This window comes from Actinotignum stranguriae, from assembly GCF_051265215.1.
GTDB lineage: Bacteria > Actinomycetota > Actinomycetes > Actinomycetales > Actinomycetaceae > Actinotignum > Actinotignum schaalii_C.
The window spans coordinates 1-50,196 of sequence record NZ_JBOZCJ010000017.1 but is presented as its reverse complement, the minus strand read 5'-3'; the positions used below and the strand labels follow the sequence as shown (position 1 = coordinate 50,196).

General features: G+C 58.3%; 48 protein-coding genes. 27 read left to right on the top strand and 21 right to left on the bottom strand.

The window, feature by feature from the left end; all coding sequences use genetic code 11:
* Positions 1-240: 240 nt before the first annotated feature.
* The 3 genes from ACRQEG_RS06855 to ACRQEG_RS06845 all read right to left on the bottom strand — a co-directional run bounded on the left by ACRQEG_RS06855 (position 241) and on the right by ACRQEG_RS06845 (position 2,877).
* Complete coding sequence (locus ACRQEG_RS06855; RefSeq protein WP_016443353.1) at positions 241-774, bottom strand: CarD family transcriptional regulator; 534 nt, start codon at positions 772-774, stop codon at positions 241-243.
* Between the two features lie 222 nt (positions 775-996).
* On the bottom strand, positions 997-1,686 hold the full coding sequence (locus ACRQEG_RS06850; protein ID WP_320758096.1) for a response regulator transcription factor: 690 nt from the start codon (positions 1,684-1,686) through the stop codon (positions 997-999).
* Positions 1,687-1,695: 9 nt separating this feature from the next.
* Complete coding sequence (locus tag ACRQEG_RS06845; protein ID WP_320758095.1) at positions 1,696-2,877, bottom strand: sensor histidine kinase; 1,182 nt, start codon at positions 2,875-2,877, stop codon at positions 1,696-1,698.
* A 181-nt stretch (positions 2,878-3,058) separates the two neighbouring features.
* Here ACRQEG_RS06845 and phoU point away from each other — a divergent pair, with 181 nt between their 5' ends.
* A complete protein-coding gene (gene phoU, locus ACRQEG_RS06840; RefSeq protein WP_320758094.1) occupies positions 3,059-3,784 on the top strand; it encodes a phosphate signaling complex protein PhoU in 726 nt (241 codons plus the stop codon).
* A 28-nt stretch (positions 3,785-3,812) separates the two neighbouring features.
* Here the strand turns inward: phoU and ACRQEG_RS06835 are convergent, their stop codons facing one another.
* The 10 genes from ACRQEG_RS06835 to ACRQEG_RS06790 form a co-directional block, all read right to left on the bottom strand.
* Positions 3,813-4,682: an anchored repeat-type ABC transporter permease subunit gene (locus ACRQEG_RS06835; RefSeq protein ID WP_320758093.1), complete on the bottom strand. Its 870-nt coding sequence runs from the start codon at positions 4,680-4,682 to the stop codon at positions 3,813-3,815.
* A complete protein-coding gene (locus ACRQEG_RS06830) occupies positions 4,679-5,437 on the bottom strand; it encodes an anchored repeat-type ABC transporter ATP-binding subunit (RefSeq protein ID WP_320758092.1) in 759 nt (252 codons plus the stop codon). The genes ACRQEG_RS06835 and ACRQEG_RS06830 overlap by 4 nt, the downstream gene beginning before the upstream one ends.
* Entirely contained in the window at positions 5,425-6,558 is a 1,134-nt protein-coding gene (locus ACRQEG_RS06825) for a choice-of-anchor M domain-containing protein (protein WP_320758091.1), read from the bottom strand. The genes ACRQEG_RS06830 and ACRQEG_RS06825 overlap by 13 nt, the downstream gene beginning before the upstream one ends.
* A complete protein-coding gene (locus ACRQEG_RS06820; protein WP_320758090.1) occupies positions 6,555-8,324 on the bottom strand; it encodes an anchored repeat ABC transporter, substrate-binding protein in 1,770 nt (589 codons plus the stop codon). Before ACRQEG_RS06820 ends, ACRQEG_RS06825 begins: the two co-directional genes overlap by 4 nt.
* 324 nt (positions 8,325-8,648) lie before the next feature.
* A complete protein-coding gene (locus tag ACRQEG_RS06815; RefSeq protein ID WP_016443345.1) occupies positions 8,649-9,386 on the bottom strand; it encodes a phosphoglyceromutase in 738 nt (245 codons plus the stop codon).
* Between the two features lie 160 nt (positions 9,387-9,546).
* Entirely contained in the window at positions 9,547-9,699 is a 153-nt protein-coding gene (locus ACRQEG_RS06810; protein ID WP_154653577.1) for a hypothetical protein, read from the bottom strand.
* A 113-nt stretch (positions 9,700-9,812) separates the two neighbouring features.
* Complete coding sequence (gene adhE / locus ACRQEG_RS06805; RefSeq protein ID WP_016443344.1) at positions 9,813-12,725, bottom strand: bifunctional acetaldehyde-CoA/alcohol dehydrogenase; 2,913 nt, start codon at positions 12,723-12,725, stop codon at positions 9,813-9,815.
* Positions 12,726-13,538: 813 nt separating this feature from the next.
* Complete coding sequence (locus tag ACRQEG_RS06800) at positions 13,539-15,731, bottom strand: FtsX-like permease family protein (RefSeq protein WP_320758088.1); 2,193 nt, start codon at positions 15,729-15,731, stop codon at positions 13,539-13,541.
* A 3-nt stretch (positions 15,732-15,734) separates the two neighbouring features.
* Entirely contained in the window at positions 15,735-16,475 is a 741-nt protein-coding gene (locus ACRQEG_RS06795) for an ABC transporter ATP-binding protein (RefSeq protein ID WP_320758087.1), read from the bottom strand.
* Positions 16,472-16,993 carry a PadR family transcriptional regulator gene (locus tag ACRQEG_RS06790; protein ID WP_320758086.1) on the bottom strand — a complete coding sequence of 174 codons (522 nt, stop codon included), beginning with the start codon at positions 16,991-16,993 and terminating at the stop codon, positions 16,472-16,474. Before ACRQEG_RS06790 ends, ACRQEG_RS06795 begins: the two co-directional genes overlap by 4 nt.
* Positions 16,994-17,464: 471 nt before the next feature.
* Between ACRQEG_RS06790 and ACRQEG_RS06785 the strand changes: the two genes are divergently transcribed.
* The 4 genes from ACRQEG_RS06785 (at position 17,465) to ACRQEG_RS06770 (ending at position 20,911) form a co-directional block, all read left to right on the top strand.
* Positions 17,465-18,616, top strand: coding sequence for a trans-sulfuration enzyme family protein (locus ACRQEG_RS06785; RefSeq protein ID WP_320758085.1), 1,152 nt, complete (start codon positions 17,465-17,467; stop codon positions 18,614-18,616).
* A gap of 88 nt (positions 18,617-18,704) precedes the next feature.
* On the top strand, positions 18,705-19,484 hold the full coding sequence (locus ACRQEG_RS06780) for a transporter substrate-binding domain-containing protein (protein WP_320758084.1): 780 nt from the start codon (positions 18,705-18,707) through the stop codon (positions 19,482-19,484).
* Between the two features lie 19 nt (positions 19,485-19,503).
* The gene (locus tag ACRQEG_RS06775; protein WP_320758083.1) at positions 19,504-20,172 is read left to right on the top strand and encodes an amino acid ABC transporter permease; all 669 of its coding nucleotides are present in this window, start codon (positions 19,504-19,506) and stop codon (positions 20,170-20,172) included.
* Positions 20,165-20,911, top strand: a complete 747-nt coding sequence (locus ACRQEG_RS06770) for an amino acid ABC transporter ATP-binding protein (protein ID WP_320758082.1) — start codon at positions 20,165-20,167, stop codon at positions 20,909-20,911. The genes ACRQEG_RS06775 and ACRQEG_RS06770 overlap by 8 nt, the downstream gene beginning before the upstream one ends.
* Before the next feature lie 113 nt (positions 20,912-21,024).
* Here ACRQEG_RS06770 and ACRQEG_RS06765 read toward each other — a convergent pair whose 3' ends face one another.
* Positions 21,025-21,933 (bottom strand): GIY-YIG nuclease family protein, encoded by a 909-nt coding sequence (locus ACRQEG_RS06765; RefSeq protein ID WP_435733826.1) that lies wholly within the window; start codon positions 21,931-21,933, stop codon positions 21,025-21,027.
* 1,122 nt (positions 21,934-23,055) lie between these two features.
* Between ACRQEG_RS06765 and ACRQEG_RS06760 the strand changes: the two genes are divergently transcribed.
* Positions 23,056-23,415, top strand: a complete 360-nt coding sequence (locus ACRQEG_RS06760; RefSeq protein ID WP_087070312.1) for a hypothetical protein — start codon at positions 23,056-23,058, stop codon at positions 23,413-23,415.
* 689 nt (positions 23,416-24,104) lie between these two features.
* Complete coding sequence (locus tag ACRQEG_RS06755) at positions 24,105-25,385, top strand: ATP-binding protein (protein ID WP_087070311.1); 1,281 nt, start codon at positions 24,105-24,107, stop codon at positions 25,383-25,385.
* Between the two features lie 597 nt (positions 25,386-25,982).
* On the opposite strand, the gene ACRQEG_RS06750 is transcribed toward ACRQEG_RS06755, so the two are convergent.
* The 3 genes from ACRQEG_RS06750 to ACRQEG_RS06740 form a co-directional block, all read right to left on the bottom strand.
* Positions 25,983-26,864 carry an ABC transporter permease gene (locus tag ACRQEG_RS06750; protein ID WP_087070309.1) on the bottom strand — a complete coding sequence of 294 codons (882 nt, stop codon included), beginning with the start codon at positions 26,862-26,864 and terminating at the stop codon, positions 25,983-25,985.
* A 1-nt stretch (position 26,865) separates the two neighbouring features.
* Entirely contained in the window at positions 26,866-27,762 is an 897-nt protein-coding gene (locus ACRQEG_RS06745; protein WP_087070308.1) for an ABC transporter ATP-binding protein, read from the bottom strand.
* Positions 27,763-27,828: 66 nt separating this feature from the next.
* A complete protein-coding gene (locus ACRQEG_RS06740) occupies positions 27,829-28,344 on the bottom strand; it encodes a ClbS/DfsB family four-helix bundle protein (RefSeq protein ID WP_087070307.1) in 516 nt (171 codons plus the stop codon).
* A gap of 388 nt (positions 28,345-28,732) precedes the next feature.
* Between ACRQEG_RS06740 and ACRQEG_RS06735 the strand changes: the two genes are divergently transcribed.
* The 10 genes from ACRQEG_RS06735 to ACRQEG_RS06690 are packed head-to-tail and all read left to right on the top strand — an operon-like array spanning position 28,733 to position 33,770.
* Positions 28,733-29,551: a tyrosine-type recombinase/integrase gene (locus ACRQEG_RS06735; protein ID WP_180948897.1), complete on the top strand. Its 819-nt coding sequence runs from the start codon at positions 28,733-28,735 to the stop codon at positions 29,549-29,551.
* Positions 29,552-29,563: 12 nt separating this feature from the next.
* Positions 29,564-30,445, top strand: coding sequence for a ParA family protein (locus tag ACRQEG_RS06730; protein WP_101657641.1), 882 nt, complete (start codon positions 29,564-29,566; stop codon positions 30,443-30,445).
* Entirely contained in the window at positions 30,442-30,927 is a 486-nt protein-coding gene (locus ACRQEG_RS06725; RefSeq protein ID WP_101657640.1) for a class I SAM-dependent methyltransferase, read from the top strand. The genes ACRQEG_RS06730 and ACRQEG_RS06725 overlap by 4 nt, the downstream gene beginning before the upstream one ends.
* Positions 30,924-31,232, top strand: coding sequence for a hypothetical protein (locus ACRQEG_RS06720; RefSeq protein WP_101657639.1), 309 nt, complete (start codon positions 30,924-30,926; stop codon positions 31,230-31,232). Before ACRQEG_RS06725 ends, ACRQEG_RS06720 begins: the two co-directional genes overlap by 4 nt.
* A 2-nt stretch (positions 31,233-31,234) precedes the next feature.
* Positions 31,235-31,591, top strand: a complete 357-nt coding sequence (locus ACRQEG_RS06715; protein WP_101657638.1) for a hypothetical protein — start codon at positions 31,235-31,237, stop codon at positions 31,589-31,591.
* A 29-nt stretch (positions 31,592-31,620) separates the two neighbouring features.
* Complete coding sequence (locus ACRQEG_RS06710; protein WP_101657637.1) at positions 31,621-32,160, top strand: hypothetical protein; 540 nt, start codon at positions 31,621-31,623, stop codon at positions 32,158-32,160.
* Positions 32,161-32,529 carry a hypothetical protein gene (locus ACRQEG_RS06705; RefSeq protein WP_101657636.1) on the top strand — a complete coding sequence of 123 codons (369 nt, stop codon included), beginning with the start codon at positions 32,161-32,163 and terminating at the stop codon, positions 32,527-32,529.
* Entirely contained in the window at positions 32,529-32,753 is a 225-nt protein-coding gene (locus ACRQEG_RS06700; RefSeq protein ID WP_101657635.1) for a hypothetical protein, read from the top strand. Before ACRQEG_RS06705 ends, ACRQEG_RS06700 begins: the two co-directional genes overlap by 1 nt.
* On the top strand, positions 32,746-32,949 hold the full coding sequence (locus tag ACRQEG_RS06695) for a hypothetical protein (RefSeq protein ID WP_101657634.1): 204 nt from the start codon (positions 32,746-32,748) through the stop codon (positions 32,947-32,949). Before ACRQEG_RS06700 ends, ACRQEG_RS06695 begins: the two co-directional genes overlap by 8 nt.
* Positions 32,946-33,770, top strand: a complete 825-nt coding sequence (locus tag ACRQEG_RS06690) for a hypothetical protein (RefSeq protein ID WP_101657633.1) — start codon at positions 32,946-32,948, stop codon at positions 33,768-33,770. Before ACRQEG_RS06695 ends, ACRQEG_RS06690 begins: the two co-directional genes overlap by 4 nt.
* A gap of 108 nt (positions 33,771-33,878) precedes the next feature.
* Here ACRQEG_RS06690 and ACRQEG_RS06685 read toward each other — a convergent pair whose 3' ends face one another.
* A complete protein-coding gene (locus ACRQEG_RS06685) occupies positions 33,879-34,718 on the bottom strand; it encodes a RelA/SpoT domain-containing protein (protein ID WP_435730971.1) in 840 nt (279 codons plus the stop codon).
* Between the two features lie 285 nt (positions 34,719-35,003).
* Between ACRQEG_RS06685 and ACRQEG_RS06680 the strand changes: the two genes are divergently transcribed.
* The 4 genes from ACRQEG_RS06680 (at position 35,004) to ACRQEG_RS06665 (ending at position 41,909) form a co-directional block, all read left to right on the top strand.
* Positions 35,004-35,459, top strand: coding sequence for a Panacea domain-containing protein (locus ACRQEG_RS06680; RefSeq protein ID WP_101657631.1), 456 nt, complete (start codon positions 35,004-35,006; stop codon positions 35,457-35,459).
* A 233-nt stretch (positions 35,460-35,692) separates the two neighbouring features.
* Positions 35,693-35,875 carry a hypothetical protein gene (locus ACRQEG_RS06675; RefSeq protein WP_101657630.1) on the top strand — a complete coding sequence of 61 codons (183 nt, stop codon included), beginning with the start codon at positions 35,693-35,695 and terminating at the stop codon, positions 35,873-35,875.
* 395 nt (positions 35,876-36,270) lie between these two features.
* Complete coding sequence (locus ACRQEG_RS06670; RefSeq protein ID WP_180948896.1) at positions 36,271-36,918, top strand: hypothetical protein; 648 nt, start codon at positions 36,271-36,273, stop codon at positions 36,916-36,918.
* A 62-nt stretch (positions 36,919-36,980) separates the two neighbouring features.
* Entirely contained in the window at positions 36,981-41,909 is a 4,929-nt protein-coding gene (locus ACRQEG_RS06665; protein ID WP_284902277.1) for a helicase-like domain-containing protein, read from the top strand.
* Positions 41,910-41,977: 68 nt separating this feature from the next.
* Here the strand turns inward: ACRQEG_RS06665 and ACRQEG_RS06660 are convergent, their stop codons facing one another.
* Positions 41,978-42,370, bottom strand: a complete 393-nt coding sequence (locus tag ACRQEG_RS06660; protein ID WP_180948894.1) for a hypothetical protein — start codon at positions 42,368-42,370, stop codon at positions 41,978-41,980.
* A 580-nt stretch (positions 42,371-42,950) separates the two neighbouring features.
* On the opposite strand from ACRQEG_RS06660, the gene ACRQEG_RS06655 reads away from it, so the two are divergent.
* From ACRQEG_RS06655 to ACRQEG_RS06630, 6 genes are read left to right on the top strand one after another with little or no spacing between them, the layout of a single operon-like run.
* Positions 42,951-43,343 (top strand): plasmid mobilization protein, encoded by a 393-nt coding sequence (locus ACRQEG_RS06655; RefSeq protein WP_407705681.1) that lies wholly within the window; start codon positions 42,951-42,953, stop codon positions 43,341-43,343.
* Positions 43,300-44,700: a relaxase/mobilization nuclease domain-containing protein gene (locus tag ACRQEG_RS06650; protein WP_274734337.1), complete on the top strand. Its 1,401-nt coding sequence runs from the start codon at positions 43,300-43,302 to the stop codon at positions 44,698-44,700. The genes ACRQEG_RS06655 and ACRQEG_RS06650 overlap by 44 nt, the downstream gene beginning before the upstream one ends.
* Entirely contained in the window at positions 44,697-45,527 is an 831-nt protein-coding gene (locus ACRQEG_RS06645) for a PcfB family protein (protein WP_274734336.1), read from the top strand. Before ACRQEG_RS06650 ends, ACRQEG_RS06645 begins: the two co-directional genes overlap by 4 nt.
* A gap of 6 nt (positions 45,528-45,533) precedes the next feature.
* On the top strand, positions 45,534-45,806 hold the full coding sequence (locus ACRQEG_RS06640; protein ID WP_101657624.1) for a hypothetical protein: 273 nt from the start codon (positions 45,534-45,536) through the stop codon (positions 45,804-45,806).
* Positions 45,803-46,246 (top strand): hypothetical protein, encoded by a 444-nt coding sequence (locus ACRQEG_RS06635; protein ID WP_101657623.1) that lies wholly within the window; start codon positions 45,803-45,805, stop codon positions 46,244-46,246. Before ACRQEG_RS06640 ends, ACRQEG_RS06635 begins: the two co-directional genes overlap by 4 nt.
* Positions 46,243-47,928 (top strand): VirD4-like conjugal transfer protein, CD1115 family, encoded by a 1,686-nt coding sequence (locus ACRQEG_RS06630; protein ID WP_274734334.1) that lies wholly within the window; start codon positions 46,243-46,245, stop codon positions 47,926-47,928. Before ACRQEG_RS06635 ends, ACRQEG_RS06630 begins: the two co-directional genes overlap by 4 nt.
* A gap of 110 nt (positions 47,929-48,038) precedes the next feature.
* On the opposite strand, the gene ACRQEG_RS06625 is transcribed toward ACRQEG_RS06630, so the two are convergent.
* Together ACRQEG_RS06625 and ACRQEG_RS06620 are read right to left on the bottom strand one after the other, a co-directional pair.
* Positions 48,039-48,875 carry a VirB6/TrbL-like conjugal transfer protein, CD1112 family gene (locus ACRQEG_RS06625; RefSeq protein WP_274734332.1) on the bottom strand — a complete coding sequence of 279 codons (837 nt, stop codon included), beginning with the start codon at positions 48,873-48,875 and terminating at the stop codon, positions 48,039-48,041.
* 15 nt (positions 48,876-48,890) lie between these two features.
* Positions 48,891-49,931 carry a CHAP domain-containing protein gene (locus tag ACRQEG_RS06620; RefSeq protein WP_274735315.1) on the bottom strand — a complete coding sequence of 347 codons (1,041 nt, stop codon included), beginning with the start codon at positions 49,929-49,931 and terminating at the stop codon, positions 48,891-48,893.
* Positions 49,932-50,196: the final 265 nt, after the last annotated feature.

The window sequence follows — 50,196 nt, the reverse complement described above, 5'->3', positions numbered from 1 at the left end:
TGGTTTAACAATTATGGAACAGCGTCAAGCGGTTTTAAGCAATAATGTCCAATAAACAGTCCGCAGCCCCTTTTGTCTATTAACCCCATTTTCTATCCCCGAGGTACCCCGAGCCAGCTGGCAGCGCCGTCGAGCTTTAATGCGTGAAGCGGCCCGGGAGAATTCCCGGACCGCTTCATTTACGAGTGCCTCAAAACGAGCGTGCGCCGTGAAACAAAGACACCACGCACCTCAGGAGGACTAGGCGGACGCCGCAGCACCTTCTTCCGAGCTACTTTCCCGACCCTCGTTACCTTCGGCCAGGATCTCATCGAGGAGTTCACCGGCTTCTTCTTCACTCAATTCGCGGGCGAGGGCAATTTCCGAGCAGAGGATCTGGCGGGCGCGCTGGAGCATCCGCTTCTCCCCCGCCGAGAGGTGGCGATCAGTATCCCGGCGCGTGAGGTCACGCACCACTTCGGCTACCTTATTGACATCCCCCGAGGTGAGCTTTTCGGTATTCGCCTTGAAACGCCGGCTCCAATTAGAAGGTTCTTCCACATCCTGTTCGCGCAGAACCCTAAACACCACTTCAAGCTGATCTTCGTTGGAGACATCACGGACCCCAACTTCCTCGATGGATTCGGCCGGAACCTGAATGACCATATCGCCCTGCATGACGTTAAGCGTGAGGTAGGTGCGCTTTTCACCCCTGATAATCTTGTCCGAAATATCAGTAATTTCCGCTGCCCCGTGATGCGGGTAAATAACGGTTTCTCCGACCTTGAACGGCATTGAATCAGAACCCTTTCTCCGCTGCGCGTTCGCGCAATATGCGCATATCCGATAGACATTTTACCATTGACGGTGTAGTCTCTGATCTTTTTTGCGCTGCAAGCCACAAAGGGCTGCGGTGTGGGCCACAAGTTCGCAGGCACGCGGGCTGTATGTTTGCAGGCGGCAGCCTCACGCTCACCGGCACGCGGGCACCCGCCCGCGCTCACGCCCCGGCTGCGACTACTCCGAGACCAGCTTGTAGCCGAGCCCACGCACCGTGACCAGCGCGGTGGGAGCGGAAGGATCCACCTCAATCTTCGAGCGAATTCGCTTGACGTGCACATCCAGGGTCTTAGTATCACCCATATAGTCCAGGCCCCAAATACGGTCAAGAATCTGGGGGCGGGTGAGCACCCGGTCCGGATTACGCAAGAAAAGTTCAAGCAGCTCGAATTCCCGCAGCGGCATGCTGATAAGTTCCCCGCCCACGTAAACTTCGTGCTTATCGGTATCCATTTCTACCCGGCCCACGCGCAATACGTCTTCGTCTACATCATCTGCGGCCCCGGTGCTCGCCCGGCGCAGCACCGCCCGCACTCGCGCCACCAGTTCCCGATAGGAATAGGGCTTGGTGACGTAGTCATCCGCTCCAACTTCCAAGCCGACCACCTTGTCGATTTCAGAATCCTTGGCGGTGAGCATAATGATGGGCACATCCGAGGTAGCCCGAATCCGGCGGCACACTTCCTCGCCGGACATGCCCGGGAGCATGAGGTCAAGAAGCACCACATCGGGGCGCGCCACCTGGAATTGTTCGAGGGCCGCGGCGCCATCCGCGGCAGTCACCACCTCGTAACCGTCCCGGCCCAGGTTGAATGCGAGGGTGTCACGGTACGTCGGTTCGTCATCAACAACAAGGATCGTGGTCATGGTGTTTCGTTACTTCCTCTCCGAATGCTCAAGCGCATTAGTTTCAGGACTGGGAGCTGCCTCAGGAATATAGGGTTCGGGCAGGCAGATGGTGAAGGTGGAGCCCTGGCCTACCTTGCTCCATAATTTGATGCGCCCGCCATGGTCTTGAACCACGTGCTTGACGATCGCAAGGCCAATCCCGGAGCCCCCGGAATTGCGGTCCCGGGCGGCATCCCCTCGGTAAAATCGCTCAAAAATACGTTCGCGTTGCGCCGCGTCAATTCCCTCGCCTTGGTCGACGACGGAAATAAGCACCTGCCCATCCGCCAGCGATGTTGCTACTGAGACCCGCCCGTGCGGCCGGGTATAGCGCACCGCATTATCCAGAAGATTACGGATCGCGGTGGCGAGCATGCGTCTATCTCCATAGACTGTGAGCCCAGGCTGCCCGCCGCTCACAATTTTCACCCCGCGATTAGCAGCTTCCACATCCATCCGGGCAACCGATTCGGCCACTACCGCATCCACATCCACAAGTTCCGTGGTGGTCAAGGCATTACCTTCTTGGAGGCGTGAAAGCTCGATAATGTCCTGCACCAGGCCGCGCAAGCGCACCACTTCGGTATCCAGCTGGGCGGTGAAATGCCGGACCGCTTGCGGATCATCCGCCGCGCTGTCCAGAGTTTCCACCAGCAAAGAAATCGCCCCCACCGGGGTTTTCAGCTCGTGGGATACATTGGCCACGAAATCCCGCCGGGTTTCTTCCAGTTTGAGCTTCTCGGTATTGTCCTCGAAAAGCACGAGCACCCGCCCGCCGGAAAGCGGCGCAGCATAGACCATCAAACGGGTATCGCTCTGGTTTTTGAGCGTGGACCGTTTAATGGAGAGCGGGCGGGAGAGCACTTCACCGGTATCGCGCACCCGTGCCACCAGTTGGATGAACTCAGGGCGCACCAGGCGATCATCACGCACCAGCCCGAAACTATAGGCCTGGGTGGAGGCACGTTCCACCACGTCAAGCGCGGATACAAGCACGAAGAATTGCGGAATCGCCTCGAGGACTTTCACGGCGTCCTCCACCGGCTCTACCGTTGCGGTCACCCGCAATGGGCGCAGCGAGCGCTGCGAATAGGCAAAAGCCAGGGAGGCGATAATGCCCACGGCGATCCCCCCGCAGACCGCGGCAAGCACAGCGATTCCTTCAACCATGGTTCCAGACTAGCCTGTTCCAGCTCGGCCTGGCACGCTCGGCAGCCCCGAAAGCCCGCTATTTACCTACTGTTTACGCAATATGCCGCTAGTGTTAACCCCGTACTGCTGAAATAAAACCTGTGGTGCGCCGCCGTGCGCTACGAACGCGCCCGCGGGCGCACAGAAATGAGGAGCTTTAATGCGTCAAGAATTCCGCAACGAAATGAAGACGCTCGAGGAAACGCTTGCCAAGCAGGCTCGCAGCGCCGCTCGGGCGATGGAACACGCCGCAGATTCGCTGCGGAACGCCAATCTGGCCCTGGCGGAATCGGTGATTGATGCCGATGCAAATATTGATGAGCTGCAGCGTCAGATTGAAGATATGGCGATTTCGCTGCTGGCGCGGCAGGCGCCGGTTGCCTCGGATTTGCGGACCGTGGTGACCGCGATGCGCATCGCCATTACTCTGGAGCGCATGGGCGACCTGGCCCGCCACGTTGCCTATATTGCGCGCGGGCGTTTCCCCGAACGCGTGGTGGGCGGCCCCGGCTATGACCTACTCGTACGCATGGCCGACGAGGCCGTGCGGGTGGGTCGCCAGGTGGAAGAACTCGTGCGCAAGCAGGATCTTGCTATCGCCGATGAAATTGACGAACGTGATGAGGTTCTTGACGACCTGCACCGCCAGTCTTTCCAGCTGGTCCTCGATGAGGATAACGGCATGAGCCACCAGGAAATCGTGGACGTAGTATTGCTGGGCCGTTTCCTGGAACGCTACGGGGATCACGGGGTCACGGTTGCCCGCCGCATGCACTTCCTCATCACCGGCTTGCGTGTGGATGTGGAGTCCACCCCGGGTACCGAAGAAGAAATGCTCGGCGGGGACTTCCCCGAAGGTTTCTCCGTGGGAGATATGGAAGACTAATCGGCGCTTGCCGTCGTTCGGGCCTGTACTACACGCGGTCTTTTACGCGTGCGGTGCGGGCCCGCACTAGTTTCCCGCGCACCGGAACACTCAACCACACGAGGGCGAAAAGCGCCGTCGTCACTAAAACAATGGCTGCACCCGCAGGAATATCCGCCGCCCAGGAGAGCCACACCCCCACGAAAGCGCTCGCGCACCCGAGGATTGGAGCGAGGAGCATCATCGTGCCCACCCGGTCGGTGAGGAGCCGCGCGGTGGCGGCCGGGGTGACGAGCAGCGCCAACACCAAAATATTGCCGATGGATTGCACGGAAATCACCACCGCGAGCGCCACGGTGAGGTAGAGGCACACGTCTACGAGCAGCACCCGGGTGCCGGTGGCGCGCGCGAAATCGCGGTCCACGCTCACGGAGAGCAGCGCCGGGTGGAGCACGGCCAGGAAAAGCAGCACGGCCGCGGCCACGATGGCGGAAGTGAGCACATCGGAACTATCCACGCCGGTGAGGGAACCGAATAGGAAAGATTCGAGGGACCCGGTATAGCCGGGGATGCGCGCGATGAGAGCCACGCCGAACGCGAAAGCCGCGGCCATAAAAATACCGATGATGGAGTCTTCGCGCAGGTTGCGGTTTTGCGAGGCGAGCGCGATAAGAAGGGCGACGACGCCGCCCGCGACCGCTCCGCCCACCAGAATGGAACCCTGGAGCGCGAAAGCGATGACAATGCCGGGGAAAACCGCGTGGGCGAGGGCATCCCCCAGGAAGGACATGCCGCGCAGTACCACGTGCACGCCCACCGCCCCGCACACTACCGCGGAAAGCATGGCAACGAGGAGGGCACGCGGGAGGAAGCCGAGTACCGGATTGGACAGATCGGCCAGGAAATCAAAGAAACTCATGCTTTCACCATTCCGAGGACGCGCAGCAGCGGCGAGGAAGCCCGCACCTGGAACGTTTCCATCCACAGGTCGGCGCGGAGGATATCCGCGGGCGGGCCGGCCGCGATAATTGTGCGGTTGAGAAGGGCCACGCGGGTGGAAATATCAACGGCCTGGGTGAGGTCGTGGGTGGACATAATAATTCCGGCCCCGCCGGCGCGTAGCGAGAGGAAAAGATCGGCCAGGGAATCCTGGGTGGGGTGGTCGAGCCCGGTGAAGGGCTCGTCCAGGAGGAGGATGGCCGGGTCGCGCACGAGTGCGCGCGCGATGAGGATGCGCTGTTGCTGCCCGCCGGACAGCTGCCCGATGGGCCGACGCCGCATCTCGAATAAATCGACCCTATCGAGCGCGGCATATACCTTTTCCCACGCGCTGCGCCCCAGGCGCGCCCGGGCGAGCAGCCCGCGGCGTTCCAGCCCGGTGGCCACCAGTTCCTCCACGCTCATGGGGTAACCCCATTGGGTGGCGCGGGACTGCGGCACGTAGCCGATGGCACGGTGCGGGCGGCCGGGCCGGACCCGCTCCCCGCGCACCTCAACAGTGCCGGCTGCCGGGGTGAGCAGGCCCATGATGCTGCGCATGAGGGTGGTTTTCCCGGCGCCGTTCGGGCCGATGAGGCCAACGAGCTCGCCGGCTTCCACCTCGAGGCTGACATCACGGAGCACCCGCACACCTCCGAGCACAACCGCGAGGTCACGGACCGTTAGCGCTGGCACGATTCCTCCTCTGCCTCGCCATCGCGGGCCTGGGTGCGGGCCGCGAGCGCCGCTTCCTGGTGGCGGCGGCGCGAGGCACGCGCCCCGATAAAGCCAGCGGCAATGAGGAGCACCGCTCCAGCGCAGCCGATAACTACCCAGCGCAGCGGGATTTCCGCCTCGCCGGCGGCCGAGTTCCGGGCGCCATTCGCACCGGTTTGCGCCGTACCGGATTGACCCGCGGCTGATTGCCCGGCCTGCGCATTATCCGCGGCCGAACCGCTAGCTGCCGCGCCGTCGCTGCCGGCCGGCCACTGGGCCGCGCGGGCGTCGTCGGCAGAAGTATTCGCACCCACCGCGAAACGCAAAGTCACGGTTTTCTCCACCTGGGTGCCGTCCGTGAGCTGGGCGGATACCGTGAGGCGCACCAGGTGCACGCCGGGCTGGGTGAAGACCCAATTGGCGTGGGTGTGGGTATTGAGGGAGACGTGCACCGGCTGCGAGGTGGCGACTTCGGAATTCCACAGCAGGGTGGGCCCGGAGAAGTTGCCCGAATCGACAAAGGCGGTGAATTGGCCTTCCCCCGCGTGCCCGCCGTAGGTGAGGGCCACATCGCCATTGACGCGGCTGACCACGCCCGGGTCCTGGGTATTCCAGCCGAGCCACACCACATCGGCGAGCTGCTGCTGCGGGATCACGTAGGCCGGACCGGAGGCGTGAATAAAGGAGTAGGCATCGGTAGCGGGGACCTCCATGCGGGCCGCCTCCCCCACCCGGAAGACCACGTCGTCCACGGAACGCCAGACCGGCACGGCGCCCGAATCATCACGCACCAGGAAATCCCAGCCGGCATCCGTCAGGCGCGGGCCCATATCCACGTGTCCGGAGCTGATCTCCACCGGGGTGCCCACCGGGGCCAGCTGCTCGTCCCCGCTCACCGTTTGGGTGAGGGCCGGGTCAACGGCAGTGCTGGAACCGGGCGCGGTAGGGGCCGGATCCGGATGGGCGAAAGCACGCGCGGGCGCGGCCAGAACCAGCGCGCAGCTGAGCGCAGCAAGGAGTAGCGCGGCGAGAGTGCGCGCGCAAACAGAGCGGAGGGCGCCGGAACGTGCGCTCAGGTGCGCGGTAGAGAATCTAGTCATGAATTGTCCTTCGTGGGTTCGGTAGCGGGAAGCTGAGCGACGGGCGGCGCGGGTTGCGGATCAGGTTGCGGCGCAGCGCCCGGATCCGATCGCTGATCGGGAGTGGTAGGCAGGGGCAGCCGCGGAACCTCATAATCGGGAGACCAGGCCGGCAGCGCGCCCGGATCGAGGCAGCTTTTCAAGGCGCGACCATTGGCGATCATCATGGCTTCGTAGGTGGTGGCAGCGCCGTCGAAAGAATCAGAATAGAGCTGGCAGACCGCCACGCCCGCCGCGCTCGCCACAGCCCGCAGCTCCCCGGCGTGCGAAGCCGTGGTCGGTTCCCCGAAGACAGCGGGAACCCGCAGATCCAGGAGTGTATGGGTGAGATTGGCGAGCTGGCGCGCGGAAGGTTCCAGCGCCGGATTCGGGGTGACGAAACCGACCGTGTCCAGGCCGTAGGCGCGCGCCAAGTAGCCGAAGCCGTCATGCGCGGTCACGAGCTTGCGTTGCCGCGCTGGAATAGAGGCGACGACGCCGCGCAGCCACTCATCCAGGCCCCGCAATCTGGCGATATAAGCTTGCGCATTGGCCGCGTAGATAGGAGCGCCCTGCGGATCCAGGGCGCTAAGTTCAGCGGCAATAGTTTCCACATAGGCGATGGCATTGGAGGCATCCAGCCACAGGTGCGGATCAACATCGCCGTGCACGTGTTCACCCAGCACCGCCTGGGCCAACACCCAGCTGGTATCCCCGGCCCGGCCCAGGAAACGCCAAGCGGGATCGCCAGGAATATGGGTGGCCACGGTATGCGGCACCGCGATAACCGCGCTATCCGGGGAAACCTCGGTAGTGCGGGCCGATTCGATTTCCCCGCGCAGGGTTATGGCACCGCTATCGGCCATGGTGATATCCACGTGACCGGCGTCGATCACCCGGCTACGCCCGGTGGTGGCCGGATCTACCCCGACGGCAAAGACCACAGTCCCCTCCCCGAGGCTGCGGCTCTGGCCCGCTTCCTGGACCTCGGCGCGCATGCGCAATTCATAAATACCGGGGGCGGAAAAAGCCCAGGACATATGGGTATGGGCCTGGGTGGGAAGATCCACGTGCCCGAGTTCCGCGCGCGAAGAATCGATATAAACCTTGGGTTGCCCGAACGTTCCGGTGGTGAAAGCCGCTAGGGTGCCCGGGCCGGTGACCGAGACTGCGCGCAGCGAAACAATGGGAGCCGAAGTGGTGGGTGCGGAAGGGGCAGCGGCGTCGTTCCCCTCCTGCGGCTGGGCCGCAACCGGTGCCCCCGCGCGGAAACCAAGCCACACGGTGCTCAACGACGCGTCCTCCACAAGCACGATATGGCGCGCGCCGTATGCGACGGCCGCCTCACCCAAACCAACATTTTTCACGCCGGGACGCCTGGTAGCATCCATGGTGGCGAGCAGCGCTTGGTCCTCCAGCAGCAATTGGTTGGAGAAAACGATGTCCGCCCGGGCCAGTTCCCGCAAAGACCGCAGTGACGGTTCAAAAGAATGCGGGTCCGCCCCGGGCGGCACAAGGGATGTCACCTCACCCCGCTCGCCCAGAACATTCTGGGCGAGGTCCGCGAGTATCGGAGTGGAGGCGACAACCCGTGGCGCATCGGAATTCCGATCGCCCGTTTCGGCGCGGGTCCTCACTCCCGCGGCCGAAACACTACCCACCAGCGCTTCCTGGCCCCCACCGGAAGGGATACCGGCAGGGCAGACCATCGCAACGATGGACGCGATGGCGGGTAGCAGCTTCCTCATGCTCGGACACACACCTCCGGATACGTGAATCCAGGCCGCCGGGCGGCGGCGCTGCGCTCGGCATGTAACCGGGCGCTTCCCAGGCAGCGGCCGAGCCGCCCATAAGCGGTAACGATAACCGTTATCATTACCAGCTCAATGGTAGGGGGTGGGGCGGGGATGGACAAGTCCCGGCCGCGAAGCCGTGACTGAGTTCATAGCTCGGAGGTGCGCCGGCGTGGGCCGAGCTCGCGTTTAACAAGAAGCAGGGCCCCGGTCTGACCGGAGCCCTGCTTGACTCTTAGTCCTCTAACTCAGCGCTAGAGACTGCGACTTACTTGCGAACTACTTGCCCTGGTTGGCAACTTCCGCGATCTTCTTCTGCGCTTCGGGATCGAGGTAGGTGCCACCCTTCTTGACGGGCTTGAGGGTTTCCTCATCAAGTTCGTACACCAGCGGAATGCCGGTGGGAATGTTCACGCCCACAATGTCATCATCGGAGATGTCATCAAGGTACTTAACGATACCGCGCAGCGAATTGCCGTGCGCCGCAATCATGACGGTTTTCCCGGTCTTGATAGCGGGCACGATATCGGATTCCCAGTAGGGCAGCGCGCGCGCGAGCACATCCTTGAGGCATTCCGAACGCGGGATCGGTTCACCGGCATAGCGAGGATCCTGATCCTGCGACCATTCCGAACCGAGCTCAATGGCCGGCGGCGGAACATCGTAGGAGCGGCGCCACTGCATGAACTGTTCTTCGCCGTATTCGTCGCGGATTTCCTTCTTGTTCTTACCCTGCAACGCGCCGTAGTGGCGTTCATTCAGGTGCCACGACCGCTGTACCGGGATCCAGTGACGATCACATTCATCCAGGGCGATATTCGCCGTGGTGATCGCGCGCCGGAGCAGCGAGGTGAACAGGAGGTCGGGGAGGATGTTGTTCTCCTTGAGGAGCTTGCCACCGTGAGCGGCTTCGGCACGCCCCTTCTCCGAGAGCGGCACATCAACCCAACCGGTGAACAGGTTCTTTGCGTTCCAATCGCTCTCGCCGTGGCGGAGCAATACCAGTGTGTAGGTCATATCGTTATTCTTTCATGTCACGGCGCGGGTTACCACGCCCTTTGCCTAGAACTTAAAGGGGAACGACGACGCCGTGCGCACGCGCCCGGCATCACTGCCGGCCGCGTGCGCGGACTGGGCCACCAGCAGCTTGACAGTCGATTGACTGCCGAGCAGCCGCTTAGCAACCCGGCGCGTTCGATTCCACCGAGCAGGATCCGGGGCCCGAGGAACTCGGGTCGGAACTGGGGTTATCCGAAGGGGACGAGGAACACGAGGCCAGAGCCAGGGAACACAGCAGTGCACCCGCCACAGTCAGTAGTTTCTTCTTCACCTTACCCACTCTACCGATGGAAGCTCGCCGCGGGCGAGCCTTGAGGCCTAGCGCGGCGGGCGCCGGACTGCGTGTCCCCGGCGCCCGCCACCTGCCAGGCTGGCTCTGCCGGCTTAGTTCGCTGCGCCTTCAGCTGCGCCGTCGTTCTTCTTCTCCGCCTTGGCGCCCTTCGCGGAAGCCTTCGCGGAAGAACCGCCCTCGAGCTGAGTATCGACGAGTTCTTCAACGGCGGGATCATCCTGATCAGCTTCGGCGTGCTCGAGGCTGGCCTTGGCCTTGTGATCGTAGATCTCTACCTGGGCGTTTGTGGCCGATTGCGAAGCCGAAGGCCGGGTGGATTCACCCTTGCGCGTCTTCGCAGCCTTGCGGCGTGCCGCTTCACCGGTGCCGAGGTCGGCGAGCACGTCCACACCGCGCGAGGCGGTGTAGCCCACTTCGCCTTCGAAGGCGTCGATAATGAGGGTGCGCAGCTCGGAGACGAGCGGGGCCTTCGGGTTGGCCGGGGTGCACTGATCCTCCAGGGCGCGGTCGGCGAGCCAGTCAAGCTTGGGCTCGAGAGCTTCCCAGGTCACCCCGTTCGCCTTGAGGCTCATCTCAATACCGAGATCCTCGGCGAGCTTGGTGACCTCGTCGATGAGGGACTGCACGCCCTCTTCGGTGGTCGAAGCCGGGAAGCCCATGTAGCTCGCGAATTCCGCGAGGTCTTCGTCGGCGCGGTAGTGCTCGTAGGCCGGGAAGATGGAGTGCTTGTACGGCTTGGTGGCGTTGTAGCGAATAACATGCGGCAGGAAGATCGCGTTGGTGCGACCGTGCGCAATATCGAATTCACCGCCAACCTTGTGCGACAGCGAGTGGACAATGCCCAGGAACGCATTGGCGAAGGCCATACCGGCCATAGCCGAAGCGTTGTGCACTTTTTCCTTGGCTTCCATATCGCCTTCCAGCACGGACTTGCGCAGGTTAGCGAAGATGAGCTGGGCGGCGCGGATGGACAGGCCGCGGGTGTAATCGCTGGCCATCGTGGAGACATAGGATTCGATGGCGTGCGTAAGCGCGTCCATACCCGAATCGGCCGCGGTGCGGGCGGGCACCGAGTCCACGTACTGCGCGTCCACAATCGCCACGTTCGGGGTAATCGCGTAATCGGCGAAGGGGTACTTGACGTGGGTTTCGGCGTCGGTAATAACCGCGAACGGCGTACATTCCGAACCGGTACCGGACGTGGTCGGGATGGCCACGAACTGCGCCTTGCGCCCCAGCTTCGGGAAGCGGTAGGTGCGCTTGCGGATATCCATGAACTTCTGCTTCATGCCGAAGTACGAGGATTCGGGGTGTTCGTAGAAGAGCCACATGGCCTTCGCGGCGTCCATGGGAGAACCGCCGCCCAGGGCGATAATGCAATCGGGCTGGAATTCTTCCATGAGTTTCGCCCCGCGGAACACCGTGGTCGAGGAGGGGTTGGGTTCCACGTCCTGGAAAATGTTCCAGGCGACGTCGTCCCGGCGGGCCTTGAGGTGATCGATAATAACATCCACGTAGCCGTTCATAACCATGCCCGGGTCGGTGACGATAAAGACACGCGAAATCGCGGGCATCTTCTGCAGGTACTGCGTGGAGTACCGCTCGAAGTACGTCTTCGGCGGAACCTTGAACCACTGCATATTGTTACGCCTTTCCGCGATTCGCTTGATATTAATGAGGTCGACGGCGCTGACGTTATGCGAAACGGAATTCCGCCCGTAGGAGCCGCACCCGAGCGTCATGGACGGGATGAGTCCGTTGTAGACGTCGCCGATGCCGCCCAGCGCGGAAGGAGCGTTGACGATAATGCGGCAGGCCTTCATGCGCAGCCCGTATTCGCGCGCCACGTCCTTATCTTCCGTGTGGATAACCGCGGTATGGCCCAAGCCACCGAAACGCAGCAGCTTTTCGGCCACGTCGAAACCTTCGGCATCGCTTTCCACGGTGGTGTAGCCGAGTACCGGGCACAGCTTCTCACGCGAGAAGGGTTCTTCGGGGCCGAGGTCCTCAAGCTCGACGAGGAGGATCTTCGTTCCGGTAGGAACATCAATGCCCGCACCTTCGGCGATGCGGTCCGCATTCATACCCACGACGTCAGCGCTGATCGTGCCATCAGCCTTGACCATGAATTTAGCCAGGGCCTTCTTCTCTTCCGGGGTGACGATGTGGCAGCCCATGCGCTCGAATTCGGCCAGGAGCTCCTCGCGGATCGAGGCGTCGATCACGAGAGACTGTTCGGAGGCGCAGATCATGCCGTTATCGAAGGTCTTCGAGAGGATGAGGTCATTAACGGTGCGCTTAATCTTGGCGGTCTTGTGCACGTACACCGGAGCGTTACCCGGGCCCACGCCCAGGGCCGGCTTGCCGGTGGAGTAGGCGGAGGCCACCATGCCCGCTCCTCCGGTGGCCAGGGCCAGGGAGATGGAATCGTGGTTGAGCAGGGTCTTCGTGGCTTCCAAGGAAGGAGTTTCGATCCACTGGATGCAGTGCTCGGGGGCTCCGGCGGCAATCGCGGCGTCCAGCATGACCTGTGCGGCCAGCGCCGAGGACTTTTGCGCACTGGGGTGGAACGCAAAAATAATCGGATTGCGAGTCATGATGGAGATAATGCACTTGAACATTGTGGTGGACGTCGGGTTGGTTACCGGCGTCACCCCGGCAATCACGCCCACGGGCTCAGCGATTTCGATAATGCCCTTTTGCTTATCCTGACGGATAATACCCACGGTGCGGTCATACTTGATGGAATTCCAGATATATTCCGTGGCGAAAAGATTCTTGACGCACTTATCTTCGTAGAGGCCGCGGCCTGTTTCTTCAATGGCGGCCTTGGCGAGCACCATGTGCTGATCAACCCCGGCAAGGGCCATCGCATGCACAATCGCATTAATCTTTTCTTGATCGAAGGCATCGAATTCTTCAAGGGCGGATATTGCCTGCGATGCCAAGCGATCGATCATGTCACCAACGTTGGTGCGGTCACCAGTTTGCTGAGTGGTAGCCATAGTTCGCTTTCTCCCAATGGATCCGCGCCTGTGTCACCTTCGGCATATAGCGTTGCCCCACGCCACGGGATAACCGCGGTGCGGGAACGACGCTGGCTCTTGACGAACCATGCGCGTTTCCGTACGAGCCGTGATGCCGGTTGCCGGCTCCATCGTCGCTCGCGCCTTTACTTTAGCGAATGAAAGATGCTTGCGTTGTAGCGCAGCTCGCACCGGGCGCGCCGCGGGACGGATCGGGGGAAAGTCGGGACTTTCTGCCCGTTACCTGCGGTTTTGCGGGCGGGAAAAGCGCTGAAAAACCCTGAAAATTCCTCAGAAAATCGCGGTTCGCGCGCGCGGCGCGACGCGAAAAGTAAAAGTCAGACAACTTCGCGGGACTGATGTCCCCTTCTTCGCAGCCCGCAAAGTTATTTTTTTCACGACGGCGCTAGCCGGGCGCGGAGTGCTTCGGCGGATGGGATGGAGCTTCGCAGGCCTCCCCCGCACCGCTGGCGGGAGACGTTTAGGCGAGCAGGGTGAAGTTTCGCTTTTCTCAAGAGCCACACCATCCCTAGGGGCTGCTGTATATGTTTTCACACCTGTACTACGAATCTAACGCATGCGCAGTACAGCTTCACGTCATGTCTCGGCCAGAAAACACGCATCACTGCAAGGCCTGTCAGATGACGATATTCTGCATGCAGCCACCCGGCCACAGCGGGTTGAGCCACTGGATGAAGAAAATCCTCGGTACACACGTTTACTTGGGCGACTCTATATTTGCCTATAGCGCACCCTTCACCGAAGACGCACCCAGCGCGCGATTCCTGACCGCTACTCCCGGGCGTTATTAGCCGGCTCGCTCACCCGGCGCAGCGCGGGCACCAGCGCTAGAACAGCAAGCAGGGAAAGCACCAGCGCTGCCAGCAAAGCCACCAGCAGCACAGGAGAGAAAGAGGCGTCCAGGGAAACAGAACGCATCTCCATGAGCAGCCAGCCGGCCCCGAAACCGGCCGCCGTTGTGATTGTGGCGATCACCGCCAGCGGCAACACCGACTCCACCACGAGCATGGCGGCCAGCTGGCGTACCTGCATGCCGCTCAGGCGCAGGGTTAGCAAAGAGCGGCGTCGTTCCAGTAACCCCGCGTACGTCGAGACCAGCAGCGACACAATCGCCACCGCAAACGTCAGGGCAATTCCGGCGTAGACCAGGTACGTCATAGTTTCCACGGTCTTATCCACCGCCATCGCGATGCCGCACCCACCGGCGAACACAAAGACGCTACCCGGCTCGGTAAGCTGCGCATTCATGAGGACCGTGCGCACGGCCTCAATATCGCCCGGCTCGCGCAGCTCCAGCAGCACCGCGCTCGCCTCCCCGGAAATATACGCGTTGTAACTTCCCTGCACGGTTTCGGCTAACTGCGTGGCATCGGGAGCTTCGACGACGGCGCCCGGCGCATCCGCCAAATCCCAAAAGTTCACGCCCACCACGCCACTGCCCTGGCACATGAGTCCCACGGCGCGGGCCGCACTCTCGCAGGGAAGCACCACCCAGGACCGCGCGAGATAGGGCACGGTGAGGGCCCTCGCCCCCGGAACATTCGCGGGAATCGCCCGGGCCGCGGCCTCGGCCTGCTCCGGGCTGAGGTTGGCGAGCACCGCGGTGGTGCTCGGCATCTTTTCCGCCACGGTCGGCACCTGCGCGCCCAGGAAATCCACCTCGGAAACCGTGGTAATAAAGAAGGTACCGGCGAAAAGCGCGAGGATCACCCCGGAAACCGAACGGGCGATCCGCCCCGAATGCGCCCGCACGTATTTTTGGCCGATAATCATGGGCGCCCGCCGTGCCCAGCGTGCACTCAGGCCGGCCAGCGCGTAAATCAGCCAGCGTGCCGCCACCACCAGGCCGAGCATCATGATGACCAGCGCAATCAGGAAGAGATTTTGTTCGGTGCCGGTGGCGTTATCCGGCTCGCTGGTGAGATACAGGTAGCCAAAGATCGTGCAGGCCAGCGCGATACCGGCAAAACTGAGCGGAGAGGGGCGGGTGAGAGTGCGGCGGCGTCGTACCATCCCCAGGGGCGTGGCCTCAATGCGCCGCAGCCCCCACAGATTCGCTCCCACCACCATCGCAATAATCGCGAGCGCGGCGAGCGCGTAGGCTAGCGGCGTGACCGCGAGGGACTCGGCCCAATAGCGCCCGCGCGCCAGCGGAATCTCCGCAAGAAGTGGCCGCGCCACCGCGAAAAGCGCCGCACCCAGCGCGTACCCGGCCGCCGCTCCCACCAGGGCCTCGAGGATAAGAATGCCGCGCACCTGCCGCGTGGTTGCACCCACCAGGCGCAAGGTGGCGTAGCGCTGTTCACGCTGGGCACTGCCAAGCGCCGCCGAAATCGAGATAAGGGAAAGCACCGGGAAAAGCAGCACCACCAGGCCGATGAGAAGCAGAATGAAATTCGGGTCGCTTCCGCTGGCGCCGGCCGGCTCGAAGGACGCGAGGCTGCGAGCATCGGCCACCTCGCTCAAATCCGCCCCCACCACGGCGAGGAGGTCGTCCGGGCCGTTGGTCAGCTCCCGGGGCAGCGTGCCCCGATCCACGCGCCCGAAGCGGTTGGCAACCGCGGGATTCGCGCTGGTTTCCAGCAGGGTGCGGGTACCGCGCGAGAGCAGATATTCCCCGCGGCCCGGCCAGGTGATGCCGTGCAGCTGCGCCGGATTGCCTACCCCGGCCGCGTCCACATACAAGACCTCGACCTGCGCCCCACCGATCATCGCGAGGTCATCAATACCGGGGCGATACATTTTTATATGCGACGACGCCGCAGCTGCGGGTAAATCCGAAACATAGGGTGCATCGTGAACAGCTGCCTCCCAGGATTCGGCGGTGCGATCAAAAGTCGCGTGGGTGAAAGCTGCGAAGGCGAGCAGGAGGACGGTTCCGAAGGCAACCGCGCCGGTAATGAGGGCGAGGCGCACCTTGGTTCGAGTGAGGGATTGGCGTACCACGATCCAGGCCACGCGCATCGGTTACGCCTCCAGGATTCCGTCGCGGACGATGATCTCGCGGTCCGCGTAGGCGGCGATGGTCGGTTCGTGGGTGACGAGGACGACGGTCATGGCGTGTTCACGGGCCAGGTGCACCAGTCCGCTCATGACGTATTCGGAGTTGAGGGAATCGAGAGAGCCGGTGGGCTCGTCAGCGAAAAGGATGCTGGGGTGGGGGCAGAGCGCACGGGCAATGGCGATGCGCTGGGCTTCCCCGCCGGACATTTCACCTGGCAGGGCCTTTGCGTGGTCCGCCAGGCCGACGCGTTCGAGCCAGCGGTAGGCGGTGGCGTAGGCGGTGCGTTTCTTGGTGCCACCCAGGAGGAGCGGCACCGCGATATTATCCAGGGCGGTGAGCTCGGGGACGAGCTGGCTGAATTGGAAAACGAAGCCGAAATCTTCGCGGCGCAACCGGGTGCGGTCATTATCGGAAAGCGTGGTGAGTTCGCGAGGCTGGACCTCAGCATCCGCCGGGGCTGAGCCGAAGTAGGTAACCGTGCCGCTATCGGGAAGCTCAATACCGGCCAGAGCGTGGAGGAGGGTGGATTTGCCCGAGCCAGAAGGGCCCATAATGGCCAGGATTTCCCCGCGGCGAATATCCACACTGACACCGCGCAAGGCCGTGGTTTTTCCGTAGCTTTTCACGAGGTCTCGCGCGGAAAGAATGGTATCGCTCGCGCTTGGTGCGCCCGTAGCGGTGACAGTCATGGCGGTAGTGCTCATAGCTCCTCCTTGAGCTGGTCGAGGCGCGAGGAGGTCACCTGGATCCACCGCAGATCAGCCTCGATGTGGAAAATCGCGCTGTCGAGAAGGAGTTTTTCAGCCAGCGCAGCGTTCTGTTTGCGGGTGGTGAGTTCGCGCATACGCTGTTGGTGGGTGGCGCGCTGCGCTTTGAGGTAGTTGGTCGCATCGCCGGTCACGAGAAGCGAGAGAATCGTTTTAAAATAGAGGTCCTCTTGAAGTGCGAGTGCCGGGACTTCCGGGGTGGTCAGCCATTCGCGCAGGGCGTGCTCCCCGGTGGTAGTGAGAGCATAGCGGGTGCGGCTCGGGCCACCCGAACTTTCGTGATCATCCACCTGCTCCACTTTGGCATCGCGGGCCAGCCGCGCGAGGGTGGCGTAGACCTGGCCGGCCAAAATCGGCTTATCCCCTGCGAAGTAGCGGTCGTAGAGTTTTTTCAACTCGTAGCCGTAATTCGGTTCACGGGTAAGCAAACCGAGGAATGCGTACTGAACTTCCATTCCGATACCAACTATTCACTCAGTAACTAGTTCCACTAGTCACCGAGTGTATAGCCGCCGGTGCGAGGGCGCAAGAGGTGCGAGGGCGCAAGGGAGAGTTGGAGCGAAAGCAGGTGCGCCGGGCGGGTTGCGGTGATCGCCAAACGGGCACACGGCGCAGCAGGCGCGGCGTCGTCGCTATTACCGCAGCTCAACGAGTTGAAAGCCACAAACGGTTTTCCTCATTCAGTTTGCGTCTCGCGCAATTTGCCATTACCCTTTCGACCATGGCTTACAACACCGCTGCATTCGTATCCGCCTCCACGGCTATGGGTACCTGCATGTGTATGTGCATGCGAATGTGCATGTCCCGCTAAATTCAGCTAGCGCATTCTTATCACCGCATCGCCCGTAGTGGGCACAATTCCCTTATTTTTCGGATAGCAGTATCCGTCATTTCACGCACCCAAAACACCCAAAAATGGATTAACTATGCCTAAAAACCTATCTTTTGCCACCCGAGTTGTTAACGATTACTCCGCATCGCGCCCGGATGACCAGTACCGCGCGGTCATCCCGCCTATTTATTTGGCCTCCACCTTCGAGCAACCCACCGATGGTTCAGCGGGGCCGTACGGATATCAACGCAGCTCCAACCCGACCCGCGGCTCTGTGGAATCCGCGGTTGCGTACGTGGAAGGCGCCGAGCACGCGCTGGCTTTTGCCACCGGGATGGCTGCTACCGCGACGGTCTTTTCCTCTCTCACAACAGGAGATCGGGTTTTACTTACCTCATCGGTTTACGGAGGCACTTTCCTACTGGTGGACGAATTTTTCGCTCGCCGCGGCATAACCGCCGAATTCGTCGATGATTTCAACGAGTTGACGGAGATTCCCGAGGATACCGCGATGGTATTTCTGGAATCGCCCACCAATCCCACGCTGCGGGTGACCGATATTTCTCATGTCGCGTCGTTAGCTAAAAAAGTTAATGCCAAGGTTGTTGTTGATAACACCTTCTCTACCGCATACCTGCAAAAGCCCTTGGATCTGGGCGCAGATGCCGTTGTTTACTCGGGAACGAAATATTTTGGCGGGCATTCGGACGTTTTAGCGGGATTCATATTAACGAACGACGACGCCTGGTACGCCAGCCTGAAAATCGCCTCCAAAGCGCTAGGCAATCCCCTCTCCCCCTTCGATTCTTATTCGATTCTGCGCGGGTTGAAAACGCTTGTTATCAGGCTCGACCGGCAGCAAGAAAACGCCGCAATCCTGCGGGACTACCTCGAACATCACCCAGCAGTTTCGCGGGTATTGGCTCCCGGCTGGTATTCCGCGAAAGAAAAGGAAATTCACGCGCGGCAATCGAAGGGCGACGGCGCGCTCTTCGCCTTCGAGCTCGCTGAAGGTATCGACTTCCATGCCTTCGCGAAGAATCTGAAGCTTATGCGCTTCGCGGTTTCCCTGGGCTCCGTGGAAACTCTCATCTGCCACCCGGCAAGCATGATCCACGAGAATCTGAGCTCGGAAGAACGCGAAAAGGCAGGTATCTCTGATCGCCTGCTGCGCTTATCCGTTGGCATCGAGGACGTTCACGATCTCAAGGCCGACCTAGAAAACGCCCTATCACATATCAACTAAGGAAACTATCAATTACCCGAACTATTGATTACTCCACCCTTCTGTAAGGGAACCATAATCACCCCAACCATCAAGTAAGGGAACCACAATGAAGAAAATATTTAAGGTGCTGGCTGCCGGCCTTGCCGCTGTGACCGTCTTGAGCGGTTGCGGAGCCGAAAAAGATTCGCTCGCCCAGATCAAAGAAACTGGAAAAATCAAAGTAGGTATCGAAGGCACGTTCGTGCCTTACGGCTACCATGATAAGACAGGCAAGCTGGTGGGCTTTGAAGTGGAGATCGCCAAGCTCATAGCCCAAGACCTTGGCGTTGAACCCGAATTCGTTGAGACAAAATGGGATTCCCTCATCGCCGGCCTTGACACCGGTAAGTATGACATCGTCATCAATAACATTAACCCGACCGAAGAACGCCGGAAGAAATATGATTTCACCGCACCCTACGCTATTTCTCGTTCCGAGATTCTGGTGAAAAAGGGCGCCGGCATTACCAAACTAGAAGACCTGAAAGGCAAGAAGTGCGCCCAGACGCCGTCTTCTGACTACGGCCAAACTGCCGCCGCAGCTGGCGCCGAGATCGTTCCCACCCAAGGTTTTTCGGAATCAACCCAGCTGGTCATTAACGGCCAGGCAGACTGCACAGTTAACGACGTTGTGACGGTTTCTGACTTCCTGAAGAAGACCACCGCTACCAATCTGGACGGCATCAAAGTTCCCGGCGGCGATCCGGTACAGATTTCGGTCATGCTGGCCAAGGGCGCTGATCCCCTCAAGGAAAAGCTGAACGAATCTATTGCGAAGGGCCTCAGCAATGGCTCCTACGCACAGATTTTCGAGAAGTACATCGGCGAAGATATTTCGCCTAACTAAGCCCACATAAAGGTACGTCATGAATACAATCACGCTATGGCTCGAGTCTTTTCCGCAACTCTTAGCGGCCACGTTAAAAGTTACGATTCCGCTTTCCCTCATTTCTTTCGCGATAGCGCTCGTGCTGGGCATCGTTACCGCCCAGCTGCGGCTATCTAAGAGCCGGATAGCTCGGGCCATAGCGTGGTTCTACGTGTGGATTTTCCGCGGCACCCCGCTTCTCGTACAGCTATTTATTGTCTTTTTCGGGCTGCCCAAGGTAGGCATCACGCTATCGGCCTGGCTGGCCGCGATCATCACCTTCTCGCTCAACACCGGCGCGTATATCTCCGAGGGAATCCGCGGAGCACAGCTCTCCATCCCGTCCGGCCAATGGGAGGCCGCCGCCACTTTGCGGCTGACACATTGGCAAACACTGCGGCACATCATTGGCCCGCAGATCTGGCGAATCGCACTGCCCTCTATCAGCAACGAATTCGTGAACCTGGTGAAATCAACCTCGTTAGCCTCCGTCATCACTATTTCCGACGTTTTCCAGATCGGCCAGCAGATCACCGCGCGCGTCTATGAACCCTTGATACTTTACGTTGAAGTCGCGGCGATTTACCTCGCAATCTGCACGCTGCTGTCATGGCTGCAGGCATACCTGGAAAAGACAACCTCTAAGTACGTGGTGAAAAATGATTGAGATAAAAGACCTAACTAAAACCTTCGGCAGTGATACCCACGCCTTAGCAGGCGTGACCGCGAGCTTTTCACCCGGCAAGACCACCGTGATCGTGGGCCCATCCGGCTCCGGTAAATCCACGCTGCTACGCACTCTGAACCTGCTGGAGGTCCCAAATTCCGGGCACATCAGGGTTGAGGATTTCTCACTGACCTTCCCCACCCAGGTAACACGCGCAGATAAGGAAAAAATTCGTTCGCACTCTGCCATGGTCTTCCAGGGTTTTCATCTATTCCCGCACCTGACTGTCCGCGAGAACGTTGAACTCGCCCCGCGGCTGCACGGAAAAGACCAGAAAGCCGCGCGCGCTGACGGCGAGTTATTACTTGAGCGGGTTGGCCTCAGCGCGAAAACAGATGCTTATCCTGCCGAGCTTTCTGGCGGCCAGGCCCAGCGGGCAGCAATCGCCCGAGCGCTAGCGATGCGCCCGAAGTATCTTCTATGCGATGAGCCTACCTCCGCGCTGGACCCGGAGCTCGCCGCCGAGGTTTCCAAGGTTCTATCTGAACTGGCCAGCCAGGGGCAGGGCCTCATCGTGGTGAGCCACGATATGAATTTCACCAGACGCGTGGCAGACCAGGTGGTTTTCTTGGACGCGGGCCACATCCAGTACGAGGGCGCCCCGGAAGATTTCTTCACCTCGAAGAACGAGCGCATCGTGAAATTCCTATCGGTGTACGACCCGTCAGAGAATTTGTAGGAGCACGGCGCGCGACTTGCGGCACCGGGCGGGTTGCGGTGATAGCCAAGCGGGCACGCGGCGCGGCAGGCGCGGCGTCGTCGTACTACTATGGCGCGCACCCGCGCGCGTCCCTAGGCGTTATCCGCTTCCCATTCACCAAACGTGCGGCCGTCATCCGCGAGCCATTCGCGCCGGCCGTTCGAGGAGCGCCCCAGGATCACCGAGGCCGCGGTGGAAGGCGAGCCGAAAGCAATATCGCGGGTGAGAACCGCGGTGCCGTCGGAAAGTTTTATGGAACCATCGTCGACGAGCTTGTGATGCAGCGCGGCGTAGTTGGTGTAGGAACGCAGCGTCGATTCGGAGGCGCCGCGCAAGTGCCATTCGGCGACGACGCGCGAACCTTTGAGAACGAAATATTCGCCATCCACCAGCTGCATCGTGGCATCCACCCCTTTATTGGCCTGGCGGAGGTGGAATAGCGCGGACGTGGACGCGGGCGTTTCGGGAGCGGGAGCAGCGGGAATCGTGGAACGCGAACGCAGCACATTCACGCCGAGAATCGGGAGAATGACCTTGACGTTATCCAGGAATGATTCCGCCGAGGCCTGCTGCCCCTCCGAAAGCTTGCGCAGCCGCGGGACCTGCTTGTTATCGGGCATGGAGCAGCGCTCGGCGGCCTGCGCGATATCCACGAGGCGCGACTCGAGGTAGCCCCAATGCCCTTCGTTGAAAGATTTTTGCATGCTGCCGATAATGACGACCCGGTTCCACTGCGGTTTGCGCTGGTCGTGGGTGCGCAGGCGCTCGCTGAAATTTTCAGTTTTGCCGATGTAGCACCAAGTGTTGTCGATGGCGTCCGGATCCGTGCCGAGGAGGAGGTAGACGCCGTTGCCGTGGGCGTCCTCGCGGCGCAGCAGTTCCGATAACTGGTCGCGGCGTGCGGATACGACGACGCCCGTCCAGTCGGCGATGCTTGCCGTCATGATCCCGCCGGGCGTGCCATCCACCAAGAACAGCTCAATCGCTTTGCCGCGTGCCATGCCACCAGTGCCTTTCCGGGGTTCCATCTGGGGATTTCCTAGACGTAACTGCGTTCGGCGCCTAGGTTCCCCCGATGTGCCAATGCTCCTCTCAGATTCTATGTGAAAGTGCAGCAGCCGCGACTGGGCACGACTATCGCCACGCAATTAGTCACGCAACTAATAACGCAGCCTTCGCAAGCTTATGCTTCCCGCGCTGATGAGGACGCCAGCGAGAACCGCAAGGGGCAGGGTAACTGCACCGGTATGGGCCAAGCTCGTGCTGGGGCCACTGGTGTTGCGCGGGTGATTCCGGGTGGGCGAGGCCGTTGGGTCTGTTGAGTCTGTTGGGGTAGCACTCGGGGCTGTAGCCGTTGGCGAATCGGTTGGTGTCGCGGTTACCGGAACGGTCGGCGTAACAGTTGGTATTGCGCTTGGACGCTCGGACGGTGTTACCGTCGGCGCGGAGGTCTGCGTCGGCGGGGCAGGTGTGACCGTCGGGCAGCTCGGGGTAGGAGTTGGCACAGGCTTGCGCGGTGTTGGTTCTACCGTCGGCCGTGGTTCCGGGGACTCCGTTTCATTCGGATCAGGTGTTTCCGTCTTGTCTGGATCAGGCGTTTCACCACCCGCGGGTGTAAAACTACCTGGCGACGGCGGCACTTCCGGAGCTGGCAATGTCGGCGTAAGACTCGGTGAGGGAATTAGTAGAGGCGGGGGCGCAGTGCCCACACCCGGCGTTGGGACCGGATCGGGAGTGGGTTCCTCTTCTTCATCATCCTTGGGTTCGGAAGGCTCGGGTTTGTCAACAGGTTCCGGAGGGCACATTTCATTGGCACTCAGCACCTTCGAGGCGATCACGTCTTCCGTATCTTGAGTCCGCGCAACTAACGATACTTTAGTTCCCGCAGTCAAGTTATCGGCTAGGAGGTTGGTGTCGAGATCCTCAAAGGTTGTCGATTCGCCGAAGTAGTTATCGTCAATTTTGAGCCGGTACGTAGGGACACGGTTTTCTACGGTTGGAGCGGTAAGTCCAATCTGTCGCCATTCGCCCCAGCGCGTCTCGCGCGCGAAGTACGTTATCGTGACCGGCTGGGCAGCTTCGGCATCGCTCGTTAGGTCAAGTTCACCGTCACAATTAAAGTAATGTGGTATGCCCAGAGAAACTTTGGGATTGCCCTCCTCATCTCTGACGGCTGGTTTCGGGGACCACTGACAGTTATAGGTGTCGTTGACGCGCAACTTCAGAAAGGGTGCCACGAAGCTAGGCTTGCCATGCTCACCCGCAAGAGTGACCTTAACGGAGAGCTTGAGACGGTACTTCCTATTCGTTTCCGCAACACTAAGCCTGGTTGCACCATTATCGCAATGCGACGCGATACTGAATTGCGCAGTTTTATCAATGAACCCCGTGCCATTTTCCAGCTGTTCATCAATCCCCACGCCGAGGGCCGCTGGAGTGGACACACTCAAAGAGAGGAAGGCGACGGCAACTCCCGCGAGTGATCGGAGCCAGGCATTCGTCATTCATTCACCCCAATTCCAGGACAAATAATGGTTCATTCATATCTCCGGTATTGTTCCGCGCCTCGCAGTGGGTGGCAGTATGGAACTCGTGAGACTTCCACACATCCGACGAGCAGTGACGACACGGACATAACACCTAAATCGTTTTACATGTTAACACGCAAACATACTTAGTTTTGGGACTAAATATAGTGATGTAAGGGCGATATATTTCCAATATGTTTATATTTGAGTCGTACCCAATCTCTTGACTATTCGGCACGTCACTATAGCATTGCAATTGGCTTAGAACGCTCTCCCACCTGGGCAAACGCACCCATTCGCCAACACTCCTAGCAAGCCCCGCGATTCGCTGCCACATAGTAAAAAGCGGCAAATATTTCGATGTGACGAATTTACCACCGGCGATGAGAACCCAAGAATAATGCGGCCTAATGAAACTGAATGAAAACTGTAGGCATGGTCGGAAGCGTCAGTAAGGAGTCTGATAGGCACCTTGGAGTGCACACCATGTGGCAGCTTCCAGAGGCTATCTAAGCGGCATAAGTGACGTATGCGGCGGTCCAACTTGCACAACAGAAATGGGCCAACTTGCACAATAAAAACGGTCCAACTTGCACAACGGACGTGTTAACATGTGATAACGATAGTGAAAGGAGGGTATCCACATGGGCGATTCTTCAACCCTTCCAGCCTATTTACCTCGGGTAGCCGACAGCCTGCTGGCGCGAAAACTCAAAGTAGCTGGAGCTGTACATATTCAAGGCCCGAAGTGGTGCGGCAAAACGGCTACCGCACAACAGGCAGCAGCGAGCGCTATCTACTTGCAAGATCCGGATCGTTCCGCTGATTACCTTCAGCTCGCTTTCTCAAAACCCTCTCTCCTTCTGGAAGGTGAACGCCCGCGCCTGATTGATGAATGGCAGATGGCTCCGCAGCTCTGGGATGCGGTGCGCTACGCCATCGATAGGGAGCATGGCCGCGGCAGATTTATTTTGACGGGTTCGTCGACGCCGCGCCAATCTGAGATGCCAAGCCACTCGGGCGTTGGCAGATTCGCGCGGATCACTATGCGCACCATGTCCCTGTGGGAAACTCAGGAATCAAGTGGCGCAGTTTCCCTTACCGAGCTTTTTGATGGCCAGCACGATATTGGTGCTTTAGTCAATTTCGATATTGAGCGAATTGCTTTCGCAATTTGCCGGGGTGGTTGGCCCGAAGCCGTCACCGAAAAAGATGAGGGCACCGCCCTCGATATGGCGAAGGAGTATATCCAGCTTCTCTTGGATACCGATATTGCGCAGATCGACGGAATTAACAGAAACCGCACCTGGGCGCAGGCAATTTTGCGTTCCTACGCCCGTAATATTTCTTCTCAGGCGACGCTTGCTACCATCGCGCAGGATATGCAGGGAGAACCGCCCGCGCGCAATACCGTTTCTGATTATGTGGATGCTTTGAACAGAGCCTTTGTATTCGAAGATTTGCCCGCATGGAATCCGCGCCTGCGCTCGAAAACGGCAGTCCGCACCAGTCCTACGCGCCATTTCTGCGATCCATCGTTGGCCGCCGTTATGCTCAACGCCACCCCGAAGCGACTTTTGAACGATTGGGAAACTTTCGGGCTTCTTTTTGAATCGCTGTGCGTGCATGATCTGCGGGTTTATGTTGATGCCTTGGGCGGCCAGGTCTACCACTATCGCGATAAAACAGGTTTAGAAGCCGATGCCGTCCTGGTCTTAGATGATGGGCGCTGGGCCTTGGTCGAAGTGAAATTGGGAGAACAATCAATCGACCAAGCCGCTGACCATCTCAAGAAGCTCGCACAACGGATCAATACCTCCCACGAGGGTGAACCCGCATTCTTGCTTGTGGCCACCGGCACTCAAGTGGCTTATCAACGTGACGACGGCGTGCTGGTCGCGCCCTCGGCGGCGCTCAAGCCCTAATTGGAACTTGCCCTCGCTCAGCGTTGAGACACAGCGGTAGAGTTCGCAACGATACGGAGGTGAGATGTGAACGAGCGTAACTGCGGGCATCGGTCGTCATCCCCACCGAGAATCACGCCCCTCGTCAAGTGTTTAGCGCTCATAGGTTGTTCTCAGCTCGTTGCCGTCGGGTTGTTTTACTGCGTAGCGGAAACGAATGCGGCTACTGCTTCTTTTGCATCAGTGTTGGAAATGAGCTTCCTGACGATATTGGCCAGCTTCTTCCTCAGGAACGGTGTCATCACTGCTCTGGTAGTAGCTTGCATGTTACTCATGCTCATATCTCTCGCCCTCATTGGAGTACTTGTGCGTAAGCCCGGAATGTCCCTCTTCGCTACGCTGTCCAGCATCACTCTAGGCTTGTTGCTATATTTCCCAACCGCAGGTGGCGCACTGTTTCCACACGCACTTGAGATGTCGCCAATATCTTTTGGGCTACTTCTGCTTTTCGGGGTTCCTCTCGCAGTGGTCATCTGCGGGCGGCTGATTCATAAACAATGCTCACACACAAACCATTAGACATTCTCTCGGCGCCGGCTCGGGAGTAGGAGTTGATTGCTAGGCTACGTCCCTTCTGCACAGAAGAGAGATACCCACAGACGCACAAACCAGCAGCCAGCAAATTATGAAAATGAAAGCGACTAAGCCTGAATGCAGCGTGTTAACCCCGGGCGAAGATAGGAGGCTAAGCAATTCAGTTCTGTCCAACGCTGCCGGAAGTGAACCAATATTCCCAGTCAAGGTAAACCCGTGCAAGACTTTGAAGAAGCCAGAAGAGCCGGACAACATTCCAATGCCAAGCGTTTCAATGCCGAAGGTCCAGCCAAGGCCGAGCATCACAGCACCCAATATCGACCTGGTCAGATACCCGAATAGAGACCCCAAGACTGCATATGAGAAGAGCCCGAGAGCCGTGGCGCCAAGACCCAACATCGTTCCGCCGAAATCAAAGTCGAACCCCGCACCTTGAATAGCGGTGAAAATAGTGGAGCAAATAGCCGCTGCAATAAAAGAACACAAGGCCATAATCAAGGAGACGACCGCCATGGTGACCAATCGGCTGACTCCAAGCCACCAGCGTTTGGGGATTCTTACCAAAAGGACACCCAAGGTCCTTGACTCGTAGTCACTGCAGACCAGGATGGCTCCCACTGTGACGCCAACCGGGATGGCATAAAGAGGGACAGAAGCTGTAACGTATTCACCCAGCACCGACAACTCGAGGCCTGCCCGTAGAGCTTCAGCAGCTTCGGGCCCGATTGCATCGGTCGCAGTGTGGTAGACGATGTACGGAATTACATAAGCAAAAATCACGATCTGGAGAACCCAGATGAGCACAGCTATCCGAATCGCCGGCCTAAGGGTCGCCGCTTTCACATCTGTGCGAACGATCTGCCATAAATCTGTTGACGAGCTTTTCTGGACACTAACAGTACTCATTTCACTGCTCTTTCTGAGTCATCGACAGATAGGCGGCCTCTAGGGAGTCTCGTCTTTTGACGGACCTGACCTCGATATCCTCCTTGACTAGGACCTTGACCAGATCGGATGCATTCACATCCTCCGGCAGATAGGCAAGGAGGCTTGACCCCTCGGCCTTGACCTTGACGCCCATGGCCTCCAATAGCCGTGCAGCCTTAGCTGGGTCTCCCACTTGCAGCTCTAATGGAGCCTTACCGTTGAACTGTTGACGAAGCTGCTCTGGTGTACCGTTAGCCACAAGTTTGCCAGATTCCAGGACGGTGACAGTGTCGCAAACTTGCTCAATTTCTCCTAGCAGATGGCTGGAAAGCAAGATTGTGGTTCCGGACTCCCGAAGGGCCCTCATCAAATCTCTCGTTTCCGCAATCGCCTGCGGGTCCAGGCCATTGACCGGCTCATCAAGAATTAGCAACTCGGGCTTGCCTAGAAGGGCAATGGCTATTCCGAGGCGCTGCTTCATGCCGAGAGAGTATCCTGAGGCCTTATCTTCAGCTCGATTGGCCAATCCAACAAGATCGAGGATACGCTCACATTCAGCAGTGTCCACACCGAAATATCCGGCGAATAGGGCCAAATTTTGCCTTCCACTAAGGTGCTTATAGAAGGCAGGCATTTCAATCAACCCACCCACCTTGTGGGCCATCTGCCCGGCAGGCCGTCCGAATACATTAACGGTGCCGGATGTGGGTCGAATCAGATTAAATAGGCACTTCATCAACGTAGTTTTACCGGCCCCATTCCTACCCACTAGCCCATGAATGGCACCCTTTTCTACAGAGAAATTGAGGCCATCAAGCGCCACCATTCCTGTCCGGTAGGTCTTACTCAGACCATGACAGTCAACAACCTTTTCCATTGGCTCTCCTATAGCTTCGAACCAGTTTGTCTTCAGGAGCGGTACCGAAATCACTGTACTTATCAGCTAGCAGGTAACCAGTTTTTTCCACTTGCGAATCTTGGTTCGGAAGGTGGTAAACGGGGCGACCGTGTTGATATGCACCCACTTCCACACCGGCCACGCCGATGGCGTGGAAGATGCCCACGCCCGCTGCCCAGACTCAAACAACTCCGCTTCAGTCAGGCCACCCACCATCTTGACCACTTCACCAAGCAAGTTCCCGAACTGGTCAATCAACTCTTCAGCAGGTTCTTGTTCCCAACGCTGGTAGAACGACTCATACAAGCCACCCAGCTGGTTCCACTTAAAACCAGGGGCCGGAGTCACCACATCTTTGCCCGCTTGCTCGTCACGTTCCCAGCTGAGCAATAGTTCTATCCAGCCCACCTGGTAGGCGATCATCTGCCGGGGCGTGCGATCAACACCATCAACCAGCCGATCCCAGCCATCATCGGGCACGTCTGCGAACTCGCCGAGAAATAGACTGCCGCGTTTAGCGATCTCTACCTGCAGCTCAGTGCCAGATTCATATGATCTCACCGCACACCTCCTTGCGAAGCAGCGTTAGTTTCATGCTCCGCTAGAGCATTAAACCATGAACCTATGCCCGATTACGAGAAATACGACACCCGCTAACGCGGACTTATTAAATCCGACGTGGAAGTTGGAGCCACCTGAGAGAATCGAACTCTCGACCTATTCATTACAGGTTCCATGCCTTTGCCGGGGCGCTTGAAAACAGCTCAGCACTACGCTTAGTTTTTTTACTCTTCTGCTGGCAAGTCCGGCAACTACGGCGAGTGTCCCCATGCCGGCATTGCCAGCAAGTCCGGGAATTTTGCATCGACACATAGCACGATCAAATACGAGCTTCGTTACATCATCGATAATTCAATACAGCCTTACCGGGGCAGTTACAAATATCCTCATGGAAAAAGACAATCCACGTAACGAACACGTCCTCGATCAGTGGCGTCTGGCGATGGCCGCCCAGTCACTTTCCCAAACAACGATTACTGAGAGAATCCGGGTCGTCGGTGCGCTAAGCAGAGACACCTCTGTAACTGCGCTTGAGATGAAATCCGAGGACATCGTCTCCTGGCTAGCCCAGCGCCCGAGCGCTTCCACTAAGTGGAGCTACTACACCCATTTGAATGCCTTCTATCGCTGGGCATTACGAATGGCTCTCATCAATAAGAATCCCCTTGACGTAATCCCTGCGCCCAAAAAACCGAAGAGCGCACCCCGCCCCATCCCGACCGAACTGATAACCACAGTACTCTCCTCAAACCTCCATATCCGCACGCGCGCGATGATCGTTCTCGCCTATTACGAGGGTCTCAGAACGCATGAAATCGCTAAAATCCGCGGAGCTGACTACGACCCACTAACCACCCAACTAACCATCCTCGGAAAAGGAGGAAAAATGGCTTTCATAGCCGCGCACCCCAAAGTGCAGGAAATTGCAAAACAAATGCCTCAACACGGCTTCTGGTTCCCCGCATACGTGAAAGCCGGGCACATAAGCCCTAAATCGGTAGGATACACGATAAAAACGACGTTCAAGCGCCACGGAATCACGATGACGGCTCACCAGTTACGGCATTCCTTCGGAACCGATCTCGTTGCCAAAGGCGTTAATCTTCGGGTAGTTCAAACACTCATGCGCCACGAGAGTATCCAATCCACAGCCATCTACACCCAGGTAACAAACGCTCAGCAACAACTTGCAATCGAAAACCTATAGAAGGAAATCTCCATGATTATCGCTATCTGCAACCAGAAAGGCGGCGTTGGTAAAACGACGATTGCCACGAATCTCGCACACCGCATCGCCCGCACCTCCAGTGCTCATGTGTTGCTGGTGGATGCTGACCCGCAAGGCTCGGCAACTACGACGCTCGGCGTCGAAGTAGACGCCGATACCTTGACCGTCAATGATGTGCTTGCGGCGGTGTCCGCCGGAGCGCCACCCGAAACAGCCCGCCAAGCAATACTGGAAGTGCCTGGCTGGGGTATTGATCTACTCCCCGCCGATAGAGCGTTGTGGGATCGGGAAAACGACACCACGCTCGGCCGGGAATACAGGATCAAAACCATCCTCGCTCCCCTGCATGATGCTTACGAAACTATCGTGGTGGACTGTCCGCCATCCTTGGGGATGCTCACCACCGGCGCTCTCGTCGCCGCCGATGTGGCGTTGATCGTCACCACGGCACGGGAAACCGCCTGCGATGGCGTCGCGGAAATGATCACAACCATCGCCACTATTAAATCTCTATATAACCCGGCTCTTGAGCTTGCGGGAATCCTCGTGAACTCCTACCAGCAAGGGCGCTTGGACACGAAGCGGTGGCTGACCGAGCTAGAAGCCACTTATGGCGACTACCTGCTCGCTCGGTATATGCCGATGAGGGAAGCATTCCCCCACACCGCAACCAACCACACCCCCATCAATAACGGTGACCCGCTGATTGAGGAAGCATTCAAGACGCTACAAGCCGCCCTTGCCGGCAACGCCGCACCAGCCGTACCTGCCGCGCCTGCCGGCACTCGGGCACCCGCCGTACTTGCCAGCAGTGCCGCACCCGCCAGCACCGCCAGCCATACCAGCACGGCGGCCCTGGGGGCTTGCTCATGAAACCCGTCCTCGACCTCACCTGCGGTGCCAGGATGATGTGGGTAAACAAGCACGACGAGCGCGTCACCTACTGCGACAACACAGCCGAGACCCACACGCTCTGCGACGGCCGCACCCTCACAATCAACCCCGACCAAAGGGAAGACTTCCGCGACCTCTCGTTCCCAGACAACACGTTTTACCTCGTGGTCTTCGACCCACCCCACCTCAACCACCTAGGAGAATCCTCCTGGTTGGCGAAAAAATACGGGAAGCTCGCACCCTCCTGGGAAGACGACATCAGGGCCGGATTCGAGCAAGCCTTCCGAGTCCTACGCCCAGGCGGCGTCCTCATCTTCAAATGGAACGAAACCCAAATCCCACTCTCCCGCATCCTTACCCTCACCCCGGAAAAGCCACTCTTCGGCCACACCGGAACAAGCAGCAAAACCCACTGGATCACTTTCCTCAAAACACCGACCAGTAAAGGAACCCAGCAATGAAAATGACGAAAAAAGACGCACTGCGTTACCTCTCCGACCCAACCGACACTATCTATCGCAAGCTCCTGAGAAACGGGGCCGTGGAAGCCTGGAACGGAACATCAATAAACGCCAGCCTCGCCGAATGCCGTCTCTCCTCAGACGACTGGAAGAAAGCCGGCAACCACGTCATCAAAAACGGCACCGATAAAGACCTCGTGGATCTCTTCTTCCTGCTTGCCGAAGCCCAAGGCATACTCGCGCGGGTCGTCAAACACTTAGACAAGATCAAAGCCGCATACGAAACCACCATGGAAACGGAATAACAATGAAAAAGCCAGACACACACGCGTTGCGCACACTCAAGAAAGCACCCATCACCAACCCCGTCGTCGCTGCCAGCACCGAGACACCCGCCGTACCAGCCGGCAACGCCGGCACGCCCGCACCTGCCGCACCCGCCAGCAATGCCGGTGCGCCTAGCAAACGCGGGGTAGAGAAAGTGAAAATCACCCTCCGCCTACCCCGCGAAACCGCAGACATCATCCGCGGCGCCTGGCTCGCCGACGTCGCCACAGGCAACAGAATCTCCCTATCCGAATGGGCAACCACCATCATCACCGACCACATCAACACGGACGTGACACCCGTCCCGGCAGGTGCCACACCTAAAGGAATCATCTAACCCACAACCCCAAGATTGGAGACATTCTCATGTATTTCCTCAACCCAACCTCCCAACTGACCACCCAGGATGTGCGTCAAGCGGTACGTAATCTCGTCATCGACACCGGCCTTGCTGAGATCGAGAAGCACGGCATCCCCGATAGTGCCCACGATGTTGAGGACACGACCGGGAAACTCGCACACGACGCCGATGCTGTTTTCGATGCCTGGGTATCCAGCATCATCGAGGCCACCCGCCGACACCTCGCCGACGAAATCACCGAAACTCTCGCGAGCGGAAACCACAAGCGGATGAAGCAAGCCGAACGTTACAGCTCGGAATACAAGGAATGCCTAGCACGGGCAGAAACGGCCCTCGAATGCGATAACCAAGAACTCGCCGACGAAGCACGCTGTGACGCTACACAAGCCTGGGGTAAGCACATGTACCACAAGGCTCAAGCCCTCCTTTGCATCGAGCATTGCTGCCGGATCAGCGACCTCCGGCACTTCACCCCCACACTCGATGACGTGGAAAAAGAAGACAACCCGATCATCGTCGTCACAGACACGGACGGAGACGAATAAATGACCCCCACACCAGAGCAGATTATCGCGGCCACCCGCGAACACTTCGCAAAACAAATGCTTGATCTTCTTTTCCGTATGGGACGGGAATATGACCGGGAAGCCAGCGCTGCTTATGAAAGCCACTCTGAGGCTTGCAGGGAAGCTGAATATGCCCACGAACACGGTCTTTCAGAGCTTGAATATGACGCCTGGGGAAGATCACGCGACGCATACACACACTACGAGCACGCGCGGGGCATGGATCACGCGTGCGGGAAACACCGGATCTATATTCGGGAATTCCTGGACAAGGTTCCTACTCTGGCCGAAATCGGTATCCCAGATGCCCAGCCGGCCGAAGATGCTCCGATGGAGGTGAGTAAGTAATGCGGCCAGAAGAAAACCTTGCCAGCCATGCCGGCAACGAGACACCCGCCGCACCCGCCAGCAATGCCGGCACAGCCGTACCCGCCAGCAACACGGGTATGGATCGTAATGCCGGCTGGAAGCTGCTCGCCAGTTTCATGAACCGCATGAAAGAAAAAGAGCAAAACGGCACCTGGCAAAGCTACCGAGACACTAGCGACGAGGAGGGAGACACCGATGGGTAACAATATTTATCCAGGCAAGAAAACCGCCTACTGCTACACCTGCAAGAAACCCCTGCATTATCTCGGCATCGCCGCACACCGCGCCCTCCATCACCGCGACCGCGGTATCGACTGCACCATCCGCTACACCCACGGCGATGTCTACACCTGGAAATACTCCCAACTCAAAAACCAAAAAGAAAAGGAACTCTCATGAGCATGAGCACCGGCCCCCTGGACGAGGGCACCATCATTTTCAAGAAAATCAGCGAAGACGAAATCGGGATCACCGGCGTCGCCCTCACCCCCGGCAGCCAGGCCGCTGTCACAACAAAAAACGGCGACGTTGTCACTGTTCTGGTTGGTGAGATCATCGACGAACAACAAGGAATCCGCACCGCCACGTTCGAGTGGATTGAGGAAGACCCCACCGAGACCCTTGAGCCGGGCCAAGCGATCTACCGCAAAGACAACCATTTAGGTCAATACATCATTGTTGGACGCGACCTCACAGAGGGTGCTACCGCAACCGTGATCACCAAAAACGGGACACAACATGAGGTAACGGTGGGGGAAATCCAAGCAGATGACGGCACTGTCCAGTCCGCGCTCTACCGTCGTAACTACCCGCCCATCCCGGAAGGGCAAGCTATCTATCGGCACAATCCCGACACCGACGAATACTTCATCGAAGGCCCGAATTTGGAAGAAGGCAAAGACGTCACCGTCATCACCAAAAACGGGAAAACCCACACCGTCACGGTTGATGACGTCATCACGGTCACGGAGGAAGGCACAGTGCTTGCCACCTACATCAAACACAAGCTCACTGACGCCGAATTAACCAAAGGTGGGCGGTGTATCTTCCGGGAAATCGACGGAACCTGGTTCGTCATCGGCCAAAACCTCGCTATCGGGCAAAACGCACGAGTCTCTACCCGCAAAGGCACCCAAACGGTAAAGATCACGGCGATCACTAAGGAAGAAGACGGGATCCAGACCGCCCGATACACGTGGCCGAAAAAGAAGAAAAAATAGGAGCCCCTAACCCAAAACTCCCAGCCCCTAGCGTTGTGTCTAACGTGAGGACTGGGAGTTTTTACGTGGCTGGCAAGGCTGGGCTGGGACATCCTGTTCCGATATGTCCTATGAGTGCGTACAGCGGCGAAGGTTGCTGGTGAACTCGCCTAGGTTTGTTGAGTAATTAGGGAACGCGGCGTGTAGGTACTCGGTGCTTGTGGCGTAGACGAGTACCGTGTCGCGTCGCCCGGAAAACACGTCTTCTTCTTCGTTTTGGTTATACCAATCAATAGCCTGGCTAATATCACTACTGGAAAAAGGCGAAGCGTACAAAACCTGTTCTTCTCGGTCATATTCGAGAAGATACAGGTTAGGGCCAAGAGAGCCGAAAGCCTTCCCGATACTCTGGAAAGTTGCATCTGTTGCGTCTACAAGATCGACGCAAATCTGCTTGGAGCACGGTAACGCTTCGAGCTCGCGTTTGAGCGCTTCCCGACCATTGGGAACATTAGATGCTAACGGGCGGTCTTCCTCGAGAGTGAAAAGGGCCGAGGCCAGCTGGAAAAATCGCCTTATATCTTCGTAGGAAGCGCGCGATCCTGCCAGTTTTTCAGGGCTCTTGTAATCCTGGCCGTATATCGCGCTTGCTGCTTCGACTCCCGTTGCCCACGAGTGCTGGAGTCTCGTCCTGATCTGGATTTCCACTCGAGAAGGTAGTGGTTCACCGGGTACGACGACGATGATGTGACATGAGCGGTAGCCACTATCTTGGGGACAAGCAATATAGTCTTTGATTCCGCGGGATTCTTTCACATCCAAGCGGCGTAGTACTTCGGCTACGGCAAGGTCTACTTGCTCGCAGGTTTCCACGATAAGCCGGCACCCGCCTATGTCGTCCATGGAGCCGAGCTTGAGGTTGGTGTTCTTGCGTGAGAGTTTCTTGAGAATTGAGCTGATTCGCTTCAATCGGAAAGTCACAAGAGAGTGCGGGATGAGCGTGGATATTTGCTGTAGTTCCTCAAAAACAGTACGTGTAGGCTCAATTTGCATAGAACGCCATGCTTGCACGAGGCGGAAGTATTCTTGAATCTCCTCGTCTTCTCCGACGCGAGCAAGGTCTCCACCGTGTGCGACGTACGCCTGCGCTAGGGCTTTTCCGGCTTTGTTAGCTTCACCCCTGGATATAGGCCGCACACTGTCTTGCATGGTAGAATCATAGCAATTACGGATATTGAGGTAAAAGGAGGCGAGATGGCTAAAGTTGAAGATGTAGCAGCGCAGATTCTTGAGCGTTGCGGGCGTATGACCACCATGAAATTGCAAAAGCTTACGTTCTATTGCCAGGCTGCATATCTCGCCGAAACGGGATCTCCTATTTTTGAGGAAGATTTTCGCGCCTGGGTTAACGGCCCGGTTTCTCCGGAGTTATTCAGCAAGCACCGCGGTAAGTTCTTTATTTACCCCGGCGAGCTAACCAGTGAAGCCGGCACACTATCCGCTGACGCACTGACTGTTATTGACGGCGTTTGCGATGAACTCGGTGACTTGACCGCGAATGCTTTGGTCGAAAAGACTCACGGTGAGCAGCCGTGGCTTGATGCGCGTCAAGGTTGTGACCCGCAGTCACACTCCCAGGAGATCATCTCCAAGGAGTCGATCAAGGCTTACTACCGTACACATCCAGTCGTCGAATCCTTGCTGGTTTAGCGGTCATACTCGGTTGAAAGGGCAGCGTTGCGCTGCCCCTTCAACGTTGCGGGGCGCTGCCCCACACCCCGCTGGGGACACCCGTGCCCCCAGACCCCCGCGGGCCGGCCTTGCCCCACAGGGGCAGGCCGATAAAAACACCACCCAATACCACCACGCAACGTCCCAGCCCTAAGAAAACCCGAAGCACGCGGTGACTCCCACACGCCTCACCAGCATGGCATCATGGAAATATGGATATGAACATGTTCGCGGGCCTTAAAGACACCGGCCCAAAAGACGTACACTTTAACTGTCCGGGAATCCTTGCCAAGAAACTGCAAATTCTTGCAGTGGTCAAGGAAACAACCCTGACCGCCCTGATTGTTACTGCCCTGGAAAACTACCTCGAAGAGATAGAAAACCAAGAACAGTAACTGTTGAGGCTGGCTGGTAATGGAAGCAGCCCACCTCACACACTGGGCGACCATATTGGATGCGGCCGTGAGCTGGAGAACGCGCGACTTAGAAGCCCGGCCCTCCAATAATTTTCCCTTTTGTTTTGAGCCGACCCCTTGAGGCACAAAAATGGCGCCACCCCTTGGGTGGCGCCACCCCTATTTAATCCACCCCTTATCCTCAAGGACAGCAATGGACAACAACCCGAAAAACGCTTCCACACCAAAACCAGCGTATGGAGATATGGATATACCGCCACATGGAGGGTATTCTGGGAACCGGAGAGCCAGCAAAAGGCGCAAGGTGACGCCTGCGCCTAGCCAGCTTGCTTTTGACTTAGATGCCCTCATGGGGCTAACAGAAAGGACGAGCGATGTTGATCGACCCGAGGGACGCCGGCCAGCCACTCCAGACACGCGAAGTGTGGAGTCGCTGGGCGCAAAGCAACCCGGACGAATGGGAGGTAGCCCGCAAATTCTTCCTCGAGATGGAAACGTATCTACCCCCGAACTACTACCCGAACGCCGAGGTAGAGACGTGGGAACTCTTCCCACTGGATTGGGACTGGATAGGAGTGGACATGCCCTACGAGTTTCTGACCGATCAGGAGAACTACGAGGAGCTGTACGTCCCGCGGATGAAGGAAACCCTGACCGAGGCACTACTGCGAGTATTCCGGCGCGGCCTGGCGGTGCGGATCGAGGGAACAGCGATGAGCCTGGACGAGTTGATCAAGGAAGACTTCTGGATCGAGTCCTACCAGGTAGCACACCTACCCCTGAAGAAAGTGACGGGCAAGCCGAGGCAGGACGAGCCACCGCTCTTCCATCTGGCCTGGCAGGCAATGGAGGACACGGGCAAGATGCGAGGGGAGATCATCGACATGTTCACCTCAATGCAGACGATGAAATCAACACCGGATCGCAAGTGCCCGGCCTGGGTAGCCCAGTGGCAAGCCCAGAACCCGCCAATCGAATGGGAGAACCCGACAACGCCCTCCGAGATCGAGGGGTGTTGGTAGACCCACCAGTTCCTCATCTACGCACGCGGCCACAAGACACGATCACGGGCGTGCGTGCCCGCGTGTCCGCTAATATTCACGCACTCGAACTAGCCGAGCAGGGCGGGCTAACCGAGCGTGACCTCGAGCAGGTCGCGCTCTTTAGTGGGTGGGGCGGGCTGGCGGAAGTCTTCGACGAAACCAAACCCCAGTGGGCCGCCGTGCGCGAGCGTCTCCACGACATTCTCGGCGAGGAGGGCTATAAGGCTGCGCGGCGCTCTACTGTCAATGCCCACTACACCCACACCAAATATGTCGCGGCGATTTGGGATGCACTCAAAGCTGCCGGCGTTCAAAGCGGTGCGGGACTCGAGCCGGGGTGTGGTATCGGGCATTTCATCGCGCACGCACCCAACAACCTCACCATGACCGGCATCGAGCTTGACAGCACGGCTGCACGCCTGGCCCAGCTCCTCGCTCCCAGCGACACCATCCGAGCTGAAGGCTTCGAGACCACCACGCTACCCCCGGTCTTTGATGTGGCGGTAGGGAACGTGCCGTTCGCTGACCTCGCTTTATTCGACCCGGCCCATAATCCGGGCCGGCACTCGATGCACAACCACTTCATCATCAAATCCCTGGATTTGCTCAAATCTGGCGGCTATGCGGCGCTCATCACCTCCACCTACACCCTGGACGCGAAAAACCCGGCCGCACGCCGCGACATGTATGAGCGCGCAGACCTAGTGGCAGCTATCCGTCTGCCGTCTGGTGCTCACAGTGAGGCTGCCGGAACCAGCGTTGCTAGCGATCTGTTGATCTTCCGCAAACGCACTCCAGGCGAAACTCCGCAAGAGTTCACGTGGGAACACACCCACCCCGTGCGCCTACCCCGTAAAGACGGAAGTACCGCGATATTTGCGCTCAATAACTATTTCCTTGACCACCCCTCGAGTATTCTTGGTGAGCTTGAAGCCGGGAGCGGGATGGGTGGGCGCGACGTGCTCACCGTGCAAGGTAAAAAGACACCCACCGACGTCGCAGGTAGCCTCGCGGCCGCGCTCACCCGCGTATTTACTGATCTTCCCGAGCGTCTTGCATATAGCCCGCAGGTTATTGAGATCGACGCCGAAGCCCTCACCGCCCCGCTCGAGGAGGGCATGGTTGCTGGTTCTTTGCGTCCCACACCTCAAGGCATGGAGCGCCTCGCCGCTAGTGGGGAGTGGGAGAGCGTGCGTCTAGCGAAGAAATACGTTGCCGAGACGCATCGCTTATATGAGCTGTTCACGCTTGTCTCGCGTCTGGTTAGCGCGGAAGAAACCGCGCCGGCCGCAGACCCCGCGCTCGAAGTGCTCCGCACCCAAACCCGCACCGCCTATGAGGCGTATGTAGCCGAGTATGGTGCGCTGAATCGGAATACGAAAAGCATCCGTATCGACAAGAACGGCGAGGAAGTCTTGCGGGTGGCCTACCCGCAAGCCGTCCGAGTCTTGAAGAAAGATCCCCGCCACGCCCTCTTGTTTGCTCTCGAGAAATGGGATGACGAGACAGAACGCGCCACGCCGGCTGATATTCTCACCTCCCGGCAGTTGTATGCGCCCTATACGCCTAAAGGCGCACAAACGACCCGCGAAGCGCTTGCGATGAGTCTGGAGCAAACCGGTGGTATCGACCTTGCCTATATGCACTACCTCCTAGGCTTCCGAGAAGAAGTTATTGGCGGTCAGCTGATCGAGGAGGGCCTAGCATTCCTTGACCCCGAAACCGGCGTTCTTACCCGCGCCCCCGAATACTTGTCCGGGAACGTACGCGAAAAACTCAAGACTGCTCAATCGGCTGCTCAAACCGACCCCCAGTACTCCGTGAACGTGGAGGCGCTTGAGAAAGTCATGCCTGAGCCTATTGACTTCACGGAGATCACCCCGAGCATAGGCGCGAGCTGGATCCCGATCCGGGATTACCAGCAATTCCTGCGCGAAATGCTCGATGACGGCCGCCCGAGCCTCACGCTCACGAAGGACGGCGCATACTCCGTGAACTTGAGCGGCGCCCAGTCCCGTTCCTATGAGCAAGAAACCCGGTGGGGCACTACCGCTATGCGAGCCTCCGACATCTTCGTACGTCTCTTGAATGCGTCGCCGGTCAAGGTTGAACACCCAGACCCCGATAACAAAAACAAAAAGATTGTGGATATGGCGGCCACGGCCGCGGCCGTGGCGAAAGGCAAAGAAATCGAAGACCACTTCAAAGAATGGCTCTTCGCTGACGCCACCCGCACCGAGCGCCTCGTTCAAATCTACAACGAGCGCTTCAACTCGCTAGTGGGCCGCGATTACACCGACATCGGTAGTGGCCTCACCCTACCCGGTCTGTCCTCCTCAATCCAGCTCTATGACCACCAAAAAACCGCTATCGCCCGCATGCTCTATGAACCCACGTGCGGGCTATTCCATGAGGTCGGGGCCGGGAAAACCCTCGCGATGGTCTGCGCGGTCATGGAACAACGCCGACTCGGACTCGTCACCAAACCCCTCGTCGTCGTCCCGAACCACTTGGTGGGCCAATTCAGGAGCGAATGGCTAGCCGCCTACCCGGCCGCACGCCTGCTCACTTTAGAGAGTGAAGACATCTCCAAGGCCAATAAGGCTGAGTTTTTCGCCCGCGCAAGGATGGGTAATTGGGATGCGATCATCTGCTCCCACTATGCTTTCGGCCAGCTCCCCCTGGGTAAAGAAACCATCAAAGTCTACGAGCAGACCAAGCTCGACGAGACTCGCGCCCGTATTGCTTTTGAAGCCGCTCAATCCGGCGATGTCTCTGTCTCTAAGCTGGAGAGCAAAATGCTTGAGAGCGAAGCGTCAATTAAGCGCGAGATCAACGACGCCCAAAACCAGCACGACGAAACCCTTTTGTCGTTTGAGTCTCTCGGCGTCGACTATTTGGTCGTCGATGAGGCCCACGCCTATAAAAACCTGCCCGTCAAAGGAGCGGAGAAATTCGCGGGCCTGCTCGGCGGCACGTCGTCGCGTGCCCTCGACCTCGACATGAAAATCAACTACCTACGCTCCCAGGGAAGGGAGCGTATCTGCACGCTCGCCACCGCCACCCCGGTAGCCAACTCGATGGGCGAGATGTGGGTGATGATGCACTACCTACGCCCCGACATTCTCGCCGGTGCTGGCGTCGGTGACTTCACTGCCTGGGCACGCCAGTTCGCCTCCGCCTCCACTGCGGTGGAAATGAACGCCAGCGGCTCCTACGAGGTCAAGCAACGCTTCACCACGTTCAACAACTTGCCGGAGCTGCTCGCGATGTGGCAGACGTTCGCCGACGTCAAACTCACCAGCGAACTGGGCCTCAATCTCCCGGATATGAAAACACGTGGTGATGGTGAACGGCGCGCGGAAACCCTCGAGATTGATCTGGGCGGCCCGATGGAAGAATTCCGGGAGCGCTTGGAAGAACGCGAAACCGCCATCAAAGCCGGCATGGTCAGCCCAACAGAAGACAATTACCTCTGCTTGACGAATGATGGGATCACGTTCGCGACCGACTACCGCCTCTTCACCGAGAAAAACGCGGCCGCGCTCATTGGGGTCGATACTGAGGCGATTACCCACCAGAAAGTCGATGTGGTGGCCGACAACGTCTACCGGGTCTGGAACGAAACCAAAGACAACCAGTATCTGGATGAGACCGGGGAAGTCTCGCCCACGCGCGGGGCCTTGCAGATTGTTTTCTGCGATAAAGGCACCCCCAAAACAGACGGCAGCTTTGACATGTACCACGAACTCAAGCGGCTGTTGGTTGAGAAAGGTGTGCCAGAGAGCGCGATAGCGTTTGTTCACGAAGCGAAAAATACGCTTGAGCGCGACGGTCTCTACAAGCGTGCCCGCTCAGGCTCCATCCAAATACTGATTGGTTCGACTGAGAAACTCGGAACAGGCGCGAACATTCAAACGCGGGCGGTGGCGATTCATCATGTTGATGTGCCCTGGCGCCCAGCTGATCATATTCAGAGGAATGGGCGGGTCTTCCGCCAGAAAAACCAAAACCATGAGGTCGCCGAATACCGCTACTGCACCCTCAAATCATTGGATACCATGAAGTGGCAAACCCTGGAGCGGAAAGCCGCGTTTATTGGCCAGGTCATGACCGGGAAATACTCCGGGCGCTCCATTGAAGATGTCGCCGAGCGCCAGATGTCGTATGCGGAAACGAAAGCTATCGCCTCCGGAGATATCATGCTTATGCGGTCGGTTGATTTGAAAAACCAGATCCAGGGCTTGAAGAATGAGCGGGCTGCCTGGCGTACAAAAAACGCCAACATAGCCTCGAACTTAAGGCTCTTAGGAACCACGGGTATGTTCCTGGGTCGCTATGGGGATGCTCTCGAGCGCGTCCAAGAAACCCTCACCAATCCGCCTGCGCCGGTTATCAAGTTCGATGACACGACCGTGACCGAACGTAAAGTGGCCGCAACGCAATTGAATGATGCTTTGAGCGTACTGCCAAGCTATATTTTCCGCACGGCCGCATCGCGCGGCGCGGGCGCTATCTCGTGGAATCCGGTCTATAGCCTGCCTAAAATCGAGATCAACGGCGTTCCTATCGCCTTCGGTATCACGACATCATATTTAGGTAACGGACACGGCCTGGTCGCCGTGCCCGCAGCGTTTGCTCAGCAACTTGAATACTATCGCCGCTATTTTCCCGATAAAAGCGGCCTAGATATTTCCGTGGAGGTGCAGTTCAAAGGAACCACCATCCCGCGCCTGGACTACCACTATTTTGTGAGGCTGGAGAACATGATCGGCAAACTCGATGGTTTGCAGGAGAAGATAAAAGAATACCAAGCCAATATCGAACGCGAAAAAATGCGCTACGGGAGCGAAACGGAGGAGCGCTGGTCGGGTGAGTCTAAACTTGCCACGCTGGAAGCCGAACTCAAAACGATTACCGCGAGCCTCAGGGAAGGTAAACGCACCCAGCAACAAACCATAAACCTATAAAACGCGAGCACGGTAAGGCCCGTACCGCGCGCGGTGTGCGCGGTACGGCCCTTACCTTATAGCTTCCGTTATTGTTGCGGGAAGTGTTCACTCACGCCGACATTTTCGCCCCCATCGACACCGCTTTGATGTTCAGGCCTCGCCTCATCGTCGCCGGTATTCGAGTCACTGTCCGCGCCCGGGGCGTTACCCTCGCCCGCGTTTTCCGTGCCCGCATTGCGGTATTTTTTGAGCAAAAGGCGGCGCTCATTATTATCAAGCGCGAACGCTTGCACGATCTGTTTGACCGGCAAACCCGACTCAACCAGCACGCCGCGTAAGTCCACGAGCGTTGCTCGCAGCTCGCGCAATTCACCCAGCCTTTTCTCGAAATCCGAGACCGCACCGATGCGCTTTTCCAGCTTTGCGTAATCCGGAGCGATCAGCGGGCTGTCTTTCAAGGCCGCTATTTTCTTCCTCACCACAACCACCACTTCAATACCTGTCGGTGTGGCGTAAGTTCCCGAAACAAAATATTACCACCCACCACTCTTCCATTCCACGCGCCCCGCGCGCCCACCACCAACGCCACCACGTTTACCGCCGGAGTGCGTGTCATTTTTGATCTAAAAAATGAACCCACCCACCACCAAAAACGCTACCCAGCTATGTGCGCTGCCGGCGCTGCTCTGTACCATTTTCCCACCCACTCCGCACCACAAAATAATGCTATAATGGCACGGCGGGTGCGCCACAATCATCTGACCGTCTGGGCTGCGTGTGGACATGAAATGTCCACACGCTATGCCACGCAAGACGTGGCGCCAAGCTTCGCTTGGCTAGCGGAATACACGCCGGCGGCGTGTATCTTTTCCGCTGGCCAGGCCGGCTACCCCGTGAAAAAACTTTCACGGAGCGAGGAACGAAAGTCGCCCCTACGGGCCGTGACTTTAGCCCTAGCCGACCGGCTTAGCAAGCTTAGCATTTGAGGATACAAATGCGCTTGCCCGCCGCCGCGGGGTGATATAGTATGGGGACACCCAAACCCGTTAAGGAGGAAGCGTGACAAGCGCGCCATCCTCCGGGAGGAAGCGCCGTATAGAGAAGCATCTCTATTTCGACGCTGAAGAATGGATGCGGGTGGAAGCGCGGATGCGCTCCCTGGGCCACACTAACTTTTCTGCGTTCACGCGCACACTACTGCTCGGCCGGCCCATACCAACCAGGCCAGACCGAGGCCCGCAGGCGGAAGCACTCCTGAGAGAGCTGAACAGGCTAGGCGTGAACCTCAACCAAATCGCACGCAACGTGAACTCTGCTCATGTGGCGTCTTTTGAGCAGGTTGAGGCAGCCAGAAAACTCATGGAACAAAGCAGGACTCTCATCGAAAGATTCACCTCTGGAGGCGGCCGTGGCGGTAACGAAACTGACCCAGATCAAGACGACGCTCGGTAAGGCAGTGGACTATGTATGCCAGGCATACAAGACCAACGGGCATCTTCTTGTTTCTTCGAATGCGGGCCTGTCGTGGGTGCCTGAAGATATCACGAAAGGCTTCATGGCCACCCACGCCGAGGCATCGTTCCATAAGAGTGTTGGCCGGCCTGGGAGCGTTCTCGCCCACCACCTCATTCAATCTTTCAAGCCCGGAGAAGCAGATGCCAACGAGGCACACGATATCGGAATGGAATTGATTCACGAGCTGTTAGGAGACGCCCATGATTACGTAGTGGCAACGCATGTGGATAAAGACCACATCCACAACCACATTCTTTTCAACCCCGTCAACCGCGACACGTGGAAGCGCTGGCGTTGCCCGAAGACCCGTGTCTATGACATCCGCGAGCTATCCGACAAACTCTGCCGGCAGCACGGTCTGTCAGTCATCAAGAACAGGCGCGGACACGGACGCGATAACAACATCGGTGACCTTTATGCCCAAGCGCGTGGCGACTCGCGTAAAGACGATCTGCGGCGCCTCATCGACGCCGCCATTAGCGAGACCGCTACCTGGGAGGGATTCCAAACCGAACTCGTCGCCCGCGGTATCAAAATGGAAACCAAAGGCCAACACATCCTCTTCACGCTCCCTGGCACGAAGCGATCTATCAGAGGTGCAAAGCTCGGTGCACCCTACACCCCAGCCGCGCTACGCGCGCGCCTCGGGCGCACCCAGGTCTTCGAATACGTCGCCCAAAAACACCTTATCGAGATGCGTGAGGACGGCACCATCGAAGTACTCCTACCCGGAACGCGTGGCAGTCTCGCCCTCGTGCTCCCAGCCTCGGCTATCTCTGATAGTGGGGGCGCCTACCGGCTCTATATTGACGCGGGTGCCGAGCTGACCATCATCAACACGAAAGACTTTTCGTTCCACACCCAGATCACCCCACGGCAGCTCTATACGTTCTTTACTCTCCCCGTGAACGCACCCCCAGCTTTGATTACGGGGAAGATACCGCGCGGGAAAACACCGGCCCAGCGCGCCTACTTCGCCGCCATCGACAACCAGTGCGAAAAGCTACGAGCACGGGCAGACGTCGTGAACCTCACCGCCCGCGCCGTACATATGGGCACAAGCGAACTCACCGCATACCGCGATGAGCTTCGCCTTGAGCGCGATAACCTCGTCGAGAAAAACGCGAGCCTCGTTATCGAACGCCAAGCCACGCTTGATGAAGGAAAGTCGAGTGAGGTTATTGATCGGAAGATCGACCGCACCACCACCCGCATCACCACGCTTGAGACCGCACTCAAAAGAATCGACCAACGCACCCAAACCAGGATCCAAGGAAAGGACATCACCAAATGAGTATTATGGGAGGCGAACAAATCGCCAATACAGTTACGGCAACACTCCTGCAAGCTGGCCTAAAAATCACCGGCTACTTCCTCACGAATTCCGTCCAGGCCGTTCGGCTCACCGCCCAAGGCGGCCTCAAACACCTCGCCAAAATGAAAGGCGTCGCGCCCAGTCAGCGTGACCATGGCCGCATGACCATCAAAACGCTCCAGCGCAAAGGTGGGGATCTCCACTCGGCCGAGATCACCCCGGAAAACCTTGCCGCTCTCAAAAAATACTTGCGGCGCACCGGCATCGACTTCGCGCTCGAGCGTGCCGGAGAAGGCTACTTCGTCCACTTCCAAGGAAGCGACGTGGCGCTCATGCAACACGCCTTGGCCCGCATCGAAGCCGACCTCACCCCCACGCGGCAACAGGCTAGCCAGAGCAAGCCGGGCACCGAAAAAGATACGCCGGAAAAAGACACACCTGAGAAGACGGCATCCAAGAAAGACGAGAAAGCACCAGAAGCAGACGCGCCCGCGCAAACCGGCGACGTCACCCAACCCGCCGATACCACCCCGAACGCCGACGCCGCCGCTCTGTCTGCCTCGGAAAGCCAGACACCCCAGGCACCGGCGACGTCGGAGACACTGCCGACGTCAGACGCGACGCCCACCGCTACGGTGCCGACGTCAGAGGCCGCGCCGGGAAAGAAACCGGTCACGAAAGAAAAAATCCAGACCCGCAGCGATGTGGCGCGTGCTATTGAGAAGAAAGCCCGAGCCAAAAAAGCCGCACTCAACGGGCGTCCGCCTGTGCCTGCCCAGGTGGTCTCGAAAAAGATGGGCCGGTAGAATCCCGTGGATATTTTCTGTGCCGGCACTATCGCCAACACCCCACAATGGAACCTCGAACACACCTCCTTGCGGTTCATTATCGAAACGCAGGCTGCTATCAAAACCACAGTGATAGCTAGTGGCCGCCTCGCCCGCTACCTCGGCGAAGAACTCGCATTACAGCGCGGCACTCAAGTACTTGCCTACGGAGCAATCGAGCAAGGCGAAGACGGCGGCATATTCCTCGCCCCCTATTCACTAGCCCCCGACTATTTCCCGGACTGGAGCACGCCATGACCCGCGGGACGTTCACGCTCATCACGGGCGAGCCAGCAGAGCGCGCCCTCGCCCAGCTCCTACGCGGTCACGCTCCCTTGACCGCGCTCACGCTAGCCGAGGCCCCCACTCATCCCGATGTCGCCCGCCTATTGCCCGCCAATGTGGAAGCGCTTGTTTACCGCGAGCCTGGCTTGTGTTTGATCGACACGGCCATCGACCCCCACGCTATCTTCGACACCCTCACCCGCCTACGCACACCAACGACCGATGTCGGTGACGCCGATGGTGTGGGTGTCTCTGACGTCACGACGTCAGAGACACCGCCACTCGCATCTACCGCTTCCACTCCCGACCTTGCCGACACCCAGGAAATCCCGCGGGTTTCTTTCACTTATGAGGGCCGGGCTGATATTGCGGCTGTGATCGAGACCCGCGCGAAAAAGAAAGCACACCAATGACCTACATCCTCACTATCCTCGGCCTCCTCCTCGCCTTCTGGTCGGGCAACAAGGTCTGTTTCCAGGTACGCAGCGACATCGAAGCCGAACTGCCACTCACGGATATTCTCGACCGCTTCTACCTCGATCTCCTTGAGCGGCCTTTCCACGTCTCTTTTCATGAGATCGACGCCGCCGTCGGATTGTGTCTTGCGGCCGCAATTGGCCTGAGTGCCCTCTACCAAAAAACGATGAAAGGCACCCGCCGCGACGGCGCCGAGCACGGCTCCGCGCGCTTCGCCACCCAGGCCGCGATCCGCCCCTACCGCGACAAAACCTATACGAACAACCTGCTTTTTACTCGCACCGAGCGCTTGTCCCTAGACGGTCGGAAAACCCAACGCAATCTCAACGCCCTCGTTGTTGGTGGATCCGGGTCAGGTAAATCCCGCTATTACGTTTTACCCAACCTCGCGCAATTCAATACGTCGTTCGCGGTCACTGACCCCAAAGGCGAACTCTATGCCCAAACACGCTCCCACCTCGAAGCCGCTGGATACAAGGTGCGATGCTTCAACCTCGTCGACTTCAACCTCTCCGCCAACTTCAACCCGCTCTCCTACTTCAAAGATGCCCGCGGTGAAATCGATATCAGTATCCTCGTCGAAAACTTCATCTCGAATACCACCGGGCGCAAACCCGCCACCTCGAGTGACTTCTGGGAAAAAGCAGAACGCGCACTCCTCACCGCCCTGGTTGCCTATATCTACTACACGAAAGGCAACACCGGCACGCTCATCGATATCGTCGACCTGCTCGCGCAAATGCAAGCATTCGAAAAAGAAGACGAGAGCAAGTCCGACGTCGATCTGCTCTTCGAAGCAACCAGCGAGCTAATCCAGGAAGCAGAAATAGCCCGCCAAGACCCCACCCAAGACATCTTCTCCCCCGAAGCTTTAGCCGCGATCGACGGGCTACGCTTCGCCGCCTCCCAATACAATACCTATTTGCAAGGCGCGGGAGAAACCAAAAAATCAGTGATTATCTCCCTCGGAGTGAGGTGTGCACCCCTCCACATGGCACCCATGCGGACACTTCTTTCTACCGATACCCTCCACCTCGAACGCATCGGCTTGGAGAAGACGGCGCTGTTTTTGATCATCCCTGACACCCACGCCGCCTTCAACTTCCTCGCATCCATTTTCTTCGAGCAACTCTTCGAAACGAATATTTATATCGCCGACCACGAAGCTTCACGACGGCTTCCTGTTCAACTCCAGGTGTTTATGGACGAGTTCGCGAATATTGGCAGGATTCCGTCTTTTGAGCGGAAGATTGCGGTCATGCGCTCCCGTGCCATCTCCGTATCCGTGATCGTCCAGAACATGGCGCAGGGCAAAGCGCTCTATAAGGAAGACTGGGACACCATCGTCGGCAACTGCGACTCAATCCTCTTCCTCGGCGGACAAGAACGCTCCACCACCGAATACTTCTCGAAGATGCTCGGCAAGCAAACGATCACCACCACAGATGTTTCTGAGAGCCGGGGCAGGAACGGAAACTGGACACGCGGCCACAAACGCCTCGGGCGTGAACTCATGACACCCGACGAGATTGCCCACATGAGGGCCGACTACTGCTTGTATTTTCTGCGTGGCCTTGACCCTTTCTACTCGAAAAAACTCGAAGCACCAAATGTGTAACCGCAACCAGTCGGGTTTAATCGCTCTCTTCTAAAGGGTCTCCCGACACAAAGAATCCTGGTTTCACGAACCGGAAATCTTTAGTGTCTATAGCTCACTATCCGTCGACATTATCCTTCTCCGAGGAATGCTTTAGCCATGCGCGAGGAACCGAACAGCAAGGTGAGGAAGAATACCGGGCCAGCAATCAACCCCGCCAAATTCGCCGTCAAGGTGGAGAGCATGTTATCCCCCGTCAAACTATTCACGTCCACCATCTCCACTTGGAAATACGAGTAAATCGTGATGCACAAGATGATAACCACGCCATGCAAGACCGCACCGGCGTAACGCCGCAAATATCCCACGCCGATGCTTTTCGTCTCCGGGTGCGAGAGGAAAACAAGCGGAAGAGTTGCGGCCGCACTCAAAATATAAATTTCCGCGAAACGCAACAACACGATGATTTTCACGCCGATAGAGGCAACAATGGAAAGCAGCCACGGCAAGAACAACACCAACATAAGACCCGCCTTATCGGCCATCCCGAGGTCGTCTACCGCTGTTTTCACCGACGCCGGAAGATCACCCCCGGCAACCGTGTCCGGGCTTTGCGCTACTACTCCGGCGGTGATTTTCTCACCCGCCTCATTAATCGAGGACAAAATGAGATCGACATTTGCTATTGCGATCAATATCAACGCGGCTTTCAGCAACGCGAGAGCGATCTGCTGGGTGCCGCTCTTGCTGTCTCCCTCATAACGGGTAGAAAGCCTAGCTAGCTCGAGCACGAGAATAATCGCGAGAATAGTCGCCGCCACAGGCTTTACCGCAACAGAATTGAGGCTCGTGCAAAACTCAAAAGCGCTCTGGTTGTAGGAGGCGATGTCTGTTTTCAGGTCATCGACCCCGCCCGCAAAGCTACCGCCGAAAATCGCGGTGAGCATCGCCAAAATAATCCCAGCCACAACTAGCCCTCCCTGTTAGTTTTCGCTCATGCGGATCACAACCGGAGGCTCTTCCCCGCACCACGAATCCGGGCCGACCGTTGTCCCCATTTTTTCGTTCCACGCGGCAACATTCCGGCCATCCCCTAGCGAGATCGCTACGTGCCCGGGCCAATAGAGAATGTCTCCTGGCTTGGCTTGGCTATAAGGCACGCGCCGCCCATACGACAACACACCCGTCGTGTCGAAGTAGTTGATGGTCACCCCGTGCTGGCGATATACCCAGGCAACGAACCCAATACAGTCCCAACCGCTCGGGGATTGTCCCCCGTGCACGTAGGGCACGCCTTGATAGGCGAGGGCCGTATCCAGAACTGCGCTCGACCCGCCGGGCACGCGAACTATTTCACCGGTCGCTGCCCGCCTACCCAGGTCTGGGTTGCGACGCACAACGATACGCCCGTCATCCAGGAACTTCTGAAGATCGGTGTGGGTGAAGCGCTCGAGGTAGTAGGCGGCGTTACCGTAATTCTCCGTGAGGAGGGTGCCGTCGGTGTTTGCGGCCGCATACCCGACGTGTCCGGCCGGGTGGTCATGCCCAGCCACCCCAGACTTGAACGAAACGACGTCACCGGTTTTGACGTCTTTTGCGTTACTGATAACAGGCCAGCCCGGCAAATTAGCGGTATCTCCCCACTGGGAGCCATTACCACCAGCAGGGGTTAGGTCACCGTGGGTGTAGACCCATTTACCAGGCCCGCCACCCATGTCCCGGTTCACCCGCCAATACACGAAGTCGGTGCAATTCCCGAAATAATAAAGCGTTTCCGGATTCACCGTGTTGAACACCGGCGTCGCGTTTCCTTTACTATCCCTGACTTTGTCGCGCCAGGGGTAGTCGTCTTGGATCGGGAAAGCAACCTCTGGAAGCTCATCATCGACAACGAGGTTAACGATCCAGTTGGGGATGAACGAGATAATCGCGATGATCATGATGGAGGCCACCAGCCCGGCTATCAAGACCGGGGAGGCAGCGATCATGGATACTGTGCTCGCAATGGCGGCTGCGATTTTCACGGACACCACCCGCCCAGCATTCAATGCCCGGGAGGCGAGCCTAGGCCGGTACCCACCCCGGTGAGCGGTAGCCCTGCCCGCTTTCCTGCCAGCCCGCTGGGCCTGCCGACTGCCCGGGGTCGCCCGGCGCAGTCCGGGCACGACGCTCGACCCCGAACGCGCAAGCGATGCCGGGCGTACCGGCGACGTCGCCGGTGTCGTCGCGGCGCGGCGAGCCGCAAGATGAGAGACACGCGCTCCTTGCGGTATTTACTCTGATAATTTC

Coding starts and splice junctions, on each gene's coding strand:
- ACRQEG_RS06800 (WP_320758088.1), bottom strand. CDS start 15,731: ATGCGCGTGGCCTGGATCGTGGTACGCCAATCCCTCACTCGAACCAAG.
- ACRQEG_RS06750 (WP_087070309.1), bottom strand. CDS start 26,864: ATGAGTACTGTTAGTGTCCAGAAAAGCTCGTCAACAGATTTATGGCAG.
- ACRQEG_RS06765 (WP_435733826.1), bottom strand. CDS start 21,933: ATGGCACGCGGCAAAGCGATTGAGCTGTTCTTGGTGGATGGCACGCCC.
- ACRQEG_RS06635 (WP_101657623.1), top strand. CDS start 45,803: ATGACCCGCGGGACGTTCACGCTCATCACGGGCGAGCCAGCAGAGCGC.
- ACRQEG_RS06705 (WP_101657636.1), top strand. CDS start 32,161: ATGACCCCCACACCAGAGCAGATTATCGCGGCCACCCGCGAACACTTC.
- ACRQEG_RS06670 (WP_180948896.1), top strand. CDS start 36,271: ATGTTGATCGACCCGAGGGACGCCGGCCAGCCACTCCAGACACGCGAA.
- ACRQEG_RS06825 (WP_320758091.1), bottom strand. CDS start 6,558: ATGACTAGATTCTCTACCGCGCACCTGAGCGCACGTTCCGGCGCCCTC.
- ACRQEG_RS06710 (WP_101657637.1), top strand. CDS start 31,621: ATGTATTTCCTCAACCCAACCTCCCAACTGACCACCCAGGATGTGCGT.
- ACRQEG_RS06645 (WP_274734336.1), top strand. CDS start 44,697: ATGAGTATTATGGGAGGCGAACAAATCGCCAATACAGTTACGGCAACA.
- ACRQEG_RS06700 (WP_101657635.1), top strand. CDS start 32,529: ATGCGGCCAGAAGAAAACCTTGCCAGCCATGCCGGCAACGAGACACCC.
- ACRQEG_RS06720 (WP_101657639.1), top strand. CDS start 30,924: ATGAAAATGACGAAAAAAGACGCACTGCGTTACCTCTCCGACCCAACC.
- ACRQEG_RS06835 (WP_320758093.1), bottom strand. CDS start 4,682: ATGAGTTTCTTTGATTTCCTGGCCGATCTGTCCAATCCGGTACTCGGC.
- ACRQEG_RS06790 (WP_320758086.1), bottom strand. CDS start 16,993: ATGGAAGTTCAGTACGCATTCCTCGGTTTGCTTACCCGTGAACCGAAT.
- ACRQEG_RS06715 (WP_101657638.1), top strand. CDS start 31,235: ATGAAAAAGCCAGACACACACGCGTTGCGCACACTCAAGAAAGCACCC.
- ACRQEG_RS06680 (WP_101657631.1), top strand. CDS start 35,004: ATGGCTAAAGTTGAAGATGTAGCAGCGCAGATTCTTGAGCGTTGCGGG.
- ACRQEG_RS06820 (WP_320758090.1), bottom strand. CDS start 8,324: ATGAGGAAGCTGCTACCCGCCATCGCGTCCATCGTTGCGATGGTCTGC.
- ACRQEG_RS06695 (WP_101657634.1), top strand. CDS start 32,746: ATGGGTAACAATATTTATCCAGGCAAGAAAACCGCCTACTGCTACACC.
- ACRQEG_RS06770 (WP_320758082.1), top strand. CDS start 20,165: ATGATTGAGATAAAAGACCTAACTAAAACCTTCGGCAGTGATACCCAC.
- ACRQEG_RS06845 (WP_320758095.1), bottom strand. CDS start 2,877: ATGGTTGAAGGAATCGCTGTGCTTGCCGCGGTCTGCGGGGGGATCGCC.
- ACRQEG_RS06855 (WP_016443353.1), bottom strand. CDS start 774: ATGCCGTTCAAGGTCGGAGAAACCGTTATTTACCCGCATCACGGGGCA.
- phoU (WP_320758094.1), top strand. CDS start 3,059: ATGCGTCAAGAATTCCGCAACGAAATGAAGACGCTCGAGGAAACGCTT.
- ACRQEG_RS06725 (WP_101657640.1), top strand. CDS start 30,442: ATGAAACCCGTCCTCGACCTCACCTGCGGTGCCAGGATGATGTGGGTA.
- ACRQEG_RS06735 (WP_180948897.1), top strand. CDS start 28,733: ATGGAAAAAGACAATCCACGTAACGAACACGTCCTCGATCAGTGGCGT.
- ACRQEG_RS06815 (WP_016443345.1), bottom strand. CDS start 9,386: ATGACCTACACACTGGTATTGCTCCGCCACGGCGAGAGCGATTGGAAC.
- ACRQEG_RS06675 (WP_101657630.1), top strand. CDS start 35,693: ATGGATATGAACATGTTCGCGGGCCTTAAAGACACCGGCCCAAAAGAC.
- ACRQEG_RS06785 (WP_320758085.1), top strand. CDS start 17,465: ATGCCTAAAAACCTATCTTTTGCCACCCGAGTTGTTAACGATTACTCC.
- ACRQEG_RS06745 (WP_087070308.1), bottom strand. CDS start 27,762: ATGGAAAAGGTTGTTGACTGTCATGGTCTGAGTAAGACCTACCGGACA.
- ACRQEG_RS06690 (WP_101657633.1), top strand. CDS start 32,946: ATGAGCATGAGCACCGGCCCCCTGGACGAGGGCACCATCATTTTCAAG.
- ACRQEG_RS06755 (WP_087070311.1), top strand. CDS start 24,105: ATGGGCGATTCTTCAACCCTTCCAGCCTATTTACCTCGGGTAGCCGAC.
- ACRQEG_RS06780 (WP_320758084.1), top strand. CDS start 18,705: ATGAAGAAAATATTTAAGGTGCTGGCTGCCGGCCTTGCCGCTGTGACC.
- ACRQEG_RS06730 (WP_101657641.1), top strand. CDS start 29,564: ATGATTATCGCTATCTGCAACCAGAAAGGCGGCGTTGGTAAAACGACG.
- adhE (WP_016443344.1), bottom strand. CDS start 12,725: ATGGCTACCACTCAGCAAACTGGTGACCGCACCAACGTTGGTGACATG.
- ACRQEG_RS06630 (WP_274734334.1), top strand. CDS start 46,243: ATGACCTACATCCTCACTATCCTCGGCCTCCTCCTCGCCTTCTGGTCG.
- ACRQEG_RS06775 (WP_320758083.1), top strand. CDS start 19,504: ATGAATACAATCACGCTATGGCTCGAGTCTTTTCCGCAACTCTTAGCG.
- ACRQEG_RS06795 (WP_320758087.1), bottom strand. CDS start 16,475: ATGAGCACTACCGCCATGACTGTCACCGCTACGGGCGCACCAAGCGCG.
- ACRQEG_RS06850 (WP_320758096.1), bottom strand. CDS start 1,686: ATGACCACGATCCTTGTTGTTGATGACGAACCGACGTACCGTGACACC.
- ACRQEG_RS06760 (WP_087070312.1), top strand. CDS start 23,056: ATGTGGTATGCCCAGAGAAACTTTGGGATTGCCCTCCTCATCTCTGAC.